This window comes from Parasphingomonas puruogangriensis, assembly GCF_036663635.1.
Classification (GTDB): domain Bacteria; phylum Pseudomonadota; class Alphaproteobacteria; order Sphingomonadales; family Sphingomonadaceae; genus Sphingomonas.
The window spans coordinates 172,369-230,039 of sequence record NZ_JAXOJI010000002.1; the positions used below are offsets into that span (position 1 = coordinate 172,369).

The 57,671-nt window shown below is 65.6% G+C and carries 45 protein-coding genes (2 of these 45 only partly in view); 32 read left to right on the forward strand and 13 right to left on the reverse strand.

The genetic code is table 11. The features are described from left to right. The 4 genes in view from U1739_RS06330 to U1739_RS06345 are tightly spaced (at most 16 nt apart) and all read left to right on the forward strand, a layout consistent with a single transcriptional unit that may run on beyond the window. On the forward strand, nucleotides 1-59 hold the 3' end of the coding sequence (locus U1739_RS06330) for an N-acetyltransferase DgcN family protein (protein WP_332705273.1). It extends 979 nt beyond the left edge of the window; 59 of the gene's 1,038 nt are visible here — the last part of the coding sequence; its start codon lies off the left edge, out of view; the stop codon is at nucleotides 57-59. After that, nucleotides 56-1,153, forward strand: a complete 1,098-nt coding sequence (locus U1739_RS06335; RefSeq protein ID WP_332705276.1) for a YkvI family membrane protein — start codon at nucleotides 56-58, stop codon at nucleotides 1,151-1,153. The genes U1739_RS06330 and U1739_RS06335 overlap by 4 nt, the downstream gene beginning before the upstream one ends. Continuing rightward, complete coding sequence (locus U1739_RS06340) at nucleotides 1,150-2,727, forward strand: serine hydrolase (RefSeq protein WP_332705279.1); 1,578 nt, start codon at nucleotides 1,150-1,152, stop codon at nucleotides 2,725-2,727. Before U1739_RS06335 ends, U1739_RS06340 begins: the two co-directional genes overlap by 4 nt. Before the next feature lie 16 nt (nucleotides 2,728-2,743). Beyond that, nucleotides 2,744-4,717 (forward strand): serine hydrolase, encoded by a 1,974-nt coding sequence (locus U1739_RS06345; RefSeq protein ID WP_332705282.1) that lies wholly within the window; start codon nucleotides 2,744-2,746, stop codon nucleotides 4,715-4,717. Nucleotides 4,718-4,944: 227 nt separating this feature from the next. On the opposite strand, the gene U1739_RS06350 is transcribed toward U1739_RS06345, so the two are convergent. Then, the gene (locus tag U1739_RS06350) at nucleotides 4,945-6,309 is read right to left on the reverse strand and encodes an alpha/beta fold hydrolase (protein ID WP_332705285.1); all 1,365 of its coding nucleotides are present in this window, start codon (nucleotides 6,307-6,309) and stop codon (nucleotides 4,945-4,947) included. 107 nt (nucleotides 6,310-6,416) lie between these two features. Between U1739_RS06350 and U1739_RS06355 the strand changes: the two genes are divergently transcribed. From U1739_RS06355 to U1739_RS06380, 6 genes are all read left to right on the forward strand, one after another. Next, entirely contained in the window at nucleotides 6,417-7,352 is a 936-nt protein-coding gene (locus U1739_RS06355; protein ID WP_332705288.1) for a LysR substrate-binding domain-containing protein, read from the forward strand. A 779-nt stretch (nucleotides 7,353-8,131) separates the two neighbouring features. Beyond that, nucleotides 8,132-9,040 (forward strand): ABC transporter ATP-binding protein, encoded by a 909-nt coding sequence (locus tag U1739_RS06360; RefSeq protein ID WP_332705291.1) that lies wholly within the window; start codon nucleotides 8,132-8,134, stop codon nucleotides 9,038-9,040. After that, entirely contained in the window at nucleotides 9,037-9,789 is a 753-nt protein-coding gene (locus U1739_RS06365) for an ABC transporter permease (RefSeq protein ID WP_332705294.1), read from the forward strand. Before U1739_RS06360 ends, U1739_RS06365 begins: the two co-directional genes overlap by 4 nt. Beyond that, the gene (locus tag U1739_RS06370; protein ID WP_332705297.1) at nucleotides 9,786-10,880 is read left to right on the forward strand and encodes a sensor histidine kinase; all 1,095 of its coding nucleotides are present in this window, start codon (nucleotides 9,786-9,788) and stop codon (nucleotides 10,878-10,880) included. Before U1739_RS06365 ends, U1739_RS06370 begins: the two co-directional genes overlap by 4 nt. Next, the gene (locus tag U1739_RS06375) at nucleotides 10,877-11,482 is read left to right on the forward strand and encodes a response regulator transcription factor (protein ID WP_332705300.1); all 606 of its coding nucleotides are present in this window, start codon (nucleotides 10,877-10,879) and stop codon (nucleotides 11,480-11,482) included. The genes U1739_RS06370 and U1739_RS06375 overlap by 4 nt, the downstream gene beginning before the upstream one ends. A 143-nt stretch (nucleotides 11,483-11,625) precedes the next feature. Then, complete coding sequence (locus tag U1739_RS06380) at nucleotides 11,626-13,461, forward strand: amidohydrolase family protein (RefSeq protein ID WP_332705303.1); 1,836 nt, start codon at nucleotides 11,626-11,628, stop codon at nucleotides 13,459-13,461. Between the two features lie 110 nt (nucleotides 13,462-13,571). On the opposite strand, the gene U1739_RS06385 is transcribed toward U1739_RS06380, so the two are convergent. Beyond that, nucleotides 13,572-14,180: a TetR/AcrR family transcriptional regulator gene (locus U1739_RS06385; protein WP_332705306.1), complete on the reverse strand. Its 609-nt coding sequence runs from the start codon at nucleotides 14,178-14,180 to the stop codon at nucleotides 13,572-13,574. Nucleotides 14,181-14,282: 102 nt separating this feature from the next. Here U1739_RS06385 and U1739_RS06390 point away from each other — a divergent pair, with 102 nt between their 5' ends. Genes U1739_RS06390 through U1739_RS06410 form a run of 5 tightly spaced genes read left to right on the forward strand, consistent with a single transcriptional unit; the run spans nucleotide 14,283 to nucleotide 19,197 of the window. Beyond that, nucleotides 14,283-15,275: a 3-oxoacyl-[acyl-carrier-protein] synthase III C-terminal domain-containing protein gene (locus U1739_RS06390; protein WP_332705309.1), complete on the forward strand. Its 993-nt coding sequence runs from the start codon at nucleotides 14,283-14,285 to the stop codon at nucleotides 15,273-15,275. Next, on the forward strand, nucleotides 15,272-16,264 hold the full coding sequence (locus U1739_RS06395) for an NAD-dependent epimerase/dehydratase family protein (RefSeq protein WP_332705312.1): 993 nt from the start codon (nucleotides 15,272-15,274) through the stop codon (nucleotides 16,262-16,264). The genes U1739_RS06390 and U1739_RS06395 overlap by 4 nt, the downstream gene beginning before the upstream one ends. Beyond that, nucleotides 16,257-17,096 carry an MBL fold metallo-hydrolase gene (locus U1739_RS06400; RefSeq protein WP_332705317.1) on the forward strand — a complete coding sequence of 280 codons (840 nt, stop codon included), beginning with the start codon at nucleotides 16,257-16,259 and terminating at the stop codon, nucleotides 17,094-17,096. Before U1739_RS06395 ends, U1739_RS06400 begins: the two co-directional genes overlap by 8 nt. After that, nucleotides 17,093-18,181, forward strand: a complete 1,089-nt coding sequence (locus U1739_RS06405; RefSeq protein WP_332705320.1) for a DUF3419 family protein — start codon at nucleotides 17,093-17,095, stop codon at nucleotides 18,179-18,181. The genes U1739_RS06400 and U1739_RS06405 overlap by 4 nt, the downstream gene beginning before the upstream one ends. Continuing rightward, the gene (locus U1739_RS06410) at nucleotides 18,178-19,197 is read left to right on the forward strand and encodes a Rieske 2Fe-2S domain-containing protein (RefSeq protein ID WP_332705323.1); all 1,020 of its coding nucleotides are present in this window, start codon (nucleotides 18,178-18,180) and stop codon (nucleotides 19,195-19,197) included. The genes U1739_RS06405 and U1739_RS06410 overlap by 4 nt, the downstream gene beginning before the upstream one ends. Here the strand turns inward: U1739_RS06410 and U1739_RS06415 are convergent. Further along, on the reverse strand, nucleotides 19,127-20,515 hold the full coding sequence (locus tag U1739_RS06415) for a F390 synthetase-related protein (protein ID WP_332705326.1): 1,389 nt from the start codon (nucleotides 20,513-20,515) through the stop codon (nucleotides 19,127-19,129). The two genes, U1739_RS06410 and U1739_RS06415, sit on opposite strands and share 71 nt — an antisense overlap. Between U1739_RS06415 and U1739_RS06420 the strand changes: the two genes are divergently transcribed. The 3 genes from U1739_RS06420 to U1739_RS06430 all read left to right on the forward strand — a co-directional run bounded on the left by U1739_RS06420 (nucleotide 20,514) and on the right by U1739_RS06430 (nucleotide 23,851). Beyond that, on the forward strand, nucleotides 20,514-21,572 hold the full coding sequence (locus U1739_RS06420; RefSeq protein WP_332705329.1) for a DUF3419 family protein: 1,059 nt from the start codon (nucleotides 20,514-20,516) through the stop codon (nucleotides 21,570-21,572). The two genes, U1739_RS06415 and U1739_RS06420, sit on opposite strands and share 2 nt — an antisense overlap. Further along, nucleotides 21,572-22,669 carry a hypothetical protein gene (locus tag U1739_RS06425; protein ID WP_332705332.1) on the forward strand — a complete coding sequence of 366 codons (1,098 nt, stop codon included), beginning with the start codon at nucleotides 21,572-21,574 and terminating at the stop codon, nucleotides 22,667-22,669. The genes U1739_RS06420 and U1739_RS06425 overlap by 1 nt, the downstream gene beginning before the upstream one ends. A 213-nt stretch (nucleotides 22,670-22,882) precedes the next feature. Continuing rightward, nucleotides 22,883-23,851, forward strand: a complete 969-nt coding sequence (locus U1739_RS06430; protein WP_332705335.1) for an ATP-grasp fold amidoligase family protein — start codon at nucleotides 22,883-22,885, stop codon at nucleotides 23,849-23,851. A 78-nt stretch (nucleotides 23,852-23,929) separates the two neighbouring features. On the opposite strand, the gene U1739_RS06435 is transcribed toward U1739_RS06430, so the two are convergent. Beyond that, nucleotides 23,930-24,250: a hypothetical protein gene (locus U1739_RS06435; protein ID WP_332705339.1), complete on the reverse strand. Its 321-nt coding sequence runs from the start codon at nucleotides 24,248-24,250 to the stop codon at nucleotides 23,930-23,932. 115 nt (nucleotides 24,251-24,365) lie between these two features. Next, nucleotides 24,366-24,755, reverse strand: coding sequence for a hypothetical protein (locus U1739_RS06440; protein ID WP_332705342.1), 390 nt, complete (start codon nucleotides 24,753-24,755; stop codon nucleotides 24,366-24,368). Between the two features lie 135 nt (nucleotides 24,756-24,890). Between U1739_RS06440 and U1739_RS06445 the strand changes: the two genes are divergently transcribed. Then, the gene (locus tag U1739_RS06445) at nucleotides 24,891-25,451 is read left to right on the forward strand and encodes a DUF3617 family protein (RefSeq protein ID WP_332705345.1); all 561 of its coding nucleotides are present in this window, start codon (nucleotides 24,891-24,893) and stop codon (nucleotides 25,449-25,451) included. Between the two features lie 147 nt (nucleotides 25,452-25,598). On the opposite strand, the gene U1739_RS06450 is transcribed toward U1739_RS06445, so the two are convergent. Both U1739_RS06450 and U1739_RS06455 read right to left on the reverse strand, forming a co-directional pair. Continuing rightward, nucleotides 25,599-26,621 carry a LacI family DNA-binding transcriptional regulator gene (locus U1739_RS06450; protein WP_332705348.1) on the reverse strand — a complete coding sequence of 341 codons (1,023 nt, stop codon included), beginning with the start codon at nucleotides 26,619-26,621 and terminating at the stop codon, nucleotides 25,599-25,601. Next, entirely contained in the window at nucleotides 26,618-27,847 is a 1,230-nt protein-coding gene (locus U1739_RS06455; protein ID WP_332705352.1) for an MFS transporter, read from the reverse strand. The genes U1739_RS06450 and U1739_RS06455 overlap by 4 nt, the downstream gene beginning before the upstream one ends. Nucleotides 27,848-28,025: 178 nt before the next feature. On the opposite strand from U1739_RS06455, the gene U1739_RS06460 reads away from it, so the two are divergent. The 3 genes from U1739_RS06460 to U1739_RS06470 all read left to right on the forward strand — a co-directional run bounded on the left by U1739_RS06460 (nucleotide 28,026) and on the right by U1739_RS06470 (nucleotide 35,467). Further along, nucleotides 28,026-30,521, forward strand: a complete 2,496-nt coding sequence (locus U1739_RS06460) for a TonB-dependent receptor (protein WP_332705355.1) — start codon at nucleotides 28,026-28,028, stop codon at nucleotides 30,519-30,521. 134 nt (nucleotides 30,522-30,655) lie between these two features. Continuing rightward, nucleotides 30,656-32,905, forward strand: coding sequence for a beta-glucosidase family protein (locus tag U1739_RS06465; protein WP_332705358.1), 2,250 nt, complete (start codon nucleotides 30,656-30,658; stop codon nucleotides 32,903-32,905). A gap of 36 nt (nucleotides 32,906-32,941) precedes the next feature. Next, the gene (locus tag U1739_RS06470; RefSeq protein WP_332705361.1) at nucleotides 32,942-35,467 is read left to right on the forward strand and encodes a glycoside hydrolase family 3 protein; all 2,526 of its coding nucleotides are present in this window, start codon (nucleotides 32,942-32,944) and stop codon (nucleotides 35,465-35,467) included. Nucleotides 35,468-35,507: 40 nt separating this feature from the next. On the opposite strand, the gene U1739_RS06475 is transcribed toward U1739_RS06470, so the two are convergent. Next, nucleotides 35,508-36,323 (reverse strand): response regulator, encoded by an 816-nt coding sequence (locus U1739_RS06475; RefSeq protein WP_332705364.1) that lies wholly within the window; start codon nucleotides 36,321-36,323, stop codon nucleotides 35,508-35,510. A 142-nt stretch (nucleotides 36,324-36,465) separates the two neighbouring features. On the opposite strand from U1739_RS06475, the gene U1739_RS06480 reads away from it, so the two are divergent. Beyond that, a complete protein-coding gene (locus U1739_RS06480) occupies nucleotides 36,466-37,182 on the forward strand; it encodes a response regulator (protein ID WP_332705367.1) in 717 nt (238 codons plus the stop codon). Further along, entirely contained in the window at nucleotides 37,179-38,516 is a 1,338-nt protein-coding gene (locus U1739_RS06485; protein WP_332705369.1) for an ATP-binding protein, read from the forward strand. The genes U1739_RS06480 and U1739_RS06485 overlap by 4 nt, the downstream gene beginning before the upstream one ends. Nucleotides 38,517-38,539: 23 nt before the next feature. Here the strand turns inward: U1739_RS06485 and U1739_RS06490 are convergent, their stop codons facing one another. The 3 genes from U1739_RS06490 to U1739_RS06500 form a co-directional block, all read right to left on the reverse strand. Then, a complete protein-coding gene (locus tag U1739_RS06490; RefSeq protein ID WP_332705371.1) occupies nucleotides 38,540-38,722 on the reverse strand; it encodes a hypothetical protein in 183 nt (60 codons plus the stop codon). Nucleotides 38,723-38,879: 157 nt separating this feature from the next. Then, nucleotides 38,880-41,675: a TonB-dependent receptor gene (locus U1739_RS06495; protein WP_332705374.1), complete on the reverse strand. Its 2,796-nt coding sequence runs from the start codon at nucleotides 41,673-41,675 to the stop codon at nucleotides 38,880-38,882. A 335-nt stretch (nucleotides 41,676-42,010) separates the two neighbouring features. After that, on the reverse strand, nucleotides 42,011-42,337 hold the full coding sequence (locus tag U1739_RS06500) for a hypothetical protein (protein ID WP_332705377.1): 327 nt from the start codon (nucleotides 42,335-42,337) through the stop codon (nucleotides 42,011-42,013). Nucleotides 42,338-42,551: 214 nt separating this feature from the next. Here U1739_RS06500 and bamA point away from each other — a divergent pair, with 214 nt between their 5' ends. Continuing rightward, complete coding sequence (bamA, locus tag U1739_RS06505) at nucleotides 42,552-45,173, forward strand: outer membrane protein assembly factor BamA (RefSeq protein WP_332705380.1); 2,622 nt, start codon at nucleotides 42,552-42,554, stop codon at nucleotides 45,171-45,173. A gap of 121 nt (nucleotides 45,174-45,294) precedes the next feature. On the opposite strand, the gene U1739_RS06510 is transcribed toward bamA, so the two are convergent. Beyond that, nucleotides 45,295-46,650 (reverse strand): cation:proton antiporter, encoded by a 1,356-nt coding sequence (locus U1739_RS06510; RefSeq protein WP_332705383.1) that lies wholly within the window; start codon nucleotides 46,648-46,650, stop codon nucleotides 45,295-45,297. 183 nt (nucleotides 46,651-46,833) lie between these two features. On the opposite strand from U1739_RS06510, the gene U1739_RS06515 reads away from it, so the two are divergent. From U1739_RS06515 to U1739_RS06525, 3 genes are read left to right on the forward strand one after another with little or no spacing between them, the layout of a single operon-like run. Further along, the gene (locus U1739_RS06515; RefSeq protein WP_332705386.1) at nucleotides 46,834-47,619 is read left to right on the forward strand and encodes an SDR family NAD(P)-dependent oxidoreductase; all 786 of its coding nucleotides are present in this window, start codon (nucleotides 46,834-46,836) and stop codon (nucleotides 47,617-47,619) included. A 16-nt stretch (nucleotides 47,620-47,635) separates the two neighbouring features. After that, entirely contained in the window at nucleotides 47,636-48,097 is a 462-nt protein-coding gene (locus tag U1739_RS06520) for a hypothetical protein (protein WP_332705389.1), read from the forward strand. Beyond that, nucleotides 48,097-49,383 carry an MFS transporter gene (locus U1739_RS06525; RefSeq protein ID WP_332705392.1) on the forward strand — a complete coding sequence of 429 codons (1,287 nt, stop codon included), beginning with the start codon at nucleotides 48,097-48,099 and terminating at the stop codon, nucleotides 49,381-49,383. Before U1739_RS06520 ends, U1739_RS06525 begins: the two co-directional genes overlap by 1 nt. Here U1739_RS06525 and U1739_RS06530 read toward each other — a convergent pair. Further along, on the reverse strand, nucleotides 49,370-51,658 hold the full coding sequence (locus U1739_RS06530; RefSeq protein ID WP_332705395.1) for a glycoside hydrolase family 3 N-terminal domain-containing protein: 2,289 nt from the start codon (nucleotides 51,656-51,658) through the stop codon (nucleotides 49,370-49,372). The two genes, U1739_RS06525 and U1739_RS06530, sit on opposite strands and share 14 nt — an antisense overlap. A 150-nt stretch (nucleotides 51,659-51,808) precedes the next feature. Here U1739_RS06530 and U1739_RS06535 point away from each other — a divergent pair, with 150 nt between their 5' ends. The 4 genes in view from U1739_RS06535 to U1739_RS06550 are tightly spaced (at most 59 nt apart) and all read left to right on the forward strand, a layout consistent with a single transcriptional unit that may run on beyond the window. Next, nucleotides 51,809-52,837 carry a LacI family DNA-binding transcriptional regulator gene (locus U1739_RS06535; RefSeq protein ID WP_332705399.1) on the forward strand — a complete coding sequence of 343 codons (1,029 nt, stop codon included), beginning with the start codon at nucleotides 51,809-51,811 and terminating at the stop codon, nucleotides 52,835-52,837. Next, entirely contained in the window at nucleotides 52,834-55,815 is a 2,982-nt protein-coding gene (locus tag U1739_RS06540) for a TonB-dependent receptor (RefSeq protein ID WP_332705402.1), read from the forward strand. The genes U1739_RS06535 and U1739_RS06540 overlap by 4 nt, the downstream gene beginning before the upstream one ends. Before the next feature lie 59 nt (nucleotides 55,816-55,874). Next, nucleotides 55,875-57,284 (forward strand): glucoamylase family protein, encoded by a 1,410-nt coding sequence (locus U1739_RS06545; protein ID WP_332705405.1) that lies wholly within the window; start codon nucleotides 55,875-55,877, stop codon nucleotides 57,282-57,284. Beyond that, nucleotides 57,284-57,671, forward strand: the beginning of a protein-coding gene (locus U1739_RS06550; RefSeq protein WP_332705408.1) for a discoidin domain-containing protein. It continues 2,615 nt past the right edge of the window; 388 of the gene's 3,003 nt are visible here — the first part of the coding sequence; it begins with the start codon at nucleotides 57,284-57,286; its stop codon lies off the right edge, out of view. Before U1739_RS06545 ends, U1739_RS06550 begins: the two co-directional genes overlap by 1 nt.

Consider the following 57,671-nt stretch of genomic DNA (forward strand, 5'->3'; position numbering starts at 1 on the left):
CCGACCCGATCCGCGGCGGCGCGGCCTTCGAGCGCCTGCTCGACGCCTGCCAGGCATGATCACGCGTGATCGCTTCCGGCGCTTCCTACTCCCCGGGCTGGCGTTCAAGGCAGTGATCATTGGCGGCGGCTATGCCACCGGGCGCGAGATCGCCGAATTCTTCCTGCCCGCCGGCCCCTGGGGCGGCCTCGCCGCGATGCTGCTGGCGACGCTGATCTGGGCGGTGGTCGCTGCCGTCACGTTCCACTTCGCCCATAAGATCGGCGCGCGGGATTATCGCCACTTCTTCCAGGCTTTGCTGGGCCGCTTCTGGATCGCGTTCGAGCTGGCCTATGCCGTGTTCATCGTGCTGATCCTGGCCGTGTTCGGCGCCGCGGCAGGCGCGATCGCGGCCGCCACGTTCGGCCTGCCGCCGATCGCCGGCACGCTCGCGCTCATGCTCGGTATCGTCGCCTGCGTGGCTTTCGGCAACGCCAGCGTCGAGCGCGTGTTTGTGTGGGTGTCGGTGCTGCTCTATCTCACCTATGCCCTCTTCTTCGTGCTCCTGTTGGCCGGCGTCGGCGACCGCATCGCCACCGCCTTCGCCACCCTGCCCTCGGCGGACTGGGCTATGGGCGGCATCACTTATGCCGGTTACAACGTCATCGGCGCAGTGATCGTGCTGCCGGTGACGCGGCATTTTCGCAAAAGCAGCGACGCGGTGATCGCCGGCCTGATCGCCGGCCCGCTCGCGATGCTACCCGCCTTGCTGTTCTTCGTCGGCATGACAGCGTTCCTGCCCGACATTGCCGGCGCGGTGCTGCCGTCCGATTACATGCTGGTGCGGCTCGGCCATCCCGCCTTCCACATCCTGTTCCAGGTGATGATCTTCGCCGCCTTGCTGGAAAGCGGCACTGGCGCGGTACATGCCATCAACGAACGTATCGCGCGCACCCGCGGCGTGACCCTCACTCCGTTGTTCCGCGCCGTCGCCGCGCTCGCGTTGCTCGTACCGTGCATGCTGATTGCCGAGCGGGTCGGACTGGTGACATTGATCGCCTCGGGCTATCGCGCGCTCGCCTGGGCGCTGATCCTGATCTACGTTCTGCCGCTGCTGGTCATCGTCGCGTATCGCCGCCTGCAGCCGCCCGCCCTACAGCCGGAGGCCTCATGACCAAGCTCGCTGCCGTCGCCGCTCTGCCGCTACTCGCGCTCGCCATGCCCGCCCGAGCCGACCCGCCGGCGAACATCGACGCCCGGATCGAGGCGATCCGCAGCGCCGCAGGCACGCCCGGCATGGCGGTGGCGATCGTCGAGAATGGCAAGGTCGTGCTCGCCAAGGGCTATGGCGTACGCAAGCTCGGCGCGCCGGCCAAGGTCGATCCCGACACGCTGTTCATGATCGGATCGACCGCGAAGGCGATGACCTCAGCGGCACTCGCTACCTTGGTCGATGCCGGCAAGATCGCCTGGGACGACAAGGTGATCGATCACCTGCCCGGTTTCCAGATGAACGACGCCTGGGTGACGCGCGAGATGACCGTGCGCGATCTGCTCGTCCATCGCAGCGGGCTGGGCCTGGGTGCGGGCGACCTACTGTACATCCCGCGCGGCAGCTATTCGCGTGCCGAAATTGTCCGGCGGCTGCGCTATATCAAACCGGCCACCAGCTTCCGCAGCGGCTATGCCTATGACAATGTGCTGTACATCGTCGCCGGGCAATTGGTGGAAGCGGTCAGCGGGCAGAGCTGGGAAGCCTATGTCCGCGATCACGTGTTCAAGCCCGCCGGCATGACCCGCGCGACCGACGATTTCGCCAGCTTTTTCGCCAACCCCAATCGCGCCCAGCCGCATGCCCGCTTCGGCGGCGCGGTGCGTGGTACCGGGGAACAGCGCATGCTCGACGAGCAGGATCATCTGCCCCAAGCCTCCGCGCCCGCCGGTCTGGTCGCGGCCAGCGCCAACGATATGGCGCGCTGGCTGCAGGTGCAGCTCAATCAGGGCACAGTTCCCGGCGGAAAACGCGTGTGGAGCATGGCGCAAGCGCGCGAGATGCACACGCCGGTCACGCCGATCCCGATACCCGACCTGCCTGCAATCGTCGCCGGCACACAGCCATCATACGAAGCCTATGCGCTCGGCTGGGAAGTACGCGATTATCATGGCGCCAAGGTCGTCTGGCATGCCGGCGGGTTGTTCGGCCAGACTTCGGTGGTCGTGCTGATCCCGGAAAAGAAGGTCGGCTTTTCGATCGAGCTCAACAGCGAGGATGCCGAGCCGCGCCACGGCCTGATGTACGAACTGCTCGATCATTATCTCGGCCTACCCCATCAAGATTGGCCGGCGCGCTTCAAGACGTATCGCGCGCAACGCATCGCCGCGGCCGAGGCCGTGGTCGCCCAGAAAACCGCCGCGCCGGCCAGGATCGGCCCCTCGCTCCCCCTCGCCCGTTATGCCGGCCGCTATGTCGATCCCTGGTATGGCCCGATTGCGGTGACGTCCGACGCCAAGGGGCTGAAAGTGGATTTCACGCCCACCCCAAACATGGCGGGGCGGCTCGACCATTACCAATATGACACGTTCATCGCGCGTTTCGACGATCCGGCGATCGAACCTGCCTATCTGACCTTCGCGCTCGACGCGGACGGCAAGGTCGCGCGCATCACTGCCAAGGCGGTGTCGCCGATCGCCGATTTCAGCTTCGATTATGGCGATCTGGCCTTCGCGCCCGAACCGCCCCGTCCATGAACCGGAAGGCCCGTTGATGATCAGGAAATTTGGCTTTGCCGCGCTGCTTGCCGCCGCGCTGATGGCGATCCCCGCCACCTCGCAGGTGCAACCGCCGGTTGCCCCCGCCCCGGCTACGCCAGCGCCGGCTTCCGACGCGCCCACGCCAGGGCCGGCCACGCCGACTCTTACCGCGGCGGATCTCAGCGCCTGGCTCGACGGCTATTTCCCCGCTGCGCTCAAAGCCGGCAAAATCGCCGGGGCGCAGGTCGTGGTGGTCAAGGACGGGCAGATCATGGTCAAGAAGGGCTATGGCTATGCCGATGTCGCCACCAAGACGGCGATGAATCCCGACGTCACGATGATGCGCATCGGATCGACCTCCAAGCTGCTCACCTGGACGGCGGTGATGCAGCAGGTCGAGGCGGGCAAGATCGATCTCAACGCCGACATCAACCGCTATCTCGATTTCAAGATAACCCCCAAATCGGGTCGCGCGATCACCATGAACGACCTCATGATGCACCGTGGCGGGTTCGAGGAAGGCCTGAAGGACCTGCTCGATACCGACCCCAAAAGGTTCAAGACGACCGAACGTTATCTCAAGGAAAACCGCCGCCCGATGCTGTTCCCGGCCGGCACCGTCCCAGCCTATTCTAATTACGGCGTCGCGCTGGCCGGCTATATCGTCCAGCGCGTCTCGGGCGAGCCGTTCGCCGCCTATGTCCAGCGGCATATCCTAAGCCCGCTCGATATGCGCCACACCACGTTCGTACAGCCCGTTCCGCCGGAACTCGCCGGTTTTGTTTCCAAGGGCTATCGCGAGAGCGATCAGCCGCCGGCCAAGTTCGAACTCGTGACGACCGCGCCTGCGGGGAGCGTGAGCGCCAGCGGCGTCGACATGGCCAATTTCATGATCGCGCAAATGCAGGATGGTCGCTTCGGCAGCGCGCAGATCCTGCGCCCGGAGACCGTGCAACTGATGCACCGCCCGGAAACGCAACCACGCCCCGGCTTCGACACGCTGGCGCACGGCTTCTTCTACGGCAACCGTAACGGCCGCCTCGTACTCGGGCATGGCGGCGACACGATCGTGTTCCATACCGATCTCAACATGCTGCCAGCGGAGAAGGTCGGCATTTTCGTTAGTTTCAACAGCCGCGGGGCCAACGATGCCGTCTACGGCGCGCGTTCGCGCCTGTTCGATCTGTTCATGGATCGCTATTTTCCTGCGCCCCAGCGCCCGGATCAGCCCGCCATCGCTGGCGCCACTCAACATGCCGCAGCACTCGCTGGTCATTACGAAAGCTCGCGCCGCGTCGAATCCGGCTTCATCAGCCTGTTCTACCTGCTCCAGCAGGACAAGGTGACCGCCAATCCCGATGGCACGATCAGCCTGGCGTCGATTGAGGACAAGAAGTTCCGCGAAGTCGCGCCCGAGCTGTGGCGCGAAGTGGGCGGCACGCAGCAATTGTTGGTGACCAATGTCGATGGCCGCCGCACCATCGTCGATAGCGCCAATCCGGTCTCCTACGCTCAGGCCGTACCGCTGGCGCGAAATGCCGGGCTCAACATCTGGATCGCCGGCCTGTCGATCCTCGTGCTGCTCGCCACCGTCCTGCTCTGGCTCGTCGCCGCGCGGCTGCGCAAGGTCCATAACCTGCCCGCCACCCTCACCGGGCGCCCAGCGCTGGCACGCCGGCTGACGCGCATCGCCGCACTTGGCGATCTGCTCTATCTCGGCGGCTGGTACACGATCCTCGCGCCAATCGCGCAGAGCCAGGTCGAGGTCTATAATGACGGCCTCGATGGCTGGATCCGCACCATGCAGGTCGCCGCGATCGTCCCAATCGTCGGGGCCATCATCGGCGCATGGAACGTGTCGCTGCTCACGCGGCCGGGCCGCAACTGGGGCGAGCGTGTCCGCGGCGTCCTCGTCGCACTGGCGCTGATTGGCATCGTGTGGATCGCGTGGATGGGCGGGTTGATCAGCTTCAACCTCAATTATTGATGTGCCGCCGGCCTAGCCTAAGGTGAGAATGACTGAGCCTTAGCGGCACATCGGGCCGCAACTACACAATTCTGACGCCAACCTGCTTAACGCGTATCCACCGTCTGGTGCCTCAATCCCCAAAGCACCATGCGCGTGTATTTAGCATCCGCCGCGCCTGTGAGTTTGACCTCGAGCATATCTGGGAGAGAAAATACCATCGGCTTCCCCAGCTTGGCGTTTGAAGTTCAATGCGGCACGGCGGGGGCGTAGGTGGTGTCACTTGGGCCAACACCGCTGATACGGACGATGGCTGGTTCGTCGCGCGTTAGCGCGAAATGCGCGGCGTTGGCGGGTTCGGTGTAAAAGGCGCCCGCACCAAGCGCGCGCAGCGGCGCGTCCGACGCGTCGATGCCATAGCCGAAGTACCAAGTGCCTGCGACGACCGTCGCCGTACGATCATCGCGGTGGGTATGCGCGGCGATGCTGGTATGTGCGGGCACGCGGATCTCCAACGTGTAAGGGCCGGTCTTGGCTGGATCGCCGGCGAGCAGCACGGTGCGGATCCCATTCAACCCAGATGTGCCCGCGCCGGCACCCGCCGTTGGCATCCGGTCGGCCTGATCGGCCGATAGTGCGGATGGCGCCAGGCGCGAGTTACGTAGAGCAACCGGATGGCCGTCCAGAAAGTCGTGGATGGCTTTCACGGTTCGTTCGGGCTGTTCTTCCATCAGCCAGTGGCCGGCGTCGGGAATGACGCGCTCCTCGACATCGACCGCACCGCCGCGTGCGGCGACGGCCATCATTCGCCCGAACGATTTCTCGCCGCCGATCGCCAGCACTGGCATGGTCAGCTTGCCGTGCCCGGCAAGCCACGCGCGATTGTCGATGGCATCCTGATCGAAAGCGGCGAATTGGAGGAAGCCGGCGTGCATCCGGCCTGGTCCGGCGTAGAGCGCGGCATAATGCGCCCGAGCAGCCTCGGTGAAACGCGCCGGTTTCGCCGAAAAATCATTCCAGAAGCGATCGAGATAGATGCGCTCGCGGCCGGCGACGAGGCGCTCCATGTCCGGCCCGCCAAAGCGGAAGTGCCATAGCAGCGGGTTCTTTAGCACCTCTTCCCACGGTCCAATGCCCGGCACCGGCGCATCCATCAGCACCAGCCGCGTGACGCGGTCGGGATGACGCGCGGCAAAGGCGTAGGCGACCATGTTACCGATATCGTGCGCGACGACATCGGCGCGCGGCGCGTTGAGCGCATCCATCACGCCAGCGATGTCTTGCGCCTCGGTCTTCTTGTCGAAACCGTCTTCGGCGCGCGCGGACAGTCCCATGCCACGCAGGTCGGGCACGATGACAGTATGATCGCGCGCGAGGTCGGCTGCGAGCGGTACCCACATGTCGCCGGTGTCGCCATATCCGTGGAGGAGGACGACTGCGGGTCCCGACCCGCCGACGCGGACATGGATCGTCGTTCCGTTGGTCGCGATTTCGCGCGTCTGAAAGCTAGAAGGAAAGCGTGGCGCGATCTGCGCTAGCGCGGTCGTGCTCGAAAGGCTGAGCATAGTAGCCACCGCAAAAGCGAGCTGGCGGGCGATGCTATACGTCTTCATGTCTGGTCCCCTGTTGTGCGCGTTATTGCGCTGAGGGAAAACTAGACGAGCCAGACAACAGTGATTAGCCGTAACGAAGTCCGAGACCTTTTGCCCCAGGAGCAAAGATGGCGACATATGACCGCGCCGGTGACTTGACTGTATTCGCGGCAGTGGCAGCCTCCGGCAGCTTTTCTGCGGCCAGCCGGCAGCTTGCGCTGACCCCTTCCGGGGTGAGCCGCACGATCGATCGGATCGAGGCGCGCCTCGGTGCCCGGCTTATGCTGCGCACGACGCGCGCGTTGACGTTGACCGCGGAGGGCCGCACTTATCTTGCCGGCGCGCGACGGATTTTGGCGGACCTGGACGAGGTCGAACAACTGATTGCCGACCAAGGCGCGCCCCGTGGACGCATCCGGGTAAGCGCCGCGGTGTCGCATGGACAGGTGTGCATCGTGCCGCTGCTGAAAGCGTTCATACGTCGCCATCCTTTGATCGTCGTCGATATCAACCTCAGCGACGAAAAGCTCGATGTCGCGCAGGGCCAGGCCGACGTCGCGATCCGGTCCGGGCCTTTGCCCGACAGCCTTCTGATGGCCCGACGTCTCGGCGACAATGGCCGAACGATCGTTGCCGCGCCAGCGTATCTGGCCACGCGCGGTACGCCACAGGCGCCCGAGGATTTGGCCCACCACGACTGCCTCAATTTCAATTTCCGTCGTAGCGAACCGGTTTGGCCGTTTCGACAGGACGGGAACATCATATCGCGCGCGGTACACGGTTCGATAGAGGCCAATAGCGGTGATACGCTGCTGCAACTCGCGCTCGATGGTGTCGGCATCGCGCGGCTCGGCAATTTCGGCATCGCCCGAGCGCTTGCCGAGGGCCGTCTCGTTCCTTTGCTAGAGTCGTTCAACCCGGGCGACCGCGAGGTCTTTCACGCAGTTTTCGTCGGCGGCACGAACATGCCTGCCCGTATTCGGCTGTTCGTCGATTTCGTCGCCGACCATTATGGTGCGGCTACGGATCAACAGACTTTGGATCGCACAGACGCTCGGTCATAGACTAAGGTGCCGGTTAAGCTCACCCTCGAGCCGACGCTTAGAGCGTCTTGCCCGCTTTCCGAATTCCACCATTTTTCATCGCCATCGAACGTCCTGTTCGGGGCGTGTTTCCGTGGTGACCGAACGGCGGGGGCCGGTGGCGTTGCTAATAGAGGATGCCGCACCTTTTCTTCCCGCGTACCCATCGCCACTCGCCTTCTTCTGCGGCCCTGCGCGAGAGACTGCGCTCTACCACTGCCGTAAGTCGGCTGTCTCCATCAAGGTAAGAGCATTGATAGCGGCTGCTGCGTGAGGTGGGAGAGCACCGAAGTTCCTGGATAATTGGGCACTGCCATCCCCCTAGCATGTCGACGAAGGGCGGCACCGGGCCCATCGCCGCGCCCATGGCGTCACTCAGGTCTTTGGCCGAAGGTACCGAATTGGCAGTCAGCTGGCGCACTACATCGGCAGTCGCACATCCACACAGCGCAAGCGCAAGCAAAGTTGATGTGCGACGATGCCTAGTCATCCGCCGAGTCTCGTCCAATTACCACACGTCTTCAATGGGCGTACCCTGACTGTCCGGCTCACGGCGTGGAGGCCAGTTGTGGACCTTCGCGGCTAGTTCGTCGCTTCGCAATTCCCCCGTTCATTCATCTCGTTGCTGCGACTGATTCCACGGTCGATCGCCCGCCAACCTGCGCTATGTGACCATGACAAACGTCACCTCGATATCCTGACATCCGGCAATGCAGCCCTGATCTGCCATCCACTAGGATACCGGCAAAGGAGGTGCTCATATGGTGCAGGACATATCTGCAGTAGCGACACTTGAATCGGTATCGAAGCGGCTTGGCGGTCGGCGCGTGCTCGATGAGCTCGATTTGGCGATCCGCGCCGGGGAAGTCACCGCCCTGCTCGGCCCGAACGGTGCTGGCAAGACGACCAGCGTCAGTCTGCTCACCGGGCGGTTACGGCCCGATACAGGCGAAGCGCGTTTGTTCGGCCTCGATCCCACCCGCCCAGCAGCACGGGCGCGGATGGGCGTCATGTTGCAGGCAGCGGGCTTGCCCGACGTGATGACCGTTACCGAGATGATCACGCTCCAGTCGGGCTATTACCGCGATCCGCGTGCGGTGACCGAGACGCTGGCGATTGCCGATATCGCCGATCTGGCCAACCGCCGCTGCGGCGCCCTGTCGGGCGGGCAGGCACGGCGCGTGCAATATGCGATGGCGATTTGCGGGCGGCCCGATCTGCTCGTGCTCGACGAACCAACCGCGGGCATGGACCGCGCCTCAACACGCGCGCTGTGGGCCACGATCCGCGAGGCGGCGGCCGATGGCGCTGCCGTCCTGCTAACCAGCCACGATCTGGCGGAGGCCGATACGCTTGCCGATCGCGTTATCGTGATTGATGCAGGGCGGATCGTCGCTGACGATACGCCGGCGGCGCTGCGCGCCCGCGCCGGCGGCTCGGTCATTCGCTGCCGCTCATCGCTACTGCCGGCGCGCGCAGCGATGTTGCCGGGCGTGCGCGATGCGGGCGCCGACGGCGCCGAGCTGCGCATCGTCACGAACAACGCGGTCGCGACGCTGCGAACCTTGTGCGAAGCCGATGTCGGGCTTGCCGATCTGCGCGTGGCCGATGCCGCACTCGAAGATGCCATTGCAGCCTTGCTGACGCCGGACCGGAGGATTGCTGCATGACCGCGCTCGCCTCGCCGATTGGGGTCTGGTATCGCGAATGCATTGCCGAGCTCAAGCGATCGTGGCGGCTGCCGCAGTTCATCCTGCCGTCGGTCATCACCCCTGCCGCCTTTTTCGGCCTGTTCACGCTGGCGATCGCCAAGTCGCCGTCATCGGCTGAGGTGGCAGCGACATTGGCCGGATATGGCGTGTTCGCGGCCATCGGCCCAGCGTTGTTCGGCTTTGGCGCGGGCGTGGCGATGGAGCGCGAGCAAGGCCTGATCGAACTCAAGCGCGTGTCGCCAATGCCAGCTGGGGCCTATGTCGTCGCCAAACTGACCGCCGCGATTGCAGCAACCGCCGCCGCCGTCGCGATGATCTACGCGCTCGGCATTATCGGCGGGGTGCGATTGAGCGCGGCGCAGGGGGTGATCCTGGCGATCGTCCATCTCGCATCGACCGTGCCGTTCGCGCTGATCGGCTTCGGCATCGGGATGCGGATGGGCGGCAAGGGCGCTGTTGCCATGGCCAATGCGCTGTTCCTGGGATCGGCGGTGCTCGGCGGCCTGTGGATTCCTTCGGCGATGCTGCCGGGATGGATGCGTATCGTCGGCGAGTTCCTGCCGTCCTATCATCTTGGCCAGATTGCGCGACGCATCGTGGGCGCGGACACGATCGGCACGACCGCCGCGCACGTGATCATTCTGTCCGGCATGACCGTGGTCGCCGCGGCATGGGCATGGACCGGTTGGCGGCGCAGCCCCGCTTGACGACGCCCCTCCCCACGCGCGACGACGGCGTCATGCAGACCAAGACCGAGCGCTGGTGGGATGGGCCGTGGCCGTGGCTGGTCTATCTCGCGTTTTACGCCATGCCGTGGCTGTGGCGGCCGCCGACGCACGTCCAGCTGATCGCATCGGTGATCGGCATCGCGGTGTTCTTGCCAACCTATTTTATCAGTCATCGCTTGAACGGGATGCGCCTGCTGGGGACGATTGCGGCGATCTTCGCGATCGGCGCAATGCTCGCTCCGTTCGGCGGGAGCTGGACGGTGTTTTCGATCTATGCGGGTTCCGAAGCCGGTCGCATGCGCCCGGCGCGCCACGCGATCATCGGGCTCGCCGTCCTTGTGCTGGCGACGGCGGCGGTTGGGTTCGCCTGGGGGCAGCCGCTGCTGTGGTGGCTGCCGGGCGTCTTGCTGCTGGTAATGACCGGCGGCGCGACGATATCGCGCGAGGCGTTTTACGCGCGCACCCAGGCACTGCTGGCGACGCAGGAAGAGGTACGCCGCCTTGCCGGAACCGCGGAGCGCGAGCGGATTACGCGGGATTTGCACGACGTCGTCGGGCGCACGCTGACATTGGTAGCGCTGAAGGCCGATTTGGCCGGAAAACTGGTCGTCGCCGACGCAACTTCAGCGCAGGCCGAATGCCGCGCCATTGCGCTGCTTGCGCGTGAAGGATTGGGAGACGTGCGGGCAGCACTTGCCGGGCAAGCGGGGGGCAGTCTGGCGCATGAGGCGGCGGCATCCAGCGCCGCGTTGGCGGCAGCATCGGTCAGTCCGCACATCACCGGCGACTTTGCGGCAATCCCATCGGGCGCAGGCGCGGTGCTGGCGATGACGCTGCGCGAGGCAGTGACCAATGTCATACGACACGCCGAGGCGCAGCGCTGTACGATCGATCTGGCGATGACGGGGCAGGAGGCACGGCTGGCGGTGTGCGACGACGGGCATGGTCGCAGCTTCACCGAAGGGCGCGGCCTTACGGGCATGCGTCAGCGACTGCAAGCGGCCGGCGGGTCGCTGACGATCGACCCCGGCACCGGCGGCATGCGGCTGATCGCAACGGTCCCGGCATGATCCGCATCGTCTTGGCAGAAGATCAGGCGATGGTGCTGGGCGCAATTGCCGCCTTGCTCGACATGGAGCCCGATGTGACGATCGTTGGGCGCGCCGCCGACGGTGCGGCAGCACTCGATCTGGTACATGCGCTAGTCCCGGACATCTTGCTGACCGATATCGAAATGCCGCAGCTCAGCGGCCTCGATGTCGCGCTCGCGATCGCCGAGCAGCGACTGGCGACGCGCACCGTCATCGTCACGACCTTTGCGCGCCCGGGCTATCTGGCGCGCGCCCGCGCGGCTGGCGTGCGCGGATATTTGCTCAAGGACACGCCCGTCGAGCAACTCGCCGCGGCGATCCGCGTCGTTGCGGCGGGGGGTACCTTCATTCCCGCCGAACTTGCCGCGACCGCGTGGGAGGCCAGCGTCGATCCGCTGACTCCGCGCGAACGCGATGCGCTGCGGCTGGCCGAGGAAGGGCTGTCCAATAAGGAAATCGCGCGCCGCCTCGATTTGTCGCCCGGCACGGTGCGCAACTATCTGTCGGACGCGGCGGGCAAGCTTGGCGCTGCCAACCGGATCGAAGCCGGCCGTATCGCGCGCGCCAATGGCTGGTTGTGACGCGCTGTAGCGCAACGGGGCGCGGGTCGCGCAGTGGCGGGTGTCACGCGCGACAGGTGACAGATGTCACTGCGCTGCCGCACGCCTGCGGCATAGCCATGGATCGATAGAAACCAATGCACAAACGTGGGAGTTCGATTCCGATGAGACTGACCCGTGCGATCCTGTTGCTATCCTGCATCGCCGCCGGACCGGCGCTCGCCCAGCCGAAAGCGGTCGCGCCGACCCAAACGCTCATTCGGAATGTAACGGTTTTCGACGGCGTCCGAAAACTCGGCGAACGCTCGGTCTTGATTGAAGGCAAAACGATCGCCGACATCGATTACCGTGGCAAGGTGTCGCCGACGATGCGAGTCATGGATGGACGCGGGAAGACGCTGTTACCTGGCCTGATCGACAGTCATGTTCATGCCTATGCGGGCCAGGATGACGCGCTCCTGTTCGGGGTCACCACCCAGCTCGACATGTTCAGCCCGCCCGAATCAACCCGCGCCGTGCGCGATCGAATGGCGCACGGCGAAAATGCCAACATGGCGGATATTTTCACCGCCGGCTTTCTCGCCACGGTGCCGAAGGGCCATGGCACCGAATATGGCCTGCCCGTCCCCACCCTGACTACCCCGGAACAGGCGGACGCCTGGGTCGCCGCACGGATCGCCGAAGGATCGGATTACATCAAAATCGTCGATGAACCGGGTACGATCGTCGGTCGGGCGGTCCCGACGCTCGATCTGCCGACCATCCGCGGCTTGATCGTGGCCGCGCACAAGCGTGGTAAGCTGGCGGTGGTGCATGCGCAAACGCTGGCGACGGCTACGGAGTCGATCAATGCCGGCGCAGACGGGCTCGCGCATCTTTTTGCCGACCAGGATGGCGGTGCGACATTCGCTACATTGGCCAAGGACAAAGGGGTGTTCATCGTGCCGACCTATGCCGTGCTGGAGGTGTTCAGCGGCCGGTCCGGGACGGCGACCTTGCTCGACCATCCGCGCCTGTCGGGATTGTTGCCCAAGTCCGCGGTCAGCATGGTGCGACAAAGTTTCGGGCCGGATCGTTCGGCCAAGCTCGATGCCATCGAAGCCGCCAACGTTGGCAAACTCGCCAAAGCGGGTGTGCCGATCCTGGCCGGGACCGACGCCGGCAATCCTGGGACATGGTACGGACTCAGCTTGCACCGCGAGATGGAATTACTGGTCAAGGGCGGCTTGTCGCCGATCCAGGCGCTCTCTGCAGCGACCGCCGCGCCGGCCAAGGCATTCCGGCTGACCGATCGCGGGCGGATCGCCACGGGGCTGAAGGCGGATCTCGTGCTCGTCGACGGTGATCCGACCAGCACGATCGCCGCGGTCCACGATATTGTCGAAATCTGGAAGGATGGCGCTACCGTCAGCGCGCTGCGCGCGGCGCGCCGGACCGCGATCGCCACCGAATCCCTTGCGGTTGCGCCGCCACCGATCGCACTTCCGGCCGATGGGAGGATCGCGCAGTTCAGCGCGGCAGAGGGGAAGGTGGTGATGACATCGCCCTTTGGCGCAGGGTGGAGCGTATCGACCGATACAATCATGGGCGGCAAATCGACGCTGGCGACTGCCCTCGGCGGCGCGGCGCCCAATGGACAGACCGCGCTGGTCGTGACCGGGGAGATCAAGCCGGGCTATATGGCCCCCTGGGCTGGCATTGCCTTTTACCCGGCCGATCAGCAATTCCAGCCCGCCAACCTGGGCCGCGCCAAGGCGCTGCGCCTCTGGGCCCGGGGCGAGGGCAAGAGCTTCGCGGTGATGGGGTTTTCGACCACTGGCGGACAGCGGCCGAGCGTTGCGCCGATCACGATCGGGAAGGATTGGGCTGAGCTGACGCTGCGCTTTGCCGACTTGGCGAATTTCGATCCAACTACCGCGCAAATGGTGTTGATCGGGGCGACGCAGCACGACGGCCCGTTCCGCCTCGAGATCGCCGATATACGATTGGTCGAAAAATGACGATCGGGCGCCGCAGATTTCACTTTGGACCGGCCCAAACCCGGACATCCATTGATGGCAGCCTTCAGCAGTGATGGATGGCCTTCGAAGGCATGGCTCTCAAGCGCGGGCTACTTCCGAATTCGTTGATGGCTCGCCAGCGCATCGGCGACCCGCGCCCGCGCTGCCGCCAGCGGATCCACCTCGCCCAACATTCGGAACGTACCAGCCAACGTGAAGAAACAGTGTCCGTGAACCGTCGCCAGGAGCGAGCGGGTCAGGCTGGCCGCATCGCCCCGAGATTCTGCGGGCATCTCCGCTATTACCTCTCGTTCGACGATCGCCATGATCGCGGTGACCTTCGCCACATAGTCGTCCGGCGCGGCCGTATCGTCGGGGAGCCGAAAATCGTACAGCGCCGCCCAGGCGTGCCGATGCCCGATCGCGAATTCGAAATATGCATCGATTGCACGGCCAAGCCGATCGTCATCGGGCTTCGCTGTGTCGAGCCGCGTCTCCAGATAGTCCAGCCATAGGTCGAGCGTGCGCCCATTGATGGCGAGCATCAGCGCGTCATAGCTGCCGAAGACGTTGTAGATGGTACCGATTGAATAGCCGACGCGCTTGGCTACCTCGCGCGCGGAAAAGCGGGCAAAACCAACGTCGGCCATCTGCCGCTGCCCCTCTGAGACGATGATCTCGCGTAGCTCGACGCGGCTGTGGTCTGATCGTCGACCCAACGGCTCTCCTCGCAATTGAACGCTGTTTACCTTTCACTGAGCGGTGTTCAATATAGCGCAGACATCCCGCCGATCAATTGGCGCGAAGCAGGAGGCGTGACGATGGCGCAGGGTGGATTCGGCATCGCCGGCGCCGGCACTTGCTTGCCACGGGCGACGATATCAGCCGCCGAGCTCGACCGGCTGACGGCGCAGCCCCCCGGCAGCACCGCCGCCCGTTTCGGCGTGACCCTCCGTCACCGCGCCGACCCCGATGAGACGTCGAGCGCGATGGCGGCGTACGCTGCATGCCGCGCGCTGGACGACGCCGGCTGGCGCGGCGACTCGCTGGACGTCATTATCTCGGCCTGCGGCGTGATGGAGCAGCCGATCCCCGGAACCGCCGCGCTGGTCCAACGACGCCTCGGGCTCGGGGCGAGCGGCATCCCGGCGTTCGATGTCAACGCGACCTGCCTGTCGTTCCTAATCGCGTTCGACCGCGTTTTGGCCGGGTTCGCGCTGGGCGAATGGCGGCGCGCGCTGATCGTAAGCGCCGACATTGCCAGCGCCGCGCTCGATTATGCCGATCCCGAGGCGTCGGTACTGTTCGGCGATGGCGCGGCAGCCATCGCGCTCGAGGCGGACGGCCCGCATCGCCGGCTGGCCAATGCGTTCTGCACCTATGGCGACGGCGCCGACCTGTGCCGGCTCGAGGCCGGCGGCACGCGGCTGCGGCCCGACGATGATCTCGAGACATTCCTGACGCACGCGCGGTTCCGGATGGACGGGCCCGGCTTGTTCCGCGCCACCGCGCGCCGCTTTCCCGGTTTTCTCCATGACTTGCTCAGCCGAGCGGGGGTGGCCGCCGATCAGCTCGACTGCGTCCTCCCGCATCAGGCCAGCCGCGCTGCGCTTGAGCATCTCAAACGCGCCATTCCCGACGGCGAGGCCAAGACCATCGATCTGTTCGCGTCGGTCGGCAATCTGATCGCGACCAGTATCCCCTTCACGCTCGCCACCGCGCGGGCGCAAGGGCGGCTGCGCACGGGCGAGCTCGGTCTCGTCATCGGCACCTCGGCGGGCGTATCGCTGGGTGGTGCGGTGATCCGGTGGTGAGCGAGACCGTGCTCGTTACCGGCGCCACCGGCGGCCTCGGCAGCGTGCTCGTCGACGCGCTGCTGGCGGCCGGGCGCGATGTCATCGCGACTGGCCGCGACCGCTCGCGTGGCGCGACGCTGCAGCGGCACGGCGCGCGTTTCATCGCCGCCGACCTCGTCCATGACGACTCGGCACCGCTGCTGGTCGGGGTCGGCACGGTGATCCACCTCGCGGCCCTGTCGTCGCCATGGGGTCCCCGGGCGGCCTTTGTCGCCGCCAACCTGACCGCGACCGAGCGCCTGCTCGCCGCCGCCCGGACGGCGGGGGTAAAACGCTTCCTGTTCGCCTCAACCCCGTCCATCTACACGCGTGCGCGAACTCAGCTGCACCTGACCGAGGATACGCCCCTGCCCGTGCGGCCGATCAATGCCTATGCCGCGACCAAGCTCGCCGCCGAACACGCCGTCCGCGCCGCCGCCGGCATCGGCTTCGCCACCGTGACGCTCCGCCCGCGCGCGGTGATCGGGCCGCGCGACACCGTGCTGCTGCCGCGCCTGATCCATGCGGCGCGCACGGGCGTCATGCCGCTGCCGGGCCGCGGCCGCGCGCTGATCGAGCCGACCGACGCGCGCGACGTCGGCACCGCCTTCCTTGCCGCCGAGGCGCGTGCCGAGGCGGTCAGCGGTCGCGCCTTCAACATCTCCGGCGGTCGGCCCATCCCGCTCGCCGACCTGGCCGCTCATGCGTTCCACCGTCTCGGCCGCGCCGTCCGGCTCGTGCCCATCCCGGCGCGATTGGCGCTGGGCTTGGCGCATCTCGCCGAGGCGGTGGCGCGGATACGCCCCGGCGCGCCCGAACCGGCGCTGACCGTGTACGCCGCCACCGCGCTCGGCTGGTCGCAGACCTTCGATCTCGCCGCGGCGCGCGCGGCGCTAGGCTGGGCGCCAATTCACGATCCGTTTGCCGCGATCGACTGGGCGCTGGCAGGGCAACGCGCCGATGCGTGAGGTCACGACGATCCCGCTGCTCACCGGCGCCTGTCGCCACCCACAGGTGATGACGATGCGCGGCGGCAGCTGGCGCCCGGTCGACTTTCCGGCGGTCGCCATGCTGATCGTTCACCCAGACGCTGGGCCGATCCTGTTCGACACGGGGTATGATCCCGCTTTCCTTCGCGCCACCGCGCATTTGCCCGAGGCGCTGTACCGCTGGGCGACCCCGGTCGATCTTCCCGCCGGGGCCGACGCGGCCAGCCAGTGCGCCGCGCTCGGCCACGATCCGGCGTCGTTTCACCACGTTATCCTGTCGCACTTCCATGGCGACCATATCGCCGGGCTCCACGCCTTTCCCAATGCCACGATCCACTGCGCGCGCGCCGGGATCGAGGATCTTCGTCGTCGCGGCCGCCTCGCTGCCGTCCGCCGCGGCCTGCTGCCCGCGCTGCTGCCTGCCGATCTTGCGCAACGCGCGCGCTTTTTCGAGGACGCGCCACGCCGCCCGCTGCCGCGCGATTTCGCGCCGTTCGACACAAGCGCGGACATCATCGGCGACGGATCGCTGCTGGCGATCGAGCTGCCCGGCCACTGCCCAGGCCATTGGGGACTCGCCTTGCGCGACGCACGCTGGGGCCACCACCTGTTGGTCGCCGACGCAGCTTGGTCATCGCAGGCGATCCGCGAGAACCGGCCGCCGCCCGGGCTCACCACCGCGCTGATGGGGAACACGGCGCAGGCGCGCGCCACGCTTGCCACGCTGCACCGCCTCGCGACCCGCAATCCCGAGTTACGGCTGACGCCCTGCCATTGCCCCGAGCGCGCCGCCGAGATCGTCGCCGAATGACTGCCGCCCGCCTCGCGCCTGCGACAATCTGGTATTCCGCCTGCAACGAAGACGCCGCGAGCGAGATCGCCGCGCTGCACCCGGCCGGCGCGAACGTCCTGTGCATCACCGCCAGCGGCTCGCGCGCGTTCGATCTGCTGCTCGCCGATCCTGCCGCGGTCACCGCGATTGACCAAAACCCCGCCCAGACTGCGCTGGCCGAACTCTTCGTCGCCGCCTATCGCCAGCTCGACTACCCCGCCTTCGCGGCGTTCGTGGGGCTTCACGAGGATGTGAACCGGTTGTTCCAGCTCGACGCGCTGCTGCCTTATGTCTCGCCCGCGGCACGCGCCTTCTGGGCGGGCAACCGCCGATGCGTTGCCGACGGCCTACTGTATTGCGGCAGGTGGGAGGGCTTCCTGCGGCGCTTCCGCCGCCTGGCGGGGCCGCGCCGCCGCGCGCTGGCCGATCAGCTGCTCGCCGCCCCCGATCCGACCGAGCAATGGGCGCTATGGCGCAACGAATGGAATGACGGCCAGTGGCGGCTGTTGCTGCGGGCGCTCAGCTGGCGGCCACTGTGGCGCTGGGGCCTGCGCGAGCCCGGCATCGCCTTCGTGCCGCGCGACTTCGACATGACCAGCTATGCGCGCGCGCGGTTCGATCACGCCGCGCGCGATCTGCATTTGGCCGAACTCCCCTTCGCTTGGCTGCTGCTGGCCGGCGCATACCCCGTGAACGTGCTGCCGCCCTATCTGACCGCGGCGGGCCACGCGACGATCCGTGACCGCCTCGACCGGCTTACGTTGCGGACCGCCAGCCTGCAGGACGCGATCGCCACGGCCGATCCGGGCGCGTACGACGCCGTCTCCTTATCGGACTATTCCTCCTATTGCGACGTGGCCGAGCAGGCTTTGGTCTGGCGTGATCTAGCGCGCGGCGTCCGCACCGGCGGGCGCGTGTGCGAGCGGAAATTCTTCAACAAGACCGGCGCAGACCTGCCGCTCGCCCACGGCTTCACGCGCGATGCCGCGCTCGAAGCGCGGCTGGACGCCTGCGACGGCGCCTGGTTCTACACCTTCGTCATCGCCACGAGGGCGGCCGTATGACCGCGGTTTGGCCCGCCGCGCTGACCCGGGGATGGCACCCTGTCGCTTATGCCAAGCAGCTCGGAAGCCAGCCGCTGGCGGTCACGCTGATGGAACGCCCGCTGGTGCTGTTCCGGGGGCCGGAGGGCGTTGCGGCGCTCGAGGATCGCTGCCCGCATCGCAACGTGCCGCTCTCCGCCGGGCGCGTCGTCGGTGACACGATCGAATGCCCCTATCATGGCTGGCGTTTCGACGGCGCGGGCCGCTGTCGGCGCGTGCCGGGCAGCGCCGACTTGGCCGATGCGCATGCGACCGCTCTGCCCGTGCGCGAGGAGACCGGGTTGATCTGGACGACGCTCGCCAATACCCCCGATCCGCTGCCCGCGCTACCGCAAGAGGTGGAAGACACCGGCTTTGACCGCTTTTGGTGGCCCCTGCCACCGTCGCGCGCGGCGATCGGCGATGCGATCGAGAACCTTCTCGATCCGATCCACGCCTATTTCCTGCACCCAGGCCTGGTCCGCCGCGCAGGCGATCCAGATGGCGTGCAGATCGACTTCGCCGTCCGCCCGGACGGCGCGGCCGCGCGCTATACCGAGCCGCGCGTGGGCATGACCTGGCTCCAACGGCTGACCGAGGGCGGCCGAACCGCGTCGTGGGGCCGCTATCGTGCCCCGACCCAGGTTCAAATCAGCTTCGAAGACAGGCGCGGCGTCCACGCCTCGATCATCGTCATCTTCTCTCCAGTCGGCGCCAGCGAAACCCGCCCCTTCGCCTGCTTTGCCACGCGTCGCGGTCGCACGCCCGCCTGGCTCAAGCGGCTGTTCATCATCGCTTTCCACCGCCGCGTACTGTCGCAGGACCTGCACATGCTGCGCCTCCAGGCGGACGCCTGCGCGCGGTTCGGCGGCCCCGATTATCACGGCGGACCGCTTGACCTGTGGGGACCGGTGATCTGGGCCGGGCTTAACGGCCGTCCGCTCGAGCCCAATCTGCGGCAGCTCCGGCTGGCAGGTCAGGCCGCCAGTCGCGCCTGACGCGGCGCAGCTTGCGCGTGAAGTCCGGCTCGATGCCACGCTCGAGCGTGATCGCCGCGCGCAATCCCCGCCCTCCCAGCGCCCTCTCCAGCGCCAGCCGCGCCCGTTCCGCCGCCAACGCGGGCAGCGCGCTGTCTAGCGACACCGTGATCGCCGCTACCCCGGTCTGCACCACGCGGAAATCTAGTATTGCCGGATCGGCATCGACCACCGCGTTGCGGATCAGGTCCGGAGTCACCATCCGCACTTCGCCCGACGCATCGGCGAGCAGGAAGGCGTCGTCGGCGCGACCCTCGACGCGCTTCACCGCCTGGAATGCTGATCCGCATGGGCACCGCGTCGGGTCCAGTTCCAGCAAATCGTTCATGTGATACCGGATCATCGCCTGCGCCCGCCGCGTGAAATCGGTGACGATCGGCGTGACCAGCGGCCCCGCCGGGTCGGGCCTCTCATAGTCGAAATGCACCACGTCCTCGGCCAAATGCAGCGTCCCGTGCGCACAGGCGACGCCGAACAGCCCTTCGGTCGCCATATAGATCTGCCGCACCCGCCGCCCCGTCGCGCCCTCGATCACGACGCGGTCGAGCGGATCGAGCACTTCCGCGCCTGAGAAGATCCGCGTCGCGTGCAGCCGTCCGCGCTCGGCCAGCCAACGCAAGATCTTGGGCGATGCCACGATCGTATCGGGGTCATGGTCTCCCAGCGCGTCCACCCAGGTATCGGGCCCTGCGCCCGAGTCGAAGAAGCGCAAGGCGATCCGGCTGCCGACCGTCGCCGATCGATACAGGTCCCCGACGGCCGGCAGCGCCAGCGCGACGCGGTGCCGACGCCACAAGGCATCAGGCAGCGTCTTGGCCAGGATCGTCCCCAGCCACACAAACCGCTCGGCCTCGGTGATCACGTACACGCCGCGATTGCCGCTTGTACCCGTACTCATCCCAATCAGGTGCCCGCCGATCCGTTCCTCACCCCGTATCAACGCCGCACGCACCGCGTCGGCGGTCAGCCCGGCCTGGTTGAGCGCTGCGAAATCGGCAAGCTGCGCCGCCTTGTCGAGCACCGGCCACGCGTCGAACGGCACGCCCGTGTACGCGCGATAGAAAGGCAGGTCGCGTGCCGCGTCCCTGATCAGCCGCGCCAGCTGCCGCTGCTGGTATCGCCGGACCGCGTTCGGGCTGCGCAACCGCGCCATGCGCCAGCGCGCAGCCACATAGGCGCGCGCGACGATGGCAAGGGAAGCCAGCTGCATTCCGCGATAATAGACATCGTTCAATTCACTGTCTATCGTCGGCGCGTCGCGCATCGCGAGGTTCGGCATGAGCTTCTTCTCCACCCTCAACTTCTCCTCGACGAATGAGGATGGCGAGACCGAACTCGCCGCGCTCGCCGGCGCGCGGCACGTCCTGTGCGTCACCGGTTCAGGAACGCGGCCGCTCGACATGTTGCTGTCGGGTGCGGACGCGGTGGTCGCGTTGGACGCCAACCCGGTCCAGAATGCGCTGCTCGCGCTTAAGGTCGCCGCACTTGAGCGGCTCGACCATGCCGACTATCTCGCCTTTCTCGGGCTGGCGGACAGCGACCAGCGGCGCGCCGTCTATGCCGACCTCCGCGCCAATCTTTCCTCAGCCGCGCGCACCTATTGGGACGGCCATAAGCGTCTGATCGCTGCCGGTGTCTGGTACGCCGGCCAATGGGAACGACTGCTCGCGCTCAACGCGCGCTTCCTAGCGCTCTTCCGCCGCCGCGCGGTCGCTGCGCTGATGCGCGCCGACACGCTCGACGACCAGGCCAGGATATGGCGCGACGGCTTCGCGCGCCAATCGTTGCTGCGCACGATCGAAACGCTAGGGCGCGATCTGGTCTGGCGGCTGGTCATGCGCGAACCCGCGGGCGCGTTCCTGCCCGATTCCCGCGCCGTCGGCGATCAGCTCGACCGCGATTTCGCGCGCGCTTCGCGTTCCTTCCTGTTCCGCGACAGCGACACCGCGACGATCGCGGTCCGCGGCCGGCTGCGCTCGGACGATGCGTTGCCGGTTCACTTGCGGCCGGAGAATTACGAGCGGGTCCGCGCAGCGCTGCCGCGGTTGCGCGTGTTGGAGGGCGGGCTGGCCGACCTGCCACGGCTCGATCCAGCGCGATTTGACGGCTTCTCGCTGTCCGATTTCGGCTCCTATTGCGGCCCGGCGGACTATCTTGCCTGCTGGCAGGGCATCGCCGCGGTCGCATCACCCGGCGCGCGCTGGTGCGAGCGGCTGTTCATGAATGCCATGCCGCCGCCATTGCCCGAGCTCACGGTCGATGAAACGCTATCCGAACGCCTGTCGGCGTCGGATCGCGCGATCATCTATCGCGTCCGCGCGGGCACGATCGCTTGATGGATGCCGAGGCGCGCAACCGCATCGCGGTGGACTATGTCGGGGCGTTCCAGCGCGATGGATCGCGCGCGCTGATCGACAATCTGGATACGCACGTCACGCTGCACCGTTGGGGCGACCACCTGCTGCCACTGACGGTCAATGATGGCGCGCGCGGCGGCACGTTCGTCTGCTCGCCGCGCGTCGGCTATCGCGACTATCCGCTCGAGGAACTGGGCCATTTTCCGAACCGGGCGCTCATCCCGCCGTTGCGCCTGCTGATCAGGAGCATCGGCGCGCTGCTCGACCGCTGTCAGGTCGACCGCGTCGTACACGTCAATAACTGGATGATGTCGACCAACCTCCCCGTCGCGCTCGATCCGGCGCTGGCGTCGGCGCAGACTGACGCGCTGACCGACGCCTGGCCCACCCATCTTCTCGCCATCCGCTCGCTGACCCGGCGCCACAGCGCCCCGCTCATCGACGCGCTTGAGGCGGCGGGCTGGATCCTGCTGCCGAGCCGGCAGGTTTTCATCGTCGACGATGTCGCGCAGGCCTGCCTGCCCCGCCGCGACACGAAGCGCGACGACCGGCTGTGGGCAGCCGGCACCTTTGCATATCAAGAACTGACCGAGGTTGCCGGCGAGGATGCCGCCCGCATCGCCGCGCTCTACGCGTTGCTATACCGCGAGAAATATTCGCAACTGAACCCCGCCTTCACCCCTGCCTTCGTCATGCTGACGGCGCGCATCGGCCTGCTCCGCTACCTTGTGCTGCGCGATCGCGGCGGCGTGATTCAAGGATTCGGTGCGATGTTCCATGCCGGTTCTGACGCGACCATGCCGCTGCTCGGCTACGACACGCATGCCGATCAGGCGCTGGGCCTTTATCGCCTGTCGTTCCACGCCGGCACGCGCTACGCCGCGCGCCACGGCCTGCGCTTCAACATGTCGTCCGGTGCCACCGCTTTCAAACGCCACCGTGGGGCCACGCCGGAAATGGAATTCACCGCTTTCTATCCGCACCACCTGCCAGCCGGCCGCCGGCGCCCGTTCGGACTGCTGCAGGCTCTGGCGAACCGCATCGCGATGCCGATGCTCAGAAAGTATCAGTTATAAACGCGGGGTGGAGGAGCTCGGAGCAGAGCTTTGAAGCCCGGAGCGTATATATGCCGAGAAATCAGGGATATGAGGCGCTCGAAAATCCAGCCGGCCGTTGGTGTCACTGCGATAGTCAAACGATCCGGTATCGCCACTTCGTGGGCTGCCGATCGCAGCTGTGCCATATAGTTTCTGTTCCGCGCCGCGGAGGCCTATGCCAGTAGGACAAGAATGTCCGACCCACCAATCTTCAATATAAAAGACAGCGATATAACGAAGGAGGGTTGGCGTGTATTCACGCGGTCGGCCCCGATCTCCCGTGCCTTCAATCACCTGATTGCTGGTACACATTTCGAACAAAAGTTCGGCCGGTGGCCGCTTTCGCCGCACGACCCCGCCGCGTCCATTAACGATCTGATCGTTGCGCGCATGATTGATCCGCGGTGGTCTGCGCTCCAGCGAAGGTTCGTCGACAAGCGTACTGCCAAGGCGGAGGCTAGGCGGCTCCATTCGGCGCTGCGCGTGCCCGAAACGCTGGCGATCATCCCGATGGCATCGGTGCAATCGATAGATCACCTCTATGAAATGCTCCAACCCTTCATCGGTACCAATACGATCGCAAAGCCATCGCATGCCAGCGGCGGCACCGTCTTCTTACGTGATGTTACGTCAATGGCCGACTTGAGCACGATCCACGAATTGGCCGGGCTCGACTACGCCCCCATCATGCGCGAGATGCAGTATTGGAGACTTTCCCGGAACATCATCGTTGAGGCAATGATACCAGCAGCGGGGGCGTTGCCGCCTGTTGATTACAAGTTTCACTGCATCCACGGCGAACCTTTAATGTGTCAGGTGGATCACGGACGCTTCGGCGCGCCATGGAGCAGGGTGCTCCGGGTCCCGAGCTTCGAGCCGATGGACGCGGATGACGGTCTCGTACCGCCCGAACAATACATGTTACCCGATCCGGGACGTCTCGCTGCCATGACCGCTGCTGCCCGAGCGCTGGCCGCGCCGTTCGACTACGTCCGCGTCGACCTGTACGACGGGCTCGACGGCGTCTATTTCGGGGAGCTGACGTTCACGCCAGCGGCCGGTCTTGGCATTGCTCCTTCGGCCGCTGGTTGCCACCGGGAGACCCCGACGCACCGCAAATATAGTCGGACGCTCATGACTGCGTTTCGGAGGCTTCGGTAAGTCCCAAATGAGAAACGAGCGACTGCTCGGGCAACGCCGTGTTCTAAGTTGACCCGCGATCCGACCCGCACCGATCCGTCAGTTGCCCTCGGCGTCTACTGTGAATACCATGGGCTTGCCGCGCGACATCGGCTCCCACCCCGCCGCCAGCGCCGCACGAACGCTCCGAGAAACGGTTGCATCGTCAATCTGGAGACGCCCCCGCGGCAGCCCCTTCAACAAGCGCTTCGGGGCAGGAAATTCCACCAACGCCTCGCGTTGGGTATCTCTCTGCAGCAGGCAAATCGTCATACCCTTCCAACCATCGTCATCCGACAATTGCGGCTCGCGCTGCAGTTGCCAGTCGTACTTGAGGCCATCGACATCGACGGTACCGGTATTGCTTCGGGCATGTGACATGTTCGCACCCCTAGCACGGCCATCTCGCTAAACCATCCGGTCGGCGCAATCGATCTCGTCCGACGGTGGAGACCAGCGAGCGCAAGGTAAGGACGACCCGTGACCGGTTCCAGCTTCAGGACCGGTCGCCGTCCTGCTCGTTCACGCCCGTCATCAAGTCGAGAAAGGCGGATGGCGCACGGTCGCCAAGGCAGCGCTCTAACATGTCGTGTGCAGCTATCGCCTCCGCTGCCGCTCGTGAAAACATCGGCTCTTCGGAGGTGGTAAGTGCCGCCCCGATGGCGCCGGGATGCCGAACGATGGCACTCGCTAACTCGGCCCCTTCCAACATCGCTAGGTTGGCTCCTTCGCCGGACGGCGGCATGAGGTGCGGCAGTCTGAAGGCGCAGCCTCGCCCAAAGGTAGAGCTTTTGTCGCTCACAGCATACGCACAGATGTTTGACACAATTGTCACCTGCTGCAACCATGGGAAGATGATGTTCGGCGATTCCAGGCCCTTCGTCATCTGTTCGCGTGATCTCTATACCTGTCGATCAATCCGATGCCGGCATTCGCCGCCGCATCGGGTCAGGACTTATTCTTGGTTTCCGCCCAGTTAACCTGCTCGATCGACCGGACAGTCCCGCAAGGAGAAGAACATATGAAGCGTGTCGCAATCATCCTGCCTGCCATCGCCTTACTGTCAGCGTGTAACTCCAACCCGACCGTCAAGGCGGAGAATGCCTCCGTTGCCGATGTCGCCGCCGCCACCAAGGATGCGGTGAAGATGGAGCCCGGCAAGTGGGAGACGACGGTTGCGATCCTGTCGATCGAAGGCCCCGGCCTGCCCCCCGGTATGGCGGACGCGATGAAGCAGCAGTCGAAATCTACCAAGGTTGAAACCTGCCTGACGCCGGAACAGGCGGCCAAGCCCCCGCAGGACATGCTCGGTGCGGCCAAGAACTGCACATACGAGAAGTTCGAAATGGGCGGCGGCAAGATGGATGGCACGTTGGTGTGCAAGAACATGCCGGGCATGCCGACCGGGGAGATGCGCGCTTCCATGTCGGGCACTTTCGCTAGCACCAGCTATGACGTCGTCAGCGAAGCGACGATGGACATGCCGGCGATGGGCGGCGCGCAAAAGGGTGCCAAGGTCATTACAAAGACCCAGGTCTCCGGCAAGCGTCTCGGCGCCTGCGACGCACCGAACGCGGGCTGATCTGCAAAGACGGATCGCCTCTCCGGTTCGACGGGTGTGAAAGCCGTGCTGGCCTGCTAATCCGTCAAACCGGACCTGTTCCGGGGTCCACCAGGCCGCATCGTTTCATAGGGCGATGCGGCCAACGGCGAATTCGGTAAATGCGGATCATATCGCCCGCGCGCTAGTGCTTTCGCGGCAGATCAGGTCGTAGGGAAGGAGCCGTCGGAACCGGGCGTCGGTCGCGGCCAGGCGATAGGCCGGATCCACCAAAATATCGACTGCGGCGGCGGCCATTTCCGCCTTGGGCTGGCGGATGGTGGTCAGCGGTGGCCAACCGGCGCGGGCAGTCGGCGCGTCGTCGAACCCGGCGATCGACAGCCGGTCGGGCACGGCAACACCCATCTTCATCGCCGTGACCAGAACGCCCAGCGCCATATCGTCGTTGCTGGCGAAGATTGCGCTTGGTGGCGTATCGCTACCAAGCAAGACCGTGGCCGGCGCCAGGGCGGAGCGGAACGAGAAATCGCCCTGCAGCATAAGACGCGGCTCGACCACCAGGCCCGCCGCCGCCATCGTTGCGCAAAAGCCGTCATGGCGCTTGCGCGACACGCTATGGTTGGGGTCTCCCTTGATGAAGGCGATATCGCGGTGGCCTAGCGCGATCAGATGCCGCGTCATGTCGCACGCCGCGGCGAAATCATCCATCTCGACCATGCCCGAGCGATCGGCATCGCCGCGCGGCGAGATGCGGACATACGGGAGTTCGGCGGCCTCCAGCATGTCCAGCAAAGCAGGATTGTCGCAGATCGGCGGGGTCAGGATCGCGCCGTCCAGCCGCAGCGCGCGGATGCTCTGGGCGATCTCGGCGATCCAGTTCGGGGCGTCTAAGTCGACCGGTTCGACCACCAGATGATAGCTGCATTGGCGGCTGCGCATCAGCGCGCCCAATTGCACGTCGGCGGCGTAGCCCGAGCCCGGATCGTCGAGGAACAGGCCGAGCAGATAGGAGCGCGAACTGGACAGGCTGCGCGCAAACGGATTGGGCCGGTAATCGAGCTCGGCGACAACCGCGAGCACGATATCGCGGATCTCGGGTCGCACGTGCATTTCGCCGTTGATCACGCGCGATACCGTCTTGGGCGAGACGCCGGCCTTGGCAGCGACGTCCTTGATCGTGATCGGCTTCACGACAGCGCGATCCTGGCCGACGCGCGGCGCATTGCGAGGCAGCTCCACGCAAATCCGGCAATGCCCAGATAGCAGGCGGCGGGCAGCAACAGAGACGGCCCCAGGCCCAGACGGTCGGCGAGCAACCCGGTCAGATAGGGAATGATCGCGCCGCCGACCACGGCCACGCACAGGAAGGTTGCGGCGATCGGCGTCAGCTTCGGGTCGTCGGGCAAGGCCAACGCGAAGATCGTGGGATACATGATGGCGTTGCACAGCCCAACGGCGAGCAAGGCGATCGCGCCGGGCAAACCGTAACCCAGTGCACCCGACGCGGTCAGCACGGTGGCACCCAAGGCGACCGCCACCAGCATCGCCGCAGCGCTCCAGCGGCGCATTAGCCAGGCGCCGGCGAAGCGCCCGACCATCGCGCCGCCCCAGTAGAGCGCGACCATCCGTCCGGCAGTGACCGGCGCCGCGTCCAAGATGGTCGGCTGCATCAGGTAATTGGTCAGCAAGGTGCCGATCGTCACTTCGGCGCCGACATAGACGAAGATCGCCGCCGTCCCGAGCTGCAACCGGCGGTCGGCCAGGAACAGCGGCAGGTAACGCGATGCGGGCAGCCGCATATGCGCAACCGGCCCCAGCATATCGCGGTTGAGCGCGAAGCCCACCGATAGCAAGGCAAGCGCCGCGCCGGAGACGATGAACGGCACGACCACCGCGTCCGCCCCGGCCCGTGTGAAATTGCCGCTGGCGTCGGGCAGCAGGAATTGCGCGCAGAGCAAGGGCCCGAGCACCGTGCCGAGCGAATTGAACCCCTGCAGCAGCGTCAGCCGGGCGGCGGCCTGTTGCGCCGGCGCCGCCACGGTGACCACCGCGTTGGACGCGATTTGCAGGAACGTGATCCCGCCCGACAGCAGCAGCAAGGCAGCGAGCACGGCGGTGAAGTTGGGCGCGAACTGCGTATAGATCAGCCCGAGACAGCCAGCGACCATCACTGCCAGCCCGGTCGCGATCGACCGCATATAGCCAGCGCGCACGATCACCGCGAGGATCGGCAGCGCGAACAGCAGATAGCTGGCGTGGAACGACAATTGCACCAGCAGCGCGCGGGCATAACCGAGATCGAACAACAGCTGCAGCCGGGGCACCAGTAGGCTGATCAACGAGGTCAGGAAACCGCCGAAGAAAAACACGCCGATCGACAAGCGGAACAGCCGCGCACCCGCGCGGTCTGCCGTCATCGCCGCCTTTCGCTCCGTGCTCGACCCCTGCATGTGCACGTCTTTAGATTAGCTCCACCCGAACGAGAATAGCCATCAACGCAAAACCGACATCGATGTCAAAACATTCTTGACATCGATGTCGGTCTCTGGTGGAAACGCCATAGCGACCCACAAAGGGCGTATTTGGGAGGATGACATGAAGGGGCATATGTTTGGCGCCGGCACTGCGCTGGCGACATCGTTTTTTCTGGCCACGGCCGCGTTCGGACAGACCGTCCCGCAGACCGATACGCCGAGCCCGACCGCCAATAGCGGCCAAGCCGAAACGCAGACGCAGCCGCCAGTCGATACCGATAGCGGCGCGATCGAAGATATCGTCGTCACTGCAACGCGGCGCGAGACCAACCTGCAAAGCACCCCGATCGCGATCTCCGCGTTTAGCCAGGCGACGCTCGACCGCCAGCAGGTCAATAACGTCACCGATCTCGCGCGCTTCGTGCCCTCGCTGCAATTCACCCAGCAGGGCGATCAGTCCGCCGTGTTGCTCACGCTGCGCGGCATCGGCAATGACAGCGCCTATACCGAAGTCGCCGATCCCGAGGTCGCGATCTATATCGACGGCATCTACTCGCCGCGCTCGCAGGGCGCTTCGGTGCTGTTCTACGATCTGGAACGTGCCGAAGTGCTGCGCGGGCCGCAGGGCACCTTGTTCGGGCGCAACGCCACGGTCGGCGCGCTGAGCCTGGTCACCGCCAAGCCGACATTCGACAAATTCTACGGCAATGTCGAGGCCATCGCCGGCGACTATAACCGCTTCGGCTCGCGCGGCGCGATCAACGTGCCGGTCAGCGATACGCTGGCTTTGCGCTTCGCCTTCGTCACCGAACGGCATGACGGCTATGCCGATTTCCAGCCCGCCCCCAACGTGCCCAATGTCGATCGCGCGGCATATGTCACCACGGGCAAGAAATATTATGCCGTCGAGCAGGAATCGGCCCGTGTCAGCGCCTATTGGCGGCCAAGCGATTCGTTCAGCTGGTTCCTCAGCGGCGAAGGCTTCCTCGATCGCGGTGCGCCGGTCATCGCGTTGCTCCAAACGCCGCGCGCCGGCACCGATCGCTATTCGACGCTAAGCGATACCGCGCCCGACACCGATCGCTACTCCTGGGCGCTGCGCAGCACGATGAACCTCGACGTCACTGACAAGATGCAGCTGACCTATATTGCGGGCTATTCACGCATCGGCGGCAGCACGCAGACCGATGCCGATGCCGGCGCGCTGCCGCCGGACGGCACGTTTGATCCGGCGACCGGACTGCAGAATTTCATCGGCGCGTTCGGCGAGAACCGCACCGTCAATTCGCGCTACAATTTCATGAGCCACGAGCTGCAGCTCAAATCGACCGGCGATAATGTCTTCGACTATATCATCGGCGGCTATTTCTCGCATGAACGCAACGAGATCCGCTTCGACGTCGACCAGCGCGACGGGTATCGCAACGGCGCGACCCGGGCGTTCGTCGGCAGCTTCATCCAGGCCAATCGCCAGATCGATTCCTATGCCGGCTTCGGCCAGCTGACGTGGAACATCAACGACCGGTTCCGCGCCACTGGCGGGCTACGCTACACCAAGGATTACAAGAAGGATGTCGGCGGCCGCAACGTCACTGCCTTCGGCTGCGCCGCGCCCGGCGACGTGGCGTGCGGCGTTAATCTGTTCGGCATCTACCCCAATGCGACCGCCGCAGAATTGGTCGCCTTGCTCAACGCCCAAGGCGGCAATTTCTCGATCTCGAGCAACGACGTGAAAGGCAGCTGGGGCAAGCTGACCTATCTGGCGCGGCTCGACGCCGACCTGACCGACAATGTGCTGGGCTATGCCAGCGTCAGCAGCGGGTTCAAATCGGGCAATATTCAGGATGGCGGCGAAACCACCGATCCGGAATCGATCACCAACTATGAAGTCGGTTTCAAGACACGGCTGTTCGATCGGCGTGTGACGTTCAACGCGGCGGCCTATTATTCCGATTTCTCCGGCTATCAGGTCAACCAGGTGCGCACCACGCGCGACGCCAATGGCAATACCATCGCCAGCCAGATCGTCACTGAGAATGCCGAGGGCGCGACGGCTTACGGTCTGGAGGCCGAATTGGTTGCCAACGTGACCAACCACGATCGTCTGCAATTCTCCTCCTCGCTGCAGAAGACCAAGCTCAAAGACCTCGCAACGATCGACGGCCGGTTCGACAATTCGAGCGACGTCACCGCGATCCGCCAGCTCAAGGGCAACGAACTGGCGCACGCACCGCGTTTCTCGGCCACCGCTACCTACGAGCATGATTTCGAACTCGCCAATGGCGGCAGCATCACGCCGCGCGCCACGGTGCATTACGAAACGGCCAGCTTCCTGACCTTCTTCAATGGTGATCGCACCGATCGCGTCGTCGGCGGCGTGCCGGTCAATTACGGCACGCGGTTCGACACGCAAAAGGCCTATAGCCGCACCGATCTGGCGCTGCGCTACAACGCGCCGGGCGACAAGTTCGTGATCGAGGCGTTCGTCCAGAATGTCGAGGATCGCGCGATCCGCACCAACGCCACCACGTTCGGCCCGACGCGCTATCCGCCGGTATTCCTGTCCAACTTGCAGGCCCCCAGGACGTTTGGCGCCCGCGTCAAGGCAGCGTTCTAATCTTGCTTCCCTTGCGACCCGGCTTACCCCGGCCGGGTCGCTCCTTGGGCGGCGTCACGCAAGCCTATGCGTGTCGCCGCCCCTTCTTCTGCCGGCGGTAGGCTGCGCCGGGCCCTATCGATTGGAGTATCGTGATGACCGCAGTCGCTCGCTTCGCCCTTGCCGCCGCGCTGGCCGCAGCACCCGCCACGCTCTCCGCGCAGGGCACCCTACCCAAGGCAGCGGCCGATCGCGCCGCGCCGCCGCAGGTACGCGCCAACGCGCTGGTCAAGGCCATGACGCGAGCGGAGAAACTGCGCCTCGTCCGCACCTATTTCCCGCCCTTCGTCAAGGACGCCGCGGCGCGGGGCATGGTTCCCTCGGCTGGGCATATGCCGGGCGTGCCGCGGCTCGGCATCCCCACGTTGCGTGAAAGCGACGCCAGCCTCGGCGTCGCCAACCAGATCGAGCAGCGCAAAGGCGATGTCGCCACCGCCCTGCCCGCCGGCCTAGCGACCGCAGCAACGTTCAACCCGGAACTCGCCTATCAGGGTGGCGCGATGATCGGCGCCGAGGCACGCGCCAAGACCTTCAACGTGTTGCTGGCCGGCGGCGTCAACCTGACGCGCGATCCGTGGAACGGGCGCAATTTCGAATATCTTGGCGAGGATCCGTTGCTCGCCGGCGTGCTGGCGGGCGAAGCGATCCGCGGCGTCGAGAGCAACCATATCGTCTCGACCATCAAGCATTTCGCGTTCAACGCGCAGGAGACCGGCCGGCACGTCGCCGACGCGCGATTGGGCGAAGCGGCACTGCGCGAGAGCGACCTGCTGGCGTTCGAACTGGCGATCGATCGCGGCCGGCCAGGATCGGTGATGTGCGCCTATAACAAGGTGAACAGCGATTGGGCGTGCGAGAATGATTTCCTGCTCAACCAGGTGCTTAAGCGCGATTGGAACTATAAGGGCTGGGTGATGTCCGATTGGGGCGCGGTGCATTCGACCGAGAAGGCGGTGCTCGCCGGGCTCGATCAGGAATCGGGCCAGGAACTCGACAAGCAGATCTACTTCGCCGCCCCGCTCGAAAAAGCGCTCGCGGCAGGACGGATACCGTCGGCCCGGCTCGACGATATGGCGCGGCGCGTGTTGTACGGCGTGATCGCCAGCGGGCTGATCGACGATCCGGTACCGAGCAGTGTGCAGCCGATCGATTATGCCGCGCATGCCGAGGTCGCGCAGCGCACCGCCGAAGAAGGCATCGTGCTGCTCAAGAACAGCAATAATCTGCTGCCGCTGGCGACGACCGCGAAGAAGATCGTGCTGATCGGCGCGCATGCCGATGTCGGCGTCCTCTCCGGCGGGGGCTCATCGCAGGTCCGCTCGGTCGGCGGCGCGCCGGTCGAGATCAAGCTGACCAAGGGCGAGGCGGCGTCATTCGCCCGCATCACCTGGCATGCTTCCTCGCCACTGGCCGCGATCCGTGCCGCCGTGCCGGGCGCCGAGGTTACCTATATCGACGGCAATGATCCCGCCGCCGCCGCAGCAGCCGCGCGTGGCGCCGATCTGGCGATCGTCTTCGCCTGGCAGTGGCAGACCGAGGCGCAGGACGCCGAGACGCTGGCGCTGCCCGACAATCAGGATGCGCTGATCGATGCGGTGGCGGGCGCCAATCGCCAGACCCTGGTCGTGCTGGAAACCGGCGGGCCGGTGCTGATGCCGTGGATCAATCGCGTACCCGCCGTGCTGCAGGCCTGGTATCCCGGGCAGCGCGGCGGCGAAGCGATCGCGGCTATCCTGACCGGGGCGGTCAACCCGTCGGGCCGATTGCCGATGACTTTCCCCGAGCGTGCCGAGCAGGCGCCGCGGGCGGCGCCGGTCGGGCTCGCCGCGCAACATGCGGTCGATGCGCGGCGCACTGCCGGGGACAGCAAGGCGGCGCTCGAAAGCTATCCGATCGACTATCCGGAAGGCGCGGATGTCGGCTATCGCTGGTATGCGCGGCAGCAGCTCAAGCCGCTCTTCCCGTTCGGCTTTGGCCAATCCTATACCAACTTCCGTTACGCCAATCTCAAGCTCAGCGGGGGCCGCGCGCTGCGCGTCAGCTTCGATGTCACCAATACCGGCAAGGTCGCCGGCGCCGACGTGCCGCAGCTCTACGCGCAACCGCCCGGCAAGGCGCGCGCCTATCGCCTCGCCGGCTGGAAGAAGCTGCGGCTTGAACCAGGCGAAACGCAGCGCGTGACGATCGATGCCGAGCCTAAGACGCTGTCACGCTTCGACACGACCGCCAAGGGCTGGCGCCAGGATGCGGGGCGTTACGCCATCGCGATCGGACGTTTTGCCGGCGATCGGGCATTGACCGGCACGGTGGCGCTCGCCGCCGCCGCACCGTCCTTCCCCCGGTAACATCCGGGTCCGCGACACTTCCTTTTGGAGATCCACATGACACCGCATCCGTCGCGCATTGCGCTTGCCGCTTTGGCCGTTGCCCTGGTCAGCGCGAGTGTCGCGGCACAGGATCGACCGGCGCCGACATCGGCGGTGGCCGATCCGGCCTTGTGGCCCGCGCTCAAAGCGGTGCCGCGCCAGACAACGGTGGAAAAGCGGGTCGCTGCGCTGCTCGCGAAAATGTCGCTGGAAGACAAGGTAGGGCAATTGCTGCAGGTCGATATCGGCAGCATCAAGCCCGTGGATGTCGAAACCTACAAGATCGGATCGGTGCTCAACGGCGGCAATTCGGGGCCATATGACGACGAACTCGCCCCACCCGCGAAGTGGCTGAAGCTGGCGGACGAATTCTACGATGCGTCGATCAAGCGCAGCGACGGGCGCCCCGCCATCCCGATCATCTGGGGAACCGATGCGGTCCACGGCAACAACAACATCATCGGTGCCACCCTGTTTCCGCACAATATCGGGCTTGGTGCAGCAGCCGACCCTGATCTGATCCGGCGCATCGGCGAAGTGACCTCGATCGAGACCGCTGCCGCCGGGCAGGACTGGACCTTCGCGCCGACGCTGGCGGTGGTGCAGGACGATCGGTGGGGGCGCACTTACGAAAGCTATGCCGAGGAGCCACAGATCCCGGCCGATTACGCCAAGGCCATGATCGAGGGCGTGCAGGGCAAGCTGGGCACCAAAAGCTTTCTGTCGCCCGATCATCTGATCGCGACGACCAAGCATTTCCTTGGTGACGGTGGCACCGGCGGGCGCGATCAGGGCGACACGCGCGCCTCGCAGGAGGTGCTGCGCGATGTGCATTTGGGCGGCTATCCGGCGGCCATCGCGGCCGGCACGCAATCGGTGATGGTTAGTTTCTCGAGCTGGAACGGGGTCAAGATGAGTGGCAATAAGAGCCTGCTGACTGACGTGCTGAAGGAGCGCATGAAATTCGACGGTTTCGTGATCGGCGACTGGAACAGCCACGGCCAGGTGCCGGGCTGCAGCAACGAAAGCTGCGCCGCGGCGATCAACGCCGGGATGGACATGTTCATGTATTCCGGCCCGGACTGGAAGAAGCTGTACGAGAACACGCTGGCGCAGGCCAAATCGGGCGAAATCCCGCAAGCGCGGATCGACGATGCGGTGCGGCGGATCCTGCGCGTGAAGGTGCGCGCGGGCACGTTCGATCGCGGCCGGCCATCGGCGCGCGCCTTCGCCGGCAAATTCGACGCGTTCGGCGCACCGGCGCATCACGCGGTGGCGCGCGCCGCGGTACGCGAGTCGCTCGTGCTGCTCAAAAACGAAGGCGTGCTGCCGCTCAAGCCCAGCGCCAATATCCTGGTCGCCGGGGCCGGGGCGGACGATATCAGCCAGCAGGCCGGCGGCTGGACCATCACCTGGCAAGGCACCGGCGTGACCAACAAGGACTTTCCCAACGCGCAGTCGATCTGGTCGGGCATCAGCGAGACGGTGGCGAAGAGCGGTGGCAAGGCCATTCTGTCGCCGGACGGGTCGTTCACCACCAAGCCCGATGCGGCAATCGTGGTGTTCGGCGAACAGCCTTATGCCGAATTCAAGGGCGACATCCCCAATTTGGAATATAGCCCCGGCGACAAATCCGACCTGCAACTGCTGCGCAAGCTCAAGGCGGCGGGCGTGCCAGTAGTAGCGGTGTTCCTGTCGGGCCGGCCGCTCTGGGTGAATGCCGAGCTTAACGCGTCCGACGCATTCGTTGCGGCATTCCTGCCGGGCAGCGAAGGCGGCGGTGTGGCGGACGTGCTGTTCGCCGACACGGCCGGCAAACCGCGTTTCGATTTCCGCGGCAAGCTGAGCTTTTCCTGGCCCAAGCGGCCCGACCAATATGTCCTCAACCGGCGTGATCCCGGCTACGATCCGCTGTTCGCTTATGGCTATGGCCTGCGCTACGCCGCCCCCGGGCATGTCGGCACGCTCGACGAGACGCGACCGGCGGGCATGGCCGCTGCGACAATCGGGCAATTTTACGCCAAGGGCCGGCTGCCCGATGGCTGGACGATGGTGCTGGACGAACCCGGCCAGGCCAGCGTCACGCTGGGCCGCGCCGCCGCCGCCTCGGCCGGTGGCCGGCTCGCCGCCCGCTACGTCGATCGGCGCGCGCAGGAAGATGCGCTGGCGCTGGTCTGGAGTGGCCCGGCCGCGCTGCGCATCGTCCCGCCCCAGCCGATCGATCTCGATCGCGAAAGCAATGGCGAGCTAAGCCTGGTGATGGAATATCGGCTCGACCGGCCGGCAACGGGCGTGGCGACGCTCGGTCTGGCCGACACCGCGCGCTCCACCGCCGTGCCGATTGCCGGCCTGCTCGGCGCCGCCCAGCCCGGCACCTGGACCACGCTGGCCGTGCCGCTGAAATGCTTCGCCGCCAAGGGCGCCGCGATGAAGACGTTGTCGGCGCCATTCACGCTGTCGGCCAACAAGGGTAGCGCGCTGACGCTGTCCGACGTGCGGCTCGATTACGTATCGATGCCGATGGATAAATGCGGCGGATAGCGGTCTACGGTCGAAGCGCGCTGACGGCACCGTTATAGCCTCAGGTGCAGGTGATCTCCGGCAGGAACGAATAGCCGTTGCCGCGCACCGTGCGGATGATCTCGGCATGGTCGAACGACTGCATCTTGCGGCGCAGCCGGCTGATCGCGACGTCGATCGTGCGACCGCGCAACATGCTGTCGCCCTTGCCGGCATGCATCATCATCTCGTCGCGCGAATGGATCTTTTGAGGCTTGCTGACAAAGGCGTTGAGCAACTGGAACTCGCCATCGGTCAGCCGCACCGCCGTGCCGTCCGGCGCACGAAGCGTGCGCATCCTGCAATTGAGCGTCCAGCCGCCAAAGGCGTATGTTTCGACATGGAGCGGCGGCGCCGTGACCGGAGCGCTGGCCGTCGCGCCGACCCCGACCCCGCCCGCGCTGCGCCGCCGCAGCACCGAGCGGATCCGCGCCAGGATCTCGCGCGGGCTCGACGGCTTGGTGACATAATCGTCGGCCCCCAGTTCCAGCGCGACGACGCGATCGACTTCGCTGGCCAAGGCCGAAAACATGATCACCCCGGGCGCGCCGCCGCCCCGCGGCAGCGCCCGCAGCACGGAAAGCCCGTTCTCGCCCGGCATCATCATGTCGAGCACGATAAGGTCGCACGGCCGTTGGCTCAGCTTGGCGCGTAGCGCAGCGCCGCTATCCACGCCCTCGGCACGCAGCCCGTGATCGATCAGGAATTCGGTGAGCAGTTCGCGCAGCCCGGGATCGTCATCGACGATGATCACGCGCGCGCTTTCATCGGTCAGTTGATCGCTCGCTTGGCGCAAGGAAATGAGGGGATCGTCGAAGCCGGCATGGTTTGTGATCATGTCGCCGCTCCTGCATCTTGCATCTTTCTGTAATATGTCCGCTTGTAACGATCGCGCGGCAATGCGGACGCAAGCGGTCACGATCGTGCGCCGCGCACCCGCTGAAATATTGCAAACACATCCGCTTGGTAGCCCGACCACGATGAACAGCCCGCTCCCCGATACCAAGACGACTTTGCTCGTCGTCGATGACGACCATTCGATCCGCAGCTTGCTGGCGCAAAGCCTGGGCCTGCACGGCTATGACGTGAAGACCGCCGCCAATGCGCAGGAAATGGATATCGTGCTCGCGCAACATACGGTGTCGCTCGTGCTGCTCGACGTCATGATGCCCGGCGAGGACGGCGTATCGGCCTGCCGCCGGCTGAGTAGCAAGGGCGGCCCACCGATCGTGATGCTGAGTGCGCTTGGCGACGAACCCGATCGCATCCTCGGGCTGGAGATCGGCGCGAGCCATTATCTCGCCAAGCCGTGCAGCCCGCGCGAGATCCTTGCCACCGTGCGTGCCGCCTTGCGCGAGCGCAACGTGGCCGAGCAGACCGACACACAAGCCTTTACCTTTCTGGGGTGGCGCGTCGATTTCACCGCCCATGAATTGCTCGACGCCGAAGGGACGCTGATCGACCTGACCGATGGCGAATTCTCCGTCTTGCGGGCCTTTATCGAGCGGCCACGCCGCGTGCTGGCGCGCGATGCGTTGCTCGAGGCGGCGCGCGGCCCCGATACCGAGGCTTTCGACCGTGCGATCGACGTGCAGGTCAGCCGGTTGCGGCGCAAATTGCGGTCGCGCGGTGACGAGATCATTCGGACGATCCGCAACGAAGGCTATTTCTTCGTGCCGCGCGTCGTGCGCGCGTGACCGCCAGGCGCCAGCGGCCCTGGCCGCTATTCCTGCGCATCTTCGTGCTGATCCTGCTCACCGTTCTACTCGTCCAGCTGCTCAATTTCGCTGCGGTGCTGCTGATGCCACCGCCGACGCCGGCCATCTATTCCACCAACCGCATCGCGATGGTCGCGCGGGCCGGCCGAGACACGACCGGATTGCTCTCGACATCATTGTCGCACGAAGCGCCGCAATTGAGTGACGACGAACGCGACCGGCGCCTGGCGGGGCTGATCGCGGCCGATCTGGGCCTGCCGGCCGCCGCCGTGGTGGTCGAAGGCCGTCGTAACGGGCCGCCGCTGATGGTCGGGGCGTTTCGTCCCCCCATGCCGATGGGCATGCCTGGCCCGATGCCGCGCTCCTTTGCGATGGATATTGGCCTGTTCGGATCGTTCACCGTCTGGGTTAAGACCGCGCCGCGGATGTGGCGCGTGATTCGTCCTGCCAGCGGGGCGACTGGCCCGTGGCGGACCCGCACAATTCTGTGGTTCCTTGTGGCCATGGCGGTGGCGGCGCCGATCGCCTGGGCCATGGCCCGGCGTGTGGCCAAGCCGATCGCGCTGTTCGCGGCAGCGGCGGAGCGCCTAGGACGCGATCCCCGCGCGCCGCCCCTGCCCTTGTCCGGCCCGCCGGAAATCGCCGAAGCGGCGACGGCGTTCAATGTGATGCAGGAGCGGCTCAATCGCTACGTCGAGGATCGCACGATGCTGATCGCGGCGGTGGCGCACGATCTGCGCACCCCGCTGATGCGCCTGTCGCTGCGGCTCGAAAAAGCCAGCGACGATGTGCGGATCGCCAGCGAGGAGGATATCCAGGAGATGAGCCAGCGGATCGGCGCGGCAATGGCGTTCGTCCGCGATATGACGCGCGATGTGCGACGCCAACGGCTCGATCTGCGCTCGCTGGCGGAAAGCATCACCGATCAATGCGCCGATCGCGGCGAACAGGTGGTGTTGCACCCCGGCCCGAGCCTGACCATCGAAGGCGACGGGCCTGCGCTCAAGGCTTTGCTCGCCAATCTGGTCGAAAATGCCGTGAAATATGCCGGCGCGGCCGAGGTAACCCTGCGGCGCGACCAAGAGGCGGTGATCATCGAAGTGGCGGACAACGGCCCGGGCCTTGCGCCGGCCGATCTGCACCAAGCCTTCGAGCCGTTCTTCCGCGCCGAGAAATCGCGCAATCGGGATAGCGGCGGTAGTGGTCTAGGCCTGGCCAGTGTTCGTGCCGTGGCGCGTGCGCATGGCGGCGAAGCGACACTGGAGAACCGCGCGCAGGGCGGCCTGCTGGCCCGGGTCACCCTGCCCGCCTGACCCGCGGCGGGCCCCACCCGCCTTTAACCCAGCAACCCCGAGACGATCCAACGCCGGGTGATCGCCGATTTGACGATCGCCGCCCCGCAACAGCGACATACCGAGTGCTGGAACGCCTGGCCGGCGACATCACGGTGCTGATACCGCGGCAGATGCCGGCCGATGGCGCAGCCCGGCGGCAGTGGCAGGGGCGCGGGCGTGGGCATGGGACTTCTCCGGACGATCATTCGCCGCGGCCGCTATGGATGGCAAACTTGTCCGCGGTATTTCCGGCGCGGCAACGACCGAAACCCCGCCATCGCAAAGGATGACGGGGCACGGCCAGCGCAGCGATTGGGGGCGGCGGCCCGCCCCCGTGTCAGGTCAGAACTTGACGCTGGTGCTCACGAAGAAGGCACGACCATAGGGATCGTAGGTCGACGGATAGGTGTTGGCCTGCTCCTGGTTGTCGCCCAGGATCGGCGGCTGCTTGTTGAACAGGTTGTTGACGCCGACCGACCAGGTGAAGCCCGGCTTGACCGCAAAGGCCGTGGTCAGATCGAAGTAATTATACGCCTTGATATGCTCGACCGAATAGGTCGACGCGCTGTCGTCGTCCACAGGCGACAGATAGCGGTATAGCAAGGATACGGTCAGCGGCCCGGTCTCGTAGGTAGTGCGGGCCGACAGACGCCACTTCGAATAGGGATTGCCGCAGCTGAGGCCGAACTTGCCTGCACAATCGATGGTCAGACCGGGGATCGCCGCGACCGGGTTAAAGTTGAAGTCGATCAGGCGCGTACCGCTGACACGCAGATCGAGCCGGCTGGAGTCGGTGCCGAAGGCGCCGAAGCCGAGGGTCGTGGCATAGCGCGCCTCGAAATCGACCCCCCGTGTCTTCACGCCGCCCGTGTTGGAAAGCGTGTTGACCGCGTCGGTAATTGCGCCGCTATTGGCGTCTCGCGGCAACAAAGCGCAATAGCTGCTATCATATGCCGTATAGTTGTTGCCGGCATCGCCATAGCAGGCCGTGATCAGATTCTGCGTGCCCGCAGAAGAGATATAGTTGGCGATCTTGATCTTGTAGTAATCCACCGTCAGCGAGAAACCAGGCACGAAGCTTGGCTGCAACACGACGCCCACCGAATAAGTGTCGGAGGTTTCTTCGCGCAAATTGGAGTTGCCGCCGGTAATGCTCTGGATTTGAGAGCTGCCGCCGTAATAGTCTTGGCCCAAGTCACCCACCGACAGGCCCGATGCAACGCAGCTAGCGCTCAGGTTTGCGTTGGTCAGCGCGGCCGCCGTGGCACACGGATCGGTCGCGGCCGGGAAATCCTGTGCCGAGCCGCTGTACAGATCCGCCACGGTGGGCGCGCGGACCGCCCGCGAATATTGCCCGCGGAAGCTGAGATCGCGGATCGGCGACCACATCGCGCCGCCCGAATAGGTGTTCACCGATTTCGCGGCGGTCGAATAATAGGAGTAGCGATAGGCGCCGTTCACTTCGAGACGATGCACGAACGGCAGGTCCGCCAGCAGCGGCACGGCGACCTCGGTATAGGCCTCCTTCACGTCATAGCCGCCGCTCAGCCCCTCACCGGCATTGAAGCCGACGACATCGCCGGAAGACAAAGCGTAGTCCGGATTGTAGCTGCCGAATTCCTTGCGATATTCGGTACCGAACACGACGCCGGCCGGCCCGGCACCCAGATCGAACAGATTCTTATTTGAGATCGACGCGCTGGCGACCTGCTCGGTGATCGAGCTGGTATTCTGCACTGGGATGGTGATGAACGCGGCCGCCGCGGCGCTGATATTGCCGGCGCCGAAGATGTTGAGCGGAACGCAGCCATTGCTCGTATCCGAGCAGACCAGGTTGCCGTTCGCATCATAAGTGGTCTTCAGCGCCTGCAGCACGCGGCTGTTCGAGACGTTGCCGGTCTGCGTTTCGACCGACCGGGTCTTGGAATAGCTGTAATAAGCGTCGTAGTTCCAGCCGCCGCCGATATCGCCATCGGCACCAAGCACCGCGCGATACGCCGTATTGTCGATGCTCGACACGCGGTCACCGACTTCGGTCAGGCGGCGGGCGATCGTCGAGGTGACATAGCCGTCGCCGTCGGTGTCGAGGCTCTGCAGCATGGCCTGCGAACTGGCCGACAGGAACGACGAATCGGCGTCGAGCTGGACCGAACCGGTATACGGCGTCGGGGCCAGCTTGTTGTCGACGCGGTTGTTGATCAACTGGCCTTCGGCATAGACGTTGAACGCCGGGCTGACCTCGTAATGCGTCTGCGCGCTCATCAGGAAACGCTTTTGCGGCACCTGCAGGTAGTTATAGGGGGCGTAATTATACGCGTCGGTGGCGGCATCGTAGGCGCTGTAGCCGCCGTCCGTCTCGAACTTGCGGGCGACCTTGTTGATCGTGAAGCGCGTGCCCTCGATCGAGCCCGAGCCGCCGTTGATCAGGCCGCCTTCGCCGTCGTCGACTTGCGCCTGGCTCGAATAGTCGCGCGCGGACTGCAGGATGCCATCGCGCTTGGTGTAATCCAGATACAGCGTGGCATTGCCGCGGCCGTCGGCGAAATTGCCGCCGATCAGCACGTTGCCGTTGAACGTACCGCCATCGCCGGCCTCGTTGATGCGGTAATTGGCGTTCGCCTCGACCCCGCTGAAATCCTTCTTCATCACGAAGTTGACGACGCCGGCAATGGCATCCGAGCCGTACACCGCCGAGCGGCCGCCGCTGACGATGTCAACGCGCTGGATCAGGCCCGCGGGGATCGTGTTGAGATCGACGATCTGGTTCGAATCATAGGAGACATAGCGCCGGCCATCGACCAGCACGAGCGTGCGATTGGCGCCCAGCCCGCGCAGATCGGCGGTGGCCACGCCGCCGCCCGGATTGTTCGACGCCCCCGTGCTGCTCGGCACGAGCTGCGGCAGATCCTTCAGGATATTTTCGACATTGACCTGGCCCGACAGCGCGATCTCCTTGGCGGTGACCACGGCGATCGGCGACGATTGCTGCAGCTGCAGCCCGCCGAGCCGCGAGCCGGTAACCACGATCGTCTCGTCTTCGCCCGGCGCCGCCGGATCGTCTGCGGTCACCACCGGCGTTGCCGGATCAGCCTGCGCCCAAGCAGGCGCCGCGATCCCCAGCAATAGAGTAGATGCCAAAAGGCGATTGCGTAAAACAAGACGCATTGTCGGTTACTCCCTGAACCAATTTAGATTGTCGTGCGGTAGATTCGAACGAGGATGAATCAGCGCCGAGGCAACGATCTGCAATTGGTTCGGGAGTTCGACAACGTCTAAGTGAGGGCGACATCCTCGCCATGCTCGGATGTTGTATGGGTCACACGGTTATATACGGAACGTAACTCGATTGATACGGTTTCGTGAATTTAAGACCGGGAAGATACACTTCTCGCCGACCAACCGAAAGGCGATCTTCCAGCCTGGCTGGACGGATATATCCGTCGCTCCCTGCGCCGGGCGGGCCATCACGCGGGTCATTGGAACGTCGCCCCGCCGGCCAGCGCCTTGCTCGGGCTCAGCCCCTGCTGTTCGAGAAACTGGTTGAGCCCGGCGACCAGCTCCTGCGCCGCGCCGTTGGTCAGCGCGATCCGGCCGACCACTACGCGATCGATCGATGGCGGCTGGCGCGCGTGATCGGAGCGCGCGCTTTCCAGCGTCAGAACGATGACGCCGTTCAAATTGGTCAGGCCCGCGCAGCCGGTGGCGAACACTTCGGGGGCGAAGGGATTGTCGATCAGCACCTGCGGGGCGGACACGGTAATCGGCTCCGTGGCCGGAACCCCTTTGATCGCAAAACGCATGATAAGCTCCTAAGCTGGGACGACCGGGCCGCTGCCCGCCGGCACCTGCTGGGCCGCGTCAGTGTCCGAAGTATTTCCCTGATCGCATCACCACGACACATCGAGCGCCGCCGGGCGATGCCGCCTGCCTGATGTTACACAGCGGACATATCGGCACATTCCAGGGAAACATCGCGCCTTCAGACGCCGCGGCTCACCCCCGGAGACGCAGGTAATGATGTTCGAATTTGGTGCCCCTTCCGTGGCGCTGCTGCTGGCCGGCACGATGCTGTCCGGCCTGCCCGTCGCGGCGAGCGCGCAGGGCGCGCCGCAGGCCGCACCGACGCTGGCGCCGGTGCCGGCCACGGTGACGCCGGCAGTGGTGCGCACGATCAAGTCGCTGCGCGTCGAAGGCTCGCAGCGCATCGAGCCCGAGACGGTCTTGTCCTATACCAAGCTGCGCGTCGGCCAGGCCTATACCAACGAATCGCTCGATCAGGCGCTGCGCGACCTGCTGGCCAGCGACTTTTTCGCCGATGTGTCGATCGCCGGCGTCGAGAGCGGCGACATCATCATCCGCATCCGCGAGAATCCGATCATCAACCGCGTCATCCTGGAGGGCAATAAGCGCCTCAAGGAAGACAAGATCCGCAAGGAAATCAAGCTCGCCCCGCGGCAGATCTTCACCCGCACCGCGGTGCGCCAGGATATCGCGCGGATCGTCGAACTGTATCGCCGCCAGGGCCGTTTCGCCGCGTCGATCCAGCCCAAGATGGTCAATCTCGATCAGAACCGCGTCGATGTGGTGTTCGAGATCAGCGAAGGGCCGAAATCCAAGGTCCGCCAGATCAACATCATCGGCAACGAGGTGTTCGACGACGACAAGCTCCGCGAGCAGATGGCGACCAAACAGGCGCGGCTGTTCCGCCTATTGAGCTCGGCGACGAGCTACGACCAGGATCGCATGGCCTATGACCAGCAGAAACTGCGCCAATTCTACCTGACCGAAGGCTATGCCGATTTCCGCGTCACCTCGGCGGTGGCCGAGCTTACGCCGGACAAGGAAGACTTCATCATCACCTATGTGGTGGAGGAGGGCGACCGCTATAAGTTCGGCGACGTCACGGTCGACAGCTCGATCCGCGATTTCGACAATGCCAAGCTTGCTGCCGGCCTGACGATGAAGAAGGGCGATTGGTACGACGCCAAGAAGGTCGAGAATTCGGTCGACCAATTGAGCGAGACGGCGGGCCTGTTCGGTTATGCGTTTACCGAGGTGAACCCGGAGTTCAACCGCGACAAAGAAACGCTGACCATGTCGCTCAACTTCAACATCGCCGAGGCCAAGCGCTCGTATGTCGAACGGGTCGACATCAACGGCAACACCAACACGCAGGACAAGGTCATCCGGCGCGAGATCCGTTTGTCGGAAGGCGACGCGTTCAACAGCTTCCAGGTCAAGCGCTCGCAGGACCGGATCAACTCGCTGGGCTATTTCCAGGACAAGTTCGAACTCAAGCAGACCCCAGGCTCGGCGCCCGACCGGGTCGTGCTGACCGCCGATGTCGAAGAAAAATCGACCGGCGAGCTGCAGCTGTCGGCGGGCTATTCCAGCACCGAGAACATGATCGTCTCGGCCAACATCACGCAGCATAATTTCCGCGGCAAGGGCCAGGAGCTGCGCGCCGGGGTGAATTATTCGAGCTATTCCAAGTCGGTCAATCTCGGCTTCACCGAGCCCTATCTGTTCGACAAGAATATCGCACTGGGCGGCGATATCTTCCGCCGCGATTACAGCCCTTACGGCTCGAGCAGCGACGACAATACGACCTACGAACAGATTTCCACCGGCTTCCAGCTGCGCGCCGCCGTCCCGCTGACCGAATATTGGTCGGCCACCGGGCGCTACGGCCTGACCTATGACCAGGTCACGCTGGATGCCGATACCTATTACACCAATGGCGCGTGCGACCCGGCGCTGGCCGGCCAGTATCTGTGCGACGCGGTCGGCAATCGCTGGACCTCGTCGGTCGGCTATTCATTGCTCTACGACAGCCTCAACAGCCGCCTGCACCCGACCGCGGGCAGCAAGTTCACCTTCAGCCAGGATTTCGCCGGGCTCGGCGGCGACACCAAATATCTCCGCACCACCGTCAACGCCTCGAAATATTTCGATCTCGGATCGAAGTTCATCCTGCTCGCGCATGCCGAGGGCGGCTATATCAAGGGCCTGGGCCAAGATGTGCGGTTGACCGATCGCTTCTATCTAGGCAGTCCCGAAATGCGCGGCTTCGACATTCGCGGCGTCGGCCCGCGCGTCACCCGCACCTATTACGACACGTCGACGATCCCCGCGACGCTCTCGACCGACAGCAGCAGCACGACGCAGACCGCGCTCGGCGGCACCGCTTATTACCAGGCGCGGCTCGAGGTCGAGCTACCGCTCGGCGCCGGCGCGCGCGAACTGGGCTTGCGGCCGTCTGTCTATGTCGATGTCGGCGCCGTGTTCGGCGGCAAGACGCCGACGCTGACCGATACCTGCGCCGCCTCGATCAGCACCTCGACTGCGTGCGTCGCCGGCACGCGGCAATACACCAACAGCGCTGGCGAATTGCTGTATCTCGATTCGGACGGCAACAGCACGACGACCAATACCGGCACCGCCTACAGCTATTCGCTTGGCACCTACCGCGAGACCTATTCGAGCAACACCGCCAGCCCGCGCCTGTCGGTCGGCGTCGGGGTGAACTGGAATTCGCCGTTCGGGCCGCTGCGGGTCGATATCGCCAAGGCGTTGCTCAAGGCCCCGGGCGACGACAGCAAGCTGATCACGTTCAATATCGGCGGCCAGTTCTAGGAGCGTCGTCGCCAATCCGTCTCGACAGGCGGCACGGGTGACCATCGCTCCATCCTCCGCCCTTCGCCGCGGCGCGGTTGGCACCGCGCCGCTTGCTGATCCAGCTGGGCGGCGGCCGATGCTAGACCGGGGTCGCCGGCGCATTCAGCGATTCGAGCTCGCCGCTTTCCCGCGCCTTCTTGCCGTACACCGCCTCGAACAGCGGTCCGGCCATCATCGTCGTGATGATCGCCATCAGCACCAGCATCGAGAACAGGGTTGGCCCGATAATGCCCTTTTGCAGCCCGATATTGATGATGATCAGCTCCATCAGCCCGCGCGAATTCATCAGCGCGCCAATGCCCAGCGCGGTGCGATTGTCCTCCCCCGCAAGCCGCGCGGCGGCATAACACGCCCCGCCCTTGGCCAGGATCGATGCCGCCAGGATAGCCAAGGCAATCAGCAGCAGCGGCCCGGAATTGACCATGTCCATCCGCGTGTTGAGCCCCGAATAGGTGAAGAACATCGGCAGCAGCAGCACCACCGCGAGCGGCTCGATCTTGCGCTTGATCTCCGCGGCGAACAGCCCGCGCGGCATCACCGCGCCCAAAATGAAGCCGCCGAAGATCGCATGAATGCCGACCATGTCCATCAGGAAGGCCGAGCTGCAAAATGCGATCAGCACGATCGCCAGCACGCCGTCACGCATACCGCCGTCGCGCTCGACCCGCGCGGCAAATAGCGCGAACAGCCGCGCGCCGAACAGGATGACGATGGTCGCCCATAACAGCCCGCCGCCGATCGCCAGGATGGCGACTCCGGCGCCGCCACCGAACGTCGCCAGCACGATCGCCAGCACGCACCACGAACAGGCATCATCAAACGCGCCGGCGGTCAGCGACAGCGTGCCGAGCGACGAACTGGCCAGCCCGCGTTCGTTGATGATCCGCGCCAGCATGGGAAAGGCGGTCAGCGCAATGCAGGCGCCGAGGAACAAGGTCGCGTTGGTCAGCGAGATTCCGGGCGCGAACAGGCCGGGCACGTCGAGCAGGAACGGTGTAATCAGGATCGCGACGGCGAACGGCGCGGCGATCCCCGCCAGCGAGACGCCCGCCGCACTCTTCGCCTTGGCCTTGAAGTGATCGATGCGCAGCGTCGTGCCGACCAGGAACATGTACAGCCCGACGCCGAGTTGCGCGCCCGCATACAGCACGTTGCGGGTTTCCTTGGGGAAAATCGCGTTCTGCAGATCGGGCCATAGCAGCCCGAGCAGCGACGGCCCGAGCACCACACCGGCGATCATTTCGCCGACCACCTGCGGCTGCGCCAGCAATTTCTGGCCGAGCCAGCCGACGACGCGGCAAGCGATCAGGATCACCGCAAGCTGCAGGAAAAAATGGATCGAGAAATCGCCCGGCGTATAGCTTTTCGCCGCCGTCGCTGCCGGTCCGTGCGGCGCGAGCACGCCGCCGATCGTCGACCACAAACTGTCCAGCATGTTCCCCGTCCCCTGCCCTGCGCCCGCGCGCTTGTGCGACGTCGGATCGATGGGTTGAATAACTGCCAACGCACGCAACAGCGCAACCAGAAACTTGCCGCTCCTGCCAACAAGCGCATTTTCCGTGCACGGCTGCTGAGCGTCCCTATCTTAGGGGCCCGTAACGGCCGCAAGGAAGCATAGATGGACCTCAAACTGACCGGCAAGACCGCGCTCGTCACCGGATCGACCGCCGGAATCGGGCTGGCGATCGCCAAGCGGCTGGCCGCGGAAGGCGTCGAGGTCGTGATCACCGGGCGCACCCAGGACAAGCTGGACGCCGCGGCGGCCGATGTCGCGACGGTCGGCGCGGTCCGTGCGGTGCTCGCCGATGCCGGCACTGCCGAGGGGGCCGCGACATTGATCGCCGCCGCGCCCGCGGTGGATATCCTGGTCAACAATCTCGGCATTTACGAAGCCAAGCCGTTCGCCGACATTAGCGATGCGGAATGGCACCGCTTCTTCGAGGTCAACGTGGTCAGCGGCGTGCGGCTCGCACGGCACTATTTCCCGCGCATGCTGGACGGCGGCTGGGGCCGCGTAATCTTCATCGCCAGCGAAAGCGGGCTGCTACCGCCGGCGGAGATGATCCATTACGGCATGACCAAGACCGCGCAGCTGTCGATCGCCCGCGGCATGGCCGAACAAACCCGCGGCACCGGCGTGACGGTCAATTCGGTGCTGCCAGGGCCGACCCGCTCGGAAGGGATCGTCGACTTCATTCACTCGGTGGTCGACAATAAGGAGGCGACCGAAGCGGCGCGCGAAACCGAGTTCTTTGCAAAGCTGCGACCGCTGTCGCTGATCCAGCGCCTGATCGAGGCCGACGAAATCGGTGCGATCGTCACCTATCTCGCCAGTCCGCTGGCCGCCGCCACCAACGGTGCAGCGATTCGCGCCGAAGGCGGGATGGTGCCGACGATCGCCTGACGGTAACGCGTAGACGATGATCACCCGAGCTGAGCAGGCGGCGCTCAACCTTCAAGAGGCGCGCGCCTTGCGCGCGGCGGGCACCCCGTATCGTGAGATCGGTCGTGCGCTGCGGCTCAGTTCGGGTCAACTCGGTCATATCCGGCGCGCGCTGAAGCGGGAGAAAGCGGGGCGGACGCGCCTGTACGGGGCGACGCCGGATGCCGACGAGCGCGACCTGCCGGTCAGTCGCTCGGTGCTGCCGCTGGGCCTGCGCCGGGTGCTGGCGGCGGCCGGCTACAAGACGCTCGGCGACATTGCCGATCGGCTCGCCGATCCCAACCGGCCCGGGCTGGAGACATTGGCCGGGGTCGGCCCGCACCGCGCGGCGCTGGTCCGCACGCTGCTCGATCATTACGGGCTCCGGTCCGGGTCGAGCGAGCTGCAGGCCGAGGTCGAGCGGCTGTTCCCCGAGCTGCGCGACAGCGGGCCGGCCTAGTGCAGACGCCGCCGCGCCCGGCGCGCGCGCGCCTGATCCTGTTTGCGTCGGGGGATTTCGCGTTCAATCTCTATTGGCAGAGCATCAGCCTGTACCTGCTGTTCTTCTATATCGATGTGCTCGCCTTGCCACCGGTCACGGCGGGTTTGGTGTTCATGGCCGGCACGCTGTGGGATGCCATTGCCGACCTTACCGCCGGGGCGGTGGCGGAGCGGACGCGGATCCCCTACCGGCGGTTGATCGGCTGGGGCGCGGTGCCGCTCGGCCTAGCCTTCGTCGTGATGTTCGCCTTGCCGACGCAGGCCGCCGGGTGGATCCTGCTCGCGCAGATGCTGTTCCGCACGCTCTACGCCTTTACCAACATTCCCTATTCGGCCTGGACCGCGCGGCTGAGCACGGCGCCGGCGGCGCGCACGCTGCTGGCGGGGATGCGTATGATGTTCGGTGCGGCGGCGGCGGCCTGCGTCGCGCTCGGCCTGCCGGCGCTGGCGGCAAGCTATGGCTATCCGGCCGCGGCGGCGCTGATGGCGGCGATCGGCGTACCGCTGCTGCTGATCGTCGTGCTGAAGGTGCCCGAGCAACAGCGGGCGATCCTCGCCGCCGCCCCGTCATCGCTTGCCGGGCAGGCCTGGGCGTTGCTGCGCAACCGGGCGTTCGTCACGCTCACCATCGCCGTCGCGGCAGCCGGGGCAGCCGCGGCCTTGCTCGGTCAGTCGGTGCCTTATTATTATCGCTACGTGATGGCCTATCCGGGCGGCGGGCCCCAAGCGCTGGCGGCGATGGGAGTGGCGAGCGCGCTCGTCCTGCCGCTGTGGACGCTGCTGGCGACGCGCGTCGGCGCGCGCAGCGCGTGGCTGGCGGCGGCGGCGCTCGGCTTGGTCGGGCTGGCCGTGTTCATCTGGCAGCCGATCGACAGCGTCGTCACCACGCTGGCCTTGCTGGTCGCCGCCAGCATCGCCTTTGCCGGGTTCAACCTTGCCGCCTGGGCGTTGCTGCCGGACACGGTCGATTGGGGCGAAGCGCAAGGCGACGTGCGCGTCGAGGCGTTGGCCTTTGGTGCGTTCGCCTTCGCGCAGAAGATCGCACTGGCGATCGCCGGGCTGGCGATCGGCGCGGTCTATGGCGCCAGCGGGTTCGTCGCCGGCGCGGTGCAGGCGCCGGCGGTAGCGGCGACGATCCGCTGGCTGATGCTCGGCGCGCCGGCGGTCTTGATCGCGATTTCGGTGCTGGCGATGCTGGCGCACCCGCTGCGCCGCCACACGCTGCGCGAGCTCAGGCCAGCGTAAACACGCCGGCCACGCCTTCGGCCTGGGCCGAGGGCGCGATCCACAGGCGGAAACGGCCTGGCTCGACCGTCGGCTGCAGGTCGCGGCCGATGAACAGCAGGTCGGCGCGGCGCAACGTAAAGTCGATCGTCTTGCTCTCGCCGGGCTTCAGCGCGACGCGCCGGAACGCCTTCAGTTCGCGCACCGGGCGGGTGATGCTGGCGGTAACGTCCTGCACATAGAGCTGCACGACTTCTTCCGCCGCATGCGTGCCGCTATTGGTGACGGTCGCCGACACAGTGAGGGCGCCGTTGGCGGCAAGCGTGTCGCCGCCGAGATCGAGCGCACCATAAGCGATCTTGCCGTAGGTCAGGCCGTGCCCGAACGGGAACAATGCGTCGTTGGCGAACTCGCGGTAATGCGCTTTATATTCAGCCAGCGGCCCGGGCCCGTTGGGCCGGCCGGTGCTCTTGTGCGCATAATGATAGGGCTGCTGCCCGGTGGCGTGCGGGAAGCTGACCGGCAGGCGCGCCGACGGCGCTACCATGCCGAACAGGATGTCGGCGATTGCATGGCCCGCTTCCGACCCCAGGAACCACGTCACCAGGATCGCCGGGGCCTCGATCACGGGGCCCGCCAGCGCCAATCCGCGCCCGGTGGAGAGCAATATGACGACCGGCTTGCCGGTGGCGACGACCGCCGCGACCAACGCCTGCTGCGCCGCCGGCACGACGATGTCGCTGCGGCTCTGCGCTTCGCCCGACATGCGCTGGCTCTCGCCGATCGCCAGCACGACGACATCCGCCGCCTGCGCGGCGGCGACCGCCGTGTCGATCCCGCCCGGCAACGGCGCATCGATGCCCGAGCCATCGGTCGCGGTGACGGAAGCGGCATCCTTCACCGCCGAGCGCACGCCGGTAAGCAGGTCGACCGCCTCGGCATCGGTGCCATAGACGTTCCACGGCCCGACCAGATCGTGTTTCCCTTGGGCAAACGGGCCGATCAGCGCGATGCGCTTGCCCGCGCGCGGCAGCGGCAGCAGGTCGCCGTCATTCTTGAGCAAGACGATCGACTTGGCGCCGGCCTCGCGCGCCAGCGCCAGCATTGCCTTGGTGCGCACTTGCGTCCTTTCGCGTCGCGCATCGATGCGGCGGAACGGATCGTCGAACAGGCCCAGCGCTACCTTCAGTGCGAGCACGCGCCGGACCGCCTGGTCGAGCCGCGCCATCGGCACTTCGCCGGTGGCGACCAGATCGGGCAGATGCTTGATATAGAAGCCCGACTGCATGCTCATGTCGACACCCGCCAGGAAGGCCAGCCGGGTCGCCTCGCGCGCATCGGCGGCAAAGCCATGCGCGATCAGTTCTTCGTCGCCGGTATAATCGGACACGACCAGCCCGTCGAACTTCCATTCCTCATGCAGGACCTCGGTCAGCAGCCACGGATTGGCGGTGGCGGGGATGCCGGCGATTTCGTTGAACGAGGCCATTACCGTGGGCACGCCGGCGGCGAGCGCGGCTTGGAACGGCGGGAAATATACTTCACGTAAGGTCCGCTCCGACACATCCACGCTATTATAATCGAGCCCCGCCTCGCCCGCGCCATAGGCGGCGAAATGCTTGGCGCAGGCGGCCACCGCGTCGGGCGCAGCCAGCCCTTTCGTGCCCTGGAACCCGCGCACCCGGGCATCGGCCATCAGCCGGCCGAGCAGCACATCCTCCCCCGCCCCTTCGACGCCGCGGCCCCAGCGCTGGTCGCGGGCAATGTCGACCATCGGCGCGAAGGTCCAATCGATGCCCGACGCCGCTGCCTCGGCGCCGGCGGCGCGCGCAGTGCGGCGGGCGAGCTCGAGATCGAAGCTGCCGGCCTCGGCCAGCGGCACCGGGAAGACGGTGCGGAAACCATGGATGATGTCGGCCGCAAACACCATTGGCACTTTCAAGCGCGCCTCGCGCATCGCCACGGTCTGCATGCGCCTGGCCATGGCCACGCCATTGCCATTGAACACGCCGGTCAACCGCCCGCGCCGCACTTCCTCCAACTGCCCGTCGAAATTGGCGGTCGCGCCGGCCGGATTCAGCGCCGTCGCCGCGCCGCCGGCCCAGGCCGCGGCCATCAGCGTCAGCTGTCCGGCCTTCTCCTCCACCGTCATCTGCGCCAGCAACGCTTCGACGTTCGCCGGCAGTGCCGCCGCCCCGACGTTCGCCAACAAGGCCCGCGCCGGCGATGCTGCCCAGGCCGCCACGGCGCCTGCGCCCAACAGAAGTGCCCGTCGCGAAAGCGGTTGGCCGTGCATCAAATCTCTCCCTGCTGAGGATCGAACTGATGTCGATCAACAATCTATTGAATCAGCTTGTATGTTCTTGTAACCGGTTACAGCAACAGAAAATGATCCGGCCTTGGACCGGACGACGCATTGGCGCGACAGAGAGGATGACGACGAGGAATGCCGCACGCCACGATCCGAGACGTCGCCCGCGAAGCCGCGGTGTCGGTGGCGACGGTGTCGCGCGTGCTTAACGGGCACGCCAATGTCCGGCCCATGCTCCGGCTGCACGTGCAAGGCGTGGCGACCCGGCTCGGCTATGTCCCGCATGCCGGCGCGCGCAATCTCAGCCTGGCGCGATCGGGCGCGATCGGCGTGGTGCTGCCCGATCTGCACGGCGAATTCTTCTCCGAACTGCTGCGCGGGATCGATCACGAGGCCTCGTCGCGCGATCTGCAATTGCTGCTTACCGTGATGCACGACCGGCCCGGCCGAGGGATCGACGTGCTGCGTACGATGCGTGGTCGCGTCGACGGTCTCGTGCTGATGGCGCCGCATATCCCGCAGGACGTGCTCGTCGCGCATCTCCCCGCCGGCCTGCCCACCATGTTGGTCAATTGCGGCCCGGATGACGGCGACCATGCCGCGCTGCAGCTCGACAATCATGCCGCGGCGATGGCCATGATCGACCATCTGGTGGCGATCGGCCGTCGCCGCATCGTGCACATCGCGGGCCCCGCCGACAATCTCGACGCGCTCGAGCGCCGCCGCGGCGTCGAGCAGGCGGCCGCCCGCGCGGGACTAACCGTCAGGATGCTGCCGGGCGATTTCCACCAGGAAACGGGCGTCGCCGCCGCCACCGAATTGCTACGCGACATCGGCCAGGTCGACGCGATCTTCGCGGCCAATGACATGATGGCGATCGGCGCGCTGATGACGCTGAAGCGCGCCGGCATCGCCGTGCCCGAGCAGGTCGCCGTCGCCGGGTTCGACGATATCCCGCTCGCCCATCTCATCTCGCCATCGCTCACCACGATGCGGATCGACACCGCCGGGTTTGGCGCACGCGCTGTCGCGCGGCTCGCCGATCTCATCGACGGTATCGTCGAACGTACGATCGAGCCGGTCCTACCGACGCTCGTCGTGCGCGACAGCACTAGCCTTCCAAGCCTCAAAAAGGGGCATCACGCAGGGGAACACAGGACATGACCAGGAACTTCAAGCTCGCCCTCGCCGGCGCCACCATGTTGGCGACCGGCGCCATCGCCATCGCGCCCGCCGCCGCGCAGACCACTACCGCGTCGGCACGCGGTCAGGTGCGCGACGCCAGCGGCGCGGGCGTCGCCGGCGCCACCGTCACCTTGGTGAATGCCGGCACCAACCAGACCTTCCGCGCGCAATGCGACGCAGCAGGCAATTTCACGCTGAATGGTCTGCGCCCGGCGCAATATACGGTCACCGCAACCAGCGGCGACGGCCGCACTGTCAGCCAGAATGTCGTCGTCTCGATCGGCCAGGCGCTGACGCTCAACCTGGTGCTCGGCGCGGCCGACGCTGCTGATACGGCAAGCGACACGCCGGTAGCCGAAAGCGGCGACGATATCGTCGTCGTCGGCAATCGGCTGATAGAGACCAAGACCAGCGAAATCGCCACCAACGTGTCGCAGCAGCAAATCCGCATCCTGCCGCAGACCGACCGCAACTTCCTAAGCTTCGCCGCACTGGCACCAGGCGTGCGCTACAATGACAGCGAAACCGATAAGGGCATCCAGTCGGGCGCCTCGACCGCCAGCCAGGTCAATGTGTTCATCGATGGCGTCAGCCTGAAGAACAAGCTGCGGGAAGGCGGCATCGCCGGGCAGCAGAACAGCCGCGGCAACCCGTTCGGCCAGCTCGCGGTGCAGGAATTCCGCGTGTTGACGCAGAATTACAAGGCGGAATACGAACAGGCCGGCTCGGCGATCATCACCGCGGTGACCAAATCGGGCACCAATGAATTTCACGGTGAAGTGTTCGGTCAATATACCGATCGTAAGTTTACCGAGCGCAGCTTCCTCGACCGCCGCAACAACCGCGACAAGCCGGCATTCGAGCGCAAGCAATACGGCATCGCGCTGGGCGGCCCGATCATTAAGGACAAATTGTTCTTCTTCGCCACCTATGAAGGCAACGATCAGGACCGGGCTTTCATCGTCGATTCGAGCGGCTCGGCCGATAATGTCGCCGCGTTTGAGCGGGCGTCGGGCCGGCGGCTGAGCGACTTCGAGGGCAATTTCGTCAGCCCGTTCCGCGGCGATTTCTTCTTCGGCAAGCTGACCTTCACGCCCGATGAGCGCCAGACCTTCGATCTGTCGTACAGCCGTCGCGAGGAGACCGATATCCAGGGCTTCGGCGGCAACATCTCGTACGAATTTGCCGAGAATAAGATCAACGTGGTCGATACCTATCTCGCCAAATGGACCTATCGCGGCGATAGCTTCATCAACGAGGTCAACATCAACTTTCTGAATTACCTCAGCAACCCGACCTCGCTCAACCCCGAGCAGCCGAGTTACAATTACGACACGGTCATCCTGTTCGGCGGGCGCGAGGCATCGCGGCGCGAGCAGCAGCAGAGCTACACGCTGCGCGACGACTTCACCTATACCGGGCTCGACAAGCACGCGATCAAGGTCGGCGCGCGCGTTGAGCTGACCGATATCGAGTTCGCCAATTTGGCCTATCTGCAGCCGAGCTACGTGTTCCGCATCGACACCGTAGAACGCCCAGAAGACGTCCAAATCCCGGGCAATGATACCGACTTCACCTTCCCGGCGGAGGCCCGGCTCGGGCTGGGCAACGGCATCGTGCGCGGCTCCAATACACAGCTCGGTTTCTATATCCAGGACGATTGGGACGTAACCGACAAGCTGCAGCTCAATCTCGGCCTGCGCTGGGATTACGAGACCAACGGCAACAATAACGAGTTCAAGACCAGCGCCAATGCCGCCGCGGCGCTCCGAGCGCTGCCCAAGACGGCCTATTTCGATCCCGAAGATTACATCTCCACTGGCAAGAACCGTAAACCGTTTGCCGGCGCCTTCGCGCCGCGTATCGGCTTCTCGTTCGACATCAATGACGACGAAAGCACAGTGATCTTCGGCGGGCTCGGGCGCTATTATGATCGCAACAATTTCAACAACACGATCGACGAGCAATCGCGCACGATCAATCCGATCGGCGTGTTCCGCTTCTCGCGCGACGGCCAGCCGCGCAACGGGCTGGACACCGTGGTGTGGGACCCAAGCTACCTCACGCGCGAAGGTCTGCTCGCGTTGCGGGCGAGCGCCACGCCCGCCGGCCTGCCGGAGCTGTTCGCGGTCAAGAACGACACCAAGCCACCGGTCAACGACCAGATCAGCCTTGGGGTCCGTCAGCAACTCGGCCCGGTACAGGTCTCAGTCACGGGCTCTTACCAGCGTGGCCGCAACGGCTATACCAACATTTACGCAACTCGAAAGAATGGCGGACAAGGCGGATGCTGCGATATCACGCCGCTCGCACCGTTCGGCTTTGCCAACGCGATCGTCGGTCTGGATGGGCTCGATACGCGCTACAAGGCGCTCTTCGTGACAATCGACAAGCCGTATAGCCGCGCCAGCGGTTGGGGCGTCAATGTTGCCTACACGCTATCGAAGGGCGAGCAGAATGGTGGCGATCTGTTCAGCCTGGATGCGCCGACGCCGGATCAATATGGCTGGCGTCCGCGCAATGGCGACGAGCGGCATCGTGTCGTGTTCTCCGGCGTCGTCGATCTGCCGGCCGGGTTCCAGTTCTCGACGCTCAGCACGTTCGGCAGCGGCCAGGCGTTCCGCCTGACCGACGGCACCAACGGCGCGACATCGGGGCTGAATACGTTCAGCGGCCGCTACCCGAACAAAAATTGCATCGGCGGCGTGTTCGCCTTCTGCGAGGTCAACCTAACCTTGAAGAATACCGTCCATATCCTGGGCGGCGATGCCGAAGTTGCGGTCGATCTCCTCAACGCGTTCAACAACAAGAACTTCTCGGGGTTCGACGACTTCTTCAATGACCAAATCAATCCAGAAACCGGGCGGGTGGCTGATACGCTCGACCCGGCCGATATCGGTCGCGATCTGCTGACCCTGCCGCGGCGCATTCAGTTCCGCGTCGGCTATCGCTTCTAACCTTCCCTCGCCGGAGCGGCCCCTCGCCGCTCCGGCATCTTCTCGAATTCGAGTATCACGTGATCGATCGACGTCAGTTCCTCGGCACGGCCAGCCTCGCCGCCGCCGGTATTACCGCCCCCGTTCTTGCTGCGCCCCGCCTTGCCCGTCGATCCGCTGCCGAGCGGTTGATCGACGATATCCAGCATCGCTCCTTCCGCTTCTTCTGGGAGCGGAGCGATCCCGCCACCGGGCTGATGCCGGATCGCTGGCCCACCCCGTCCTTCGCCTCGATCGCCGCGGTCGGCTTCGCGTTGACCGTCTACCCGATCGGCGTGACGCATGGCTGGATCACGCGCGCCGCGGCGCGCACGCGCACGCTGGCGACGTTGCGCTTCTTCGCCGGCGCGACGCAGGGCGAAGCGGCCAGCGGCACGAGCGGCTATAAGGGCTTCTTCTACCACTTCCTCGACATGCGCACCGGCACGCGGTTCGGCGGCACCGAACTCTCGACCATCGATACCGCGCTGCTGCTCGCCGGCATGCTGTTCGCGCAGAGCTGGTACGATCGCGATCATCCCGAGGAACGCGAAATCCGCACGCTGGCGGAACGGCTCTACCGCGCGGTCGACTGGACCTATGCGGTGCGCAACACGCCGTTCCTGTCGATGGGTTGGCATCCCGAAAACGGCTTCATCGCCTCGGACTGGAATATCTATAACGAGGGCATGCTGCTCTACATTCTGGCGCTGGGCTCGCCGACGCACGCGCTGCCGGAGGGTACATGGCAGGGCTGGTCGGCACGGTTCGAGCCGAGCTGGACGAGCCAGGGCGGCCATTCCTATCTCGAATTCCCGCCGCTGTTCGGCCATCAATACAGCCAGATGTGGATCGATTTCCGCGGCATCCGCGACGGCTTCATAGCCGCCAAGGGGCTCGATTATTTCGAGAATAGCCGCCGCGCCACCTATGCGCAGCGCGGCTATGCGATCGACAACAAGCATGGCTGGAAAGGCTATGGCCCCGACTGTTGGGGGCTGACCGCGTGCGACGGGCCGGGCGACTTCAAGCTCACGCTGGCGGGCAAGGAGCGCGAATTCTTCTCCTATTCCGCGCGCGGCCCGGGCGACCGCGACGATGGCACGATCGCGCCGACCGCCGCGCTGGGCTCGATCGCCTTCGCGCCGGAAATCGTCGTACCGACGATCGCCGCCATGCACCGCAATTATGGCCGCGGCATTTACGGCCAATACGGCTTCCTCGATTCGTTCAACCCGACACTCACCGACGCCAGCGCGCCGCTGCGCCACGGCAAGGTCGTGCCCGGGATCGGCTGGGTCGACGGCGATTATCTCGGCATCGATCAGGGGCCGATCGTCGGCGGGATCGAGAACCACCGCACCGGGCTGATCTGGCGCACGATGCGGCGCAACCCGCATATCCGCCGCGGGCTGCAGCGTGCCGGCTTTACCGGCGGCTGGCTGGCGTGATGCTCGCGCTGGCCCTGGTGTTGGCCGCGCAGGCGCCGGCGTGGAGCGCCTCCGCCTCGGATGGCGTGACATCGCAGGTTGCCGCCAGTGCGGACGGCTTCCGGCTCGACTATGATTTCGCCGCCGTGTCCGGCTATGCCGTCGCGCGGCGTGACGAGCCGCGCGACTGGCCGGCCAATTTCGTGCTGCGCTTCAAGCTGCGCGGTACCGGCGGCGTCAACGATGTGCAGATCAAGTTCACCGATGCCAGCGGCAAGAACGTGTGGTGGGTGCGGCGCCCGAACTTCCGCCCCACGCCCGCTTGGCAGACGATCGAGATCCGCCCACGCGACATCGCTTTCGCCTGGGGCCCGAGCGCCGACAAGACGCTGCGCCGCACCGAAGGGA

What these genes read in the sequence shown, in the direction of transcription:
- U1739_RS06335 (WP_332705276.1), top strand. Translation starts at nt 56, where the DNA reads ATGATCACGCGTGATCGCTTCCGGCGCTTCCTACTCCCCGGGCTGGCG.
- U1739_RS06340 (WP_332705279.1), top strand. Translation starts at nt 1,150, where the DNA reads ATGACCAAGCTCGCTGCCGTCGCCGCTCTGCCGCTACTCGCGCTCGCC.
- U1739_RS06345 (WP_332705282.1), top strand. Translation starts at nt 2,744, where the DNA reads ATGATCAGGAAATTTGGCTTTGCCGCGCTGCTTGCCGCCGCGCTGATG.
- U1739_RS06350 (WP_332705285.1), bottom strand. Translation starts at nt 6,309, where the DNA reads ATGAAGACGTATAGCATCGCCCGCCAGCTCGCTTTTGCGGTGGCTACT.
- U1739_RS06355 (WP_332705288.1), top strand. Translation starts at nt 6,417, where the DNA reads ATGGCGACATATGACCGCGCCGGTGACTTGACTGTATTCGCGGCAGTG.
- U1739_RS06360 (WP_332705291.1), top strand. Translation starts at nt 8,132, where the DNA reads ATGGTGCAGGACATATCTGCAGTAGCGACACTTGAATCGGTATCGAAG.
- U1739_RS06365 (WP_332705294.1), top strand. Translation starts at nt 9,037, where the DNA reads ATGACCGCGCTCGCCTCGCCGATTGGGGTCTGGTATCGCGAATGCATT.
- U1739_RS06375 (WP_332705300.1), top strand. Translation starts at nt 10,877, where the DNA reads ATGATCCGCATCGTCTTGGCAGAAGATCAGGCGATGGTGCTGGGCGCA.
- U1739_RS06380 (WP_332705303.1), top strand. Translation starts at nt 11,626, where the DNA reads ATGAGACTGACCCGTGCGATCCTGTTGCTATCCTGCATCGCCGCCGGA.
- U1739_RS06390 (WP_332705309.1), top strand. Translation starts at nt 14,283, where the DNA reads ATGGCGCAGGGTGGATTCGGCATCGCCGGCGCCGGCACTTGCTTGCCA.
- U1739_RS06400 (WP_332705317.1), top strand. Translation starts at nt 16,257, where the DNA reads ATGCGTGAGGTCACGACGATCCCGCTGCTCACCGGCGCCTGTCGCCAC.
- U1739_RS06405 (WP_332705320.1), top strand. Translation starts at nt 17,093, where the DNA reads ATGACTGCCGCCCGCCTCGCGCCTGCGACAATCTGGTATTCCGCCTGC.
- U1739_RS06410 (WP_332705323.1), top strand. Translation starts at nt 18,178, where the DNA reads ATGACCGCGGTTTGGCCCGCCGCGCTGACCCGGGGATGGCACCCTGTC.
- U1739_RS06420 (WP_332705329.1), top strand. Translation starts at nt 20,514, where the DNA reads ATGAGCTTCTTCTCCACCCTCAACTTCTCCTCGACGAATGAGGATGGC.
- U1739_RS06415 (WP_332705326.1), bottom strand. Translation starts at nt 20,515, where the DNA reads ATGCCGAACCTCGCGATGCGCGACGCGCCGACGATAGACAGTGAATTG.
- U1739_RS06425 (WP_332705332.1), top strand. Translation starts at nt 21,572, where the DNA reads ATGGATGCCGAGGCGCGCAACCGCATCGCGGTGGACTATGTCGGGGCG.
- U1739_RS06430 (WP_332705335.1), top strand. Translation starts at nt 22,883, where the DNA reads ATGTCCGACCCACCAATCTTCAATATAAAAGACAGCGATATAACGAAG.
- U1739_RS06435 (WP_332705339.1), bottom strand. Translation starts at nt 24,250, where the DNA reads ATGTCACATGCCCGAAGCAATACCGGTACCGTCGATGTCGATGGCCTC.
- U1739_RS06440 (WP_332705342.1), bottom strand. Translation starts at nt 24,755, where the DNA reads ATGACGAAGGGCCTGGAATCGCCGAACATCATCTTCCCATGGTTGCAG.
- U1739_RS06445 (WP_332705345.1), top strand. Translation starts at nt 24,891, where the DNA reads ATGAAGCGTGTCGCAATCATCCTGCCTGCCATCGCCTTACTGTCAGCG.
- U1739_RS06455 (WP_332705352.1), bottom strand. Translation starts at nt 27,847, where the DNA reads ATGACGGCAGACCGCGCGGGTGCGCGGCTGTTCCGCTTGTCGATCGGC.
- U1739_RS06460 (WP_332705355.1), top strand. Translation starts at nt 28,026, where the DNA reads ATGAAGGGGCATATGTTTGGCGCCGGCACTGCGCTGGCGACATCGTTT.
- U1739_RS06465 (WP_332705358.1), top strand. Translation starts at nt 30,656, where the DNA reads ATGACCGCAGTCGCTCGCTTCGCCCTTGCCGCCGCGCTGGCCGCAGCA.
- U1739_RS06470 (WP_332705361.1), top strand. Translation starts at nt 32,942, where the DNA reads ATGACACCGCATCCGTCGCGCATTGCGCTTGCCGCTTTGGCCGTTGCC.
- U1739_RS06475 (WP_332705364.1), bottom strand. Translation starts at nt 36,323, where the DNA reads ATGATCACAAACCATGCCGGCTTCGACGATCCCCTCATTTCCTTGCGC.
- U1739_RS06480 (WP_332705367.1), top strand. Translation starts at nt 36,466, where the DNA reads ATGAACAGCCCGCTCCCCGATACCAAGACGACTTTGCTCGTCGTCGAT.
- U1739_RS06490 (WP_332705371.1), bottom strand. Translation starts at nt 38,722, where the DNA reads ATGCCCACGCCCGCGCCCCTGCCACTGCCGCCGGGCTGCGCCATCGGC.
- U1739_RS06500 (WP_332705377.1), bottom strand. Translation starts at nt 42,337, where the DNA reads ATGCGTTTTGCGATCAAAGGGGTTCCGGCCACGGAGCCGATTACCGTG.
- bamA (WP_332705380.1), top strand. Translation starts at nt 42,552, where the DNA reads ATGATGTTCGAATTTGGTGCCCCTTCCGTGGCGCTGCTGCTGGCCGGC.
- U1739_RS06510 (WP_332705383.1), bottom strand. Translation starts at nt 46,650, where the DNA reads ATGCTGGACAGTTTGTGGTCGACGATCGGCGGCGTGCTCGCGCCGCAC.
- U1739_RS06515 (WP_332705386.1), top strand. Translation starts at nt 46,834, where the DNA reads ATGGACCTCAAACTGACCGGCAAGACCGCGCTCGTCACCGGATCGACC.
- U1739_RS06520 (WP_332705389.1), top strand. Translation starts at nt 47,636, where the DNA reads ATGATCACCCGAGCTGAGCAGGCGGCGCTCAACCTTCAAGAGGCGCGC.
- U1739_RS06530 (WP_332705395.1), bottom strand. Translation starts at nt 51,658, where the DNA reads ATGCACGGCCAACCGCTTTCGCGACGGGCACTTCTGTTGGGCGCAGGC.
- U1739_RS06535 (WP_332705399.1), top strand. Translation starts at nt 51,809, where the DNA reads ATGCCGCACGCCACGATCCGAGACGTCGCCCGCGAAGCCGCGGTGTCG.
- U1739_RS06540 (WP_332705402.1), top strand. Translation starts at nt 52,834, where the DNA reads ATGACCAGGAACTTCAAGCTCGCCCTCGCCGGCGCCACCATGTTGGCG.